This is a genomic window from Dokdonella koreensis DS-123 (genome assembly GCF_001632775.1).
In the GTDB taxonomy this organism is placed as follows: Bacteria; Pseudomonadota; Gammaproteobacteria; order Xanthomonadales; family Rhodanobacteraceae; genus Dokdonella; species Dokdonella koreensis.
The window spans coordinates 1,727,118-1,783,103 of sequence record NZ_CP015249.1 but is presented as its reverse complement, the minus strand read 5'-3'; the positions used below and the strand labels follow the sequence as shown (position 1 = coordinate 1,783,103).

At 71.5% G+C, this 55,986-nt stretch carries 51 protein-coding genes and 1 tRNA gene (2 of these 52 running past the window's edge); 31 read left to right on the top strand and 21 right to left on the bottom strand.

Going from position 1 to position 55,986, the window contains the following annotated elements; all coding sequences use genetic code 11:
• Window positions 1–1,350 carry the 3' portion of a phospholipase D-like domain-containing protein gene (locus I596_RS07105; RefSeq protein ID WP_067645859.1) on the top strand. Its footprint begins 126 nt before the window's first position, so 1,350 of the gene's 1,476 nt are visible here — the last part of the coding sequence; the start codon falls outside the window, past its left edge; it ends in the stop codon at window positions 1,348–1,350.
• Window positions 1,351–1,383: 33 nt separating this feature from the next.
• Here the strand turns inward: I596_RS07105 and I596_RS07100 are convergent, their stop codons facing one another.
• From I596_RS07100 to I596_RS07090, 3 genes are read right to left on the bottom strand one after another with little or no spacing between them, the layout of a single operon-like run.
• Window positions 1,384–1,842: a response regulator gene (locus tag I596_RS07100; protein WP_067645858.1), complete on the bottom strand. Its 459-nt coding sequence runs from the start codon at window positions 1,840–1,842 to the stop codon at window positions 1,384–1,386.
• On the bottom strand, window positions 1,823–4,537 hold the full coding sequence (locus tag I596_RS18055) for a CHASE domain-containing protein (protein ID WP_190279009.1): 2,715 nt from the start codon (window positions 4,535–4,537) through the stop codon (window positions 1,823–1,825). The genes I596_RS07100 and I596_RS18055 overlap by 20 nt, the downstream gene beginning before the upstream one ends.
• Window positions 4,538–4,545: 8 nt before the next feature.
• Window positions 4,546–6,756 (bottom strand): putative bifunctional diguanylate cyclase/phosphodiesterase, encoded by a 2,211-nt coding sequence (locus tag I596_RS07090; protein ID WP_067645856.1) that lies wholly within the window; start codon window positions 6,754–6,756, stop codon window positions 4,546–4,548.
• A gap of 162 nt (window positions 6,757–6,918) precedes the next feature.
• Between I596_RS07090 and xseA the strand changes: the two genes are divergently transcribed.
• The 4 genes from xseA to I596_RS07075 all read left to right on the top strand — a co-directional run bounded on the left by xseA (window position 6,919) and on the right by I596_RS07075 (window position 11,509).
• On the top strand, window positions 6,919–8,310 hold the full coding sequence (gene xseA, locus I596_RS07085; protein ID WP_067651574.1) for an exodeoxyribonuclease VII large subunit: 1,392 nt from the start codon (window positions 6,919–6,921) through the stop codon (window positions 8,308–8,310).
• On the top strand, window positions 8,307–9,749 hold the full coding sequence (locus I596_RS07080; protein WP_067645854.1) for an aldehyde dehydrogenase family protein: 1,443 nt from the start codon (window positions 8,307–8,309) through the stop codon (window positions 9,747–9,749). Before xseA ends, I596_RS07080 begins: the two co-directional genes overlap by 4 nt.
• A 65-nt stretch (window positions 9,750–9,814) precedes the next feature.
• Complete coding sequence (locus I596_RS18735; RefSeq protein ID WP_190279008.1) at window positions 9,815–9,970, top strand: hypothetical protein; 156 nt, start codon at window positions 9,815–9,817, stop codon at window positions 9,968–9,970.
• 414 nt (window positions 9,971–10,384) lie between these two features.
• Window positions 10,385–11,509 carry an IS481 family transposase gene (locus tag I596_RS07075; RefSeq protein ID WP_067645852.1) on the top strand — a complete coding sequence of 375 codons (1,125 nt, stop codon included), beginning with the start codon at window positions 10,385–10,387 and terminating at the stop codon, window positions 11,507–11,509.
• 370 nt (window positions 11,510–11,879) lie between these two features.
• Here I596_RS07075 and I596_RS07070 read toward each other — a convergent pair whose 3' ends face one another.
• The 3 genes from I596_RS07070 to I596_RS07060 form a co-directional block, all read right to left on the bottom strand.
• Window positions 11,880–13,088, bottom strand: a complete 1,209-nt coding sequence (locus tag I596_RS07070) for an SRPBCC family protein (RefSeq protein WP_067645849.1) — start codon at window positions 13,086–13,088, stop codon at window positions 11,880–11,882.
• A 219-nt stretch (window positions 13,089–13,307) separates the two neighbouring features.
• On the bottom strand, window positions 13,308–13,949 hold the full coding sequence (locus I596_RS07065) for a response regulator (protein ID WP_067645846.1): 642 nt from the start codon (window positions 13,947–13,949) through the stop codon (window positions 13,308–13,310).
• The gene (locus I596_RS07060) at window positions 13,946–15,136 is read right to left on the bottom strand and encodes a sensor histidine kinase (RefSeq protein WP_083965432.1); all 1,191 of its coding nucleotides are present in this window, start codon (window positions 15,134–15,136) and stop codon (window positions 13,946–13,948) included. The genes I596_RS07065 and I596_RS07060 overlap by 4 nt, the downstream gene beginning before the upstream one ends.
• Window positions 15,137–15,324: 188 nt before the next feature.
• Between I596_RS07060 and I596_RS07055 the strand changes: the two genes are divergently transcribed.
• The 7 genes from I596_RS07055 to I596_RS07025 all read left to right on the top strand — a co-directional run bounded on the left by I596_RS07055 (window position 15,325) and on the right by I596_RS07025 (window position 21,487).
• Window positions 15,325–15,936, top strand: coding sequence for a GNAT family N-acetyltransferase (locus I596_RS07055; RefSeq protein WP_067645844.1), 612 nt, complete (start codon window positions 15,325–15,327; stop codon window positions 15,934–15,936).
• A gap of 3 nt (window positions 15,937–15,939) precedes the next feature.
• Window positions 15,940–16,719 carry a septum site-determining protein MinC gene (gene minC, locus I596_RS07050; protein WP_067645842.1) on the top strand — a complete coding sequence of 260 codons (780 nt, stop codon included), beginning with the start codon at window positions 15,940–15,942 and terminating at the stop codon, window positions 16,717–16,719.
• 111 nt (window positions 16,720–16,830) lie between these two features.
• Window positions 16,831–17,643 (top strand): septum site-determining protein MinD, encoded by an 813-nt coding sequence (gene minD / locus I596_RS07045; RefSeq protein WP_067645840.1) that lies wholly within the window; start codon window positions 16,831–16,833, stop codon window positions 17,641–17,643.
• A gap of 3 nt (window positions 17,644–17,646) precedes the next feature.
• Window positions 17,647–17,925 (top strand): cell division topological specificity factor MinE, encoded by a 279-nt coding sequence (minE, locus tag I596_RS07040; protein WP_067645838.1) that lies wholly within the window; start codon window positions 17,647–17,649, stop codon window positions 17,923–17,925.
• Between the two features lie 25 nt (window positions 17,926–17,950).
• Entirely contained in the window at window positions 17,951–18,406 is a 456-nt protein-coding gene (locus tag I596_RS07035) for a hypothetical protein (RefSeq protein WP_067645836.1), read from the top strand.
• A 73-nt stretch (window positions 18,407–18,479) separates the two neighbouring features.
• Window positions 18,480–19,463: an LLM class flavin-dependent oxidoreductase gene (locus I596_RS07030; protein ID WP_067645834.1), complete on the top strand. Its 984-nt coding sequence runs from the start codon at window positions 18,480–18,482 to the stop codon at window positions 19,461–19,463.
• A gap of 101 nt (window positions 19,464–19,564) precedes the next feature.
• The gene (locus I596_RS07025; protein ID WP_067645833.1) at window positions 19,565–21,487 is read left to right on the top strand and encodes a M2 family metallopeptidase; all 1,923 of its coding nucleotides are present in this window, start codon (window positions 19,565–19,567) and stop codon (window positions 21,485–21,487) included.
• Window positions 21,488–21,511: 24 nt separating this feature from the next.
• Here I596_RS07025 and I596_RS07020 read toward each other — a convergent pair whose 3' ends face one another.
• The 3 genes from I596_RS07020 to I596_RS07010 all read right to left on the bottom strand — a co-directional run bounded on the left by I596_RS07020 (window position 21,512) and on the right by I596_RS07010 (window position 24,275).
• The gene (locus I596_RS07020; RefSeq protein WP_067645831.1) at window positions 21,512–22,498 is read right to left on the bottom strand and encodes a LysR family transcriptional regulator; all 987 of its coding nucleotides are present in this window, start codon (window positions 22,496–22,498) and stop codon (window positions 21,512–21,514) included.
• A gap of 65 nt (window positions 22,499–22,563) precedes the next feature.
• The gene (locus I596_RS07015; protein ID WP_425478806.1) at window positions 22,564–23,712 is read right to left on the bottom strand and encodes a multidrug effflux MFS transporter; all 1,149 of its coding nucleotides are present in this window, start codon (window positions 23,710–23,712) and stop codon (window positions 22,564–22,566) included.
• Window positions 23,713–23,885: 173 nt separating this feature from the next.
• Window positions 23,886–24,275, bottom strand: coding sequence for a YciI family protein (locus tag I596_RS07010; RefSeq protein ID WP_067645829.1), 390 nt, complete (start codon window positions 24,273–24,275; stop codon window positions 23,886–23,888).
• A gap of 174 nt (window positions 24,276–24,449) precedes the next feature.
• On the opposite strand from I596_RS07010, the gene I596_RS07005 reads away from it, so the two are divergent.
• The 5 genes from I596_RS07005 (at window position 24,450) to I596_RS06985 (ending at window position 27,954) form a co-directional block, all read left to right on the top strand.
• Window positions 24,450–24,875 carry a VOC family protein gene (locus tag I596_RS07005; RefSeq protein ID WP_067645826.1) on the top strand — a complete coding sequence of 142 codons (426 nt, stop codon included), beginning with the start codon at window positions 24,450–24,452 and terminating at the stop codon, window positions 24,873–24,875.
• A 49-nt stretch (window positions 24,876–24,924) separates the two neighbouring features.
• Window positions 24,925–25,353: a VOC family protein gene (locus tag I596_RS07000; RefSeq protein WP_067645824.1), complete on the top strand. Its 429-nt coding sequence runs from the start codon at window positions 24,925–24,927 to the stop codon at window positions 25,351–25,353.
• Between the two features lie 3 nt (window positions 25,354–25,356).
• The gene (locus tag I596_RS06995) at window positions 25,357–25,782 is read left to right on the top strand and encodes a YciI family protein (protein ID WP_067645822.1); all 426 of its coding nucleotides are present in this window, start codon (window positions 25,357–25,359) and stop codon (window positions 25,780–25,782) included.
• Between the two features lie 114 nt (window positions 25,783–25,896).
• A complete protein-coding gene (locus I596_RS06990; RefSeq protein ID WP_067645820.1) occupies window positions 25,897–27,159 on the top strand; it encodes an RNA polymerase sigma factor in 1,263 nt (420 codons plus the stop codon).
• Between the two features lie 189 nt (window positions 27,160–27,348).
• On the top strand, window positions 27,349–27,954 hold the full coding sequence (locus I596_RS06985) for a cysteine hydrolase family protein (protein WP_067645818.1): 606 nt from the start codon (window positions 27,349–27,351) through the stop codon (window positions 27,952–27,954).
• Window positions 27,955–28,101: 147 nt separating this feature from the next.
• On the opposite strand, the gene I596_RS06980 is transcribed toward I596_RS06985, so the two are convergent.
• The 3 genes from I596_RS06980 to I596_RS06970 all read right to left on the bottom strand — a co-directional run bounded on the left by I596_RS06980 (window position 28,102) and on the right by I596_RS06970 (window position 30,750).
• Window positions 28,102–28,710: a carbonic anhydrase gene (locus I596_RS06980; protein WP_067645816.1), complete on the bottom strand. Its 609-nt coding sequence runs from the start codon at window positions 28,708–28,710 to the stop codon at window positions 28,102–28,104.
• Window positions 28,711–28,816: 106 nt separating this feature from the next.
• Window positions 28,817–29,647, bottom strand: a complete 831-nt coding sequence (locus I596_RS06975) for an alpha/beta hydrolase family protein (RefSeq protein WP_067645814.1) — start codon at window positions 29,645–29,647, stop codon at window positions 28,817–28,819.
• Window positions 29,644–30,750, bottom strand: coding sequence for a DUF3182 family protein (locus I596_RS06970; protein WP_067645812.1), 1,107 nt, complete (start codon window positions 30,748–30,750; stop codon window positions 29,644–29,646). Before I596_RS06970 ends, I596_RS06975 begins: the two co-directional genes overlap by 4 nt.
• Window positions 30,751–31,146: 396 nt before the next feature.
• On the opposite strand from I596_RS06970, the gene I596_RS06965 reads away from it, so the two are divergent.
• Together I596_RS06965 and I596_RS18730 are read left to right on the top strand one after the other, a co-directional pair.
• The gene (locus tag I596_RS06965) at window positions 31,147–31,668 is read left to right on the top strand and encodes a low affinity iron permease family protein (RefSeq protein ID WP_067645810.1); all 522 of its coding nucleotides are present in this window, start codon (window positions 31,147–31,149) and stop codon (window positions 31,666–31,668) included.
• Window positions 31,669–31,744: 76 nt separating this feature from the next.
• Window positions 31,745–31,954 (top strand): YegP family protein, encoded by a 210-nt coding sequence (locus I596_RS18730; RefSeq protein WP_067645809.1) that lies wholly within the window; start codon window positions 31,745–31,747, stop codon window positions 31,952–31,954.
• A 46-nt stretch (window positions 31,955–32,000) separates the two neighbouring features.
• Here the strand turns inward: I596_RS18730 and I596_RS06955 are convergent.
• Together I596_RS06955 and I596_RS06950 are read right to left on the bottom strand one after the other, a co-directional pair.
• Window positions 32,001–32,077 (bottom strand) — tRNA-Met (locus tag I596_RS06955).
• A gap of 145 nt (window positions 32,078–32,222) precedes the next feature.
• Window positions 32,223–33,536, bottom strand: a complete 1,314-nt coding sequence (locus I596_RS06950) for an alkaline phosphatase PhoX (protein WP_067645807.1) — start codon at window positions 33,534–33,536, stop codon at window positions 32,223–32,225.
• Between the two features lie 222 nt (window positions 33,537–33,758).
• On the opposite strand from I596_RS06950, the gene I596_RS06945 reads away from it, so the two are divergent.
• The 3 genes from I596_RS06945 (at window position 33,759) to cfa (ending at window position 36,777) form a co-directional block, all read left to right on the top strand.
• The gene (locus I596_RS06945) at window positions 33,759–35,108 is read left to right on the top strand and encodes an alkaline phosphatase PhoX (RefSeq protein ID WP_067645805.1); all 1,350 of its coding nucleotides are present in this window, start codon (window positions 33,759–33,761) and stop codon (window positions 35,106–35,108) included.
• A gap of 100 nt (window positions 35,109–35,208) precedes the next feature.
• Complete coding sequence (crcB, locus tag I596_RS06940; RefSeq protein ID WP_067645803.1) at window positions 35,209–35,598, top strand: fluoride efflux transporter CrcB; 390 nt, start codon at window positions 35,209–35,211, stop codon at window positions 35,596–35,598.
• 60 nt (window positions 35,599–35,658) lie between these two features.
• Window positions 35,659–36,777, top strand: coding sequence for a cyclopropane fatty acyl phospholipid synthase (gene cfa / locus I596_RS06935; RefSeq protein ID WP_067645801.1), 1,119 nt, complete (start codon window positions 35,659–35,661; stop codon window positions 36,775–36,777).
• A 45-nt stretch (window positions 36,778–36,822) separates the two neighbouring features.
• Here cfa and recQ read toward each other — a convergent pair whose 3' ends face one another.
• Complete coding sequence (gene recQ / locus I596_RS06930; RefSeq protein WP_067645799.1) at window positions 36,823–38,634, bottom strand: DNA helicase RecQ; 1,812 nt, start codon at window positions 38,632–38,634, stop codon at window positions 36,823–36,825.
• A 254-nt stretch (window positions 38,635–38,888) separates the two neighbouring features.
• Between recQ and I596_RS06925 the strand changes: the two genes are divergently transcribed.
• The 3 genes from I596_RS06925 (at window position 38,889) to I596_RS06915 (ending at window position 43,473) form a co-directional block, all read left to right on the top strand.
• A complete protein-coding gene (locus I596_RS06925) occupies window positions 38,889–39,998 on the top strand; it encodes a hypothetical protein (RefSeq protein ID WP_067645797.1) in 1,110 nt (369 codons plus the stop codon).
• Between the two features lie 100 nt (window positions 39,999–40,098).
• Window positions 40,099–41,001: a DUF1684 domain-containing protein gene (locus tag I596_RS06920; protein ID WP_083965428.1), complete on the top strand. Its 903-nt coding sequence runs from the start codon at window positions 40,099–40,101 to the stop codon at window positions 40,999–41,001.
• A 66-nt stretch (window positions 41,002–41,067) separates the two neighbouring features.
• Window positions 41,068–43,473 (top strand): winged helix-turn-helix domain-containing protein, encoded by a 2,406-nt coding sequence (locus I596_RS06915; RefSeq protein ID WP_067645795.1) that lies wholly within the window; start codon window positions 41,068–41,070, stop codon window positions 43,471–43,473.
• Between the two features lie 59 nt (window positions 43,474–43,532).
• On the opposite strand, the gene I596_RS06910 is transcribed toward I596_RS06915, so the two are convergent.
• Window positions 43,533–43,988, bottom strand: coding sequence for a hypothetical protein (locus I596_RS06910; RefSeq protein ID WP_067645793.1), 456 nt, complete (start codon window positions 43,986–43,988; stop codon window positions 43,533–43,535).
• Window positions 43,985–44,596: an RNA polymerase sigma factor gene (locus I596_RS06905; protein WP_083965427.1), complete on the bottom strand. Its 612-nt coding sequence runs from the start codon at window positions 44,594–44,596 to the stop codon at window positions 43,985–43,987. Before I596_RS06905 ends, I596_RS06910 begins: the two co-directional genes overlap by 4 nt.
• A gap of 110 nt (window positions 44,597–44,706) precedes the next feature.
• Between I596_RS06905 and I596_RS06900 the strand changes: the two genes are divergently transcribed.
• Window positions 44,707–45,036, top strand: a complete 330-nt coding sequence (locus tag I596_RS06900) for a DUF6249 domain-containing protein (protein WP_067645791.1) — start codon at window positions 44,707–44,709, stop codon at window positions 45,034–45,036.
• Between the two features lie 36 nt (window positions 45,037–45,072).
• The gene (locus I596_RS06895; protein ID WP_067645789.1) at window positions 45,073–46,734 is read left to right on the top strand and encodes a serine hydrolase domain-containing protein; all 1,662 of its coding nucleotides are present in this window, start codon (window positions 45,073–45,075) and stop codon (window positions 46,732–46,734) included.
• 48 nt (window positions 46,735–46,782) lie between these two features.
• Here the strand turns inward: I596_RS06895 and I596_RS06890 are convergent, their stop codons facing one another.
• Entirely contained in the window at window positions 46,783–47,502 is a 720-nt protein-coding gene (locus I596_RS06890) for a class I SAM-dependent methyltransferase (protein ID WP_223303929.1), read from the bottom strand.
• A gap of 8 nt (window positions 47,503–47,510) precedes the next feature.
• Window positions 47,511–48,428: a hypothetical protein gene (locus I596_RS06885; RefSeq protein WP_150132059.1), complete on the bottom strand. Its 918-nt coding sequence runs from the start codon at window positions 48,426–48,428 to the stop codon at window positions 47,511–47,513.
• Window positions 48,429–48,565: 137 nt separating this feature from the next.
• Here I596_RS06885 and I596_RS06880 point away from each other — a divergent pair, with 137 nt between their 5' ends.
• The 4 genes from I596_RS06880 to I596_RS06865 all read left to right on the top strand — a co-directional run bounded on the left by I596_RS06880 (window position 48,566) and on the right by I596_RS06865 (window position 53,801).
• Window positions 48,566–49,231, top strand: a complete 666-nt coding sequence (locus I596_RS06880; RefSeq protein ID WP_067645785.1) for a response regulator transcription factor — start codon at window positions 48,566–48,568, stop codon at window positions 49,229–49,231.
• Window positions 49,231–50,604: a sensor histidine kinase gene (locus I596_RS06875; protein WP_083965425.1), complete on the top strand. Its 1,374-nt coding sequence runs from the start codon at window positions 49,231–49,233 to the stop codon at window positions 50,602–50,604. Before I596_RS06880 ends, I596_RS06875 begins: the two co-directional genes overlap by 1 nt.
• 132 nt (window positions 50,605–50,736) lie before the next feature.
• Complete coding sequence (locus tag I596_RS06870) at window positions 50,737–51,609, top strand: DUF1349 domain-containing protein (RefSeq protein ID WP_067645783.1); 873 nt, start codon at window positions 50,737–50,739, stop codon at window positions 51,607–51,609.
• A 668-nt stretch (window positions 51,610–52,277) separates the two neighbouring features.
• Entirely contained in the window at window positions 52,278–53,801 is a 1,524-nt protein-coding gene (locus I596_RS06865; protein ID WP_150132058.1) for a hypothetical protein, read from the top strand.
• 19 nt (window positions 53,802–53,820) lie between these two features.
• On the opposite strand, the gene I596_RS06860 is transcribed toward I596_RS06865, so the two are convergent.
• Window positions 53,821–54,432 carry a molybdopterin-dependent oxidoreductase gene (locus I596_RS06860; protein ID WP_150132057.1) on the bottom strand — a complete coding sequence of 204 codons (612 nt, stop codon included), beginning with the start codon at window positions 54,430–54,432 and terminating at the stop codon, window positions 53,821–53,823.
• An 11-nt stretch (window positions 54,433–54,443) separates the two neighbouring features.
• On the bottom strand, window positions 54,444–55,986 hold the 3' portion of the coding sequence (locus I596_RS06855; protein WP_067645779.1) for a TonB-dependent receptor plug domain-containing protein. 470 nt of this gene lie beyond the right edge of the window; 1,543 of the gene's 2,013 nt are visible here — the last part of the coding sequence; its start codon lies beyond the right edge, outside the window; its stop codon occupies window positions 54,444–54,446.

The following is a 55,986-nucleotide window of genomic DNA, read 5'->3' as shown; positions in this document are numbered from 1 at the left end:
CAGGCGCACTTCGACGCCTGGCTCGGCGCGATCCGCGGCGCACGCCGGGCGATCCTGCTGGAGAACTACATCTTCCGTGACGACGCGATCGGCCACGCGTTCCGCGACGCGCTGGTCGAACGCGCCGCCGCAGGCGTCGAGGTCCGCGTGCTGCGCGACTGGCTCGGCTGCCTCGGCAACTCGCCGGCACGGTTCTGGAAGCCGCTGCTCGCCGCCGGCGGCCAGGTGCGCACCTACAACCCGCCGGGCCTGCCCGGCAGCGGCAGCTGGCTCAGCCGCGACCACCGCAAGTCGCTGATCGTCGACGCCGACGTCGGCTTCGTCTCCGGCGTCTGCGTCAGCGGCAAGTGGCTCGGCGATGCCGCGCGCGGCATCCCGCCCTGGCGCGATACCGGCGTCGTCCTGCGCGGGCCGGTGCTGCACGAGCTGGTCAAGGCCTTCGCCGCCATGTGGGCGGCGACCGGGACGCCGCTGCCCGATACCCTCGCCGGCCTGGGCGAAGGAACGCCGGCGGCCGGCACGATCGACATGCGCCTGATCGCGACCCAGCCGAGCACGACCGGCGTGTACCGCCTCGACCAACTGGTCGCCGCGCTGGCCCAGCGCTCGCTCTGGCTCGCCGACGCCTACTTCGTCGGCGTGGCGCCCTACGTGCAGGCGCTGGCCGCGGCCGCGCGCGACGGCGTCGACGTGCGGCTGCTGGTGCCCGGTTCCAGCGACATCGGCATGGTCGCCTCGCTCTCGCGCGCCGGCTACCGGCCGCTGCTGGAGGCGGGCGTGCGCGTGTTCGAATGGAACGGCTCGATGATGCACGCCAAGACCGCCGTCGCCGACGGGCGCTGGGCGCGCGTAGGGTCCAGCAACCTCAACATCGCCAGTTGGCTCGGCAACTGCGAGATCGACGTCGCCGTGGAGGATGCCGGCTTCGCGCAGCGCATGGAGCGGCAGTACGCGGCGGACCTCGCCAACGCCACCGAGATCGTGCTGACGCCGCGCCGGCAGGTGCGGCGGACGGGAAGCACCTCGGCACGGTCGCGCCGGCGCGGCGGACGCGGCAGTTCGTCCCGCGCGACTGCCAGCGCGATGCGCTTCGTCAATACGGTCGGCGCCGCGTTCTCGCGCCATCGCGTGCTCGGCGAGGCCGAGGCCGGCGTCGCGCTGATCGCCGCCGCCGCGCTGGTCGCCTTCTCGGTGCTGGCGATCCTGCGCCCGCACTACATCGCCTGGCCGCTGGCCGCCGTCGGCATCTGGCTGGCCGCGTCGATGCTGGTCCGCCACCGCGGCCACTGGCGGCGGCGATCGCGCCAGGCCGCCGACGCGTCCGACGACGGGCACGACGACGCCGGCTGACGCCCGCAGCCGGCGAACCCCTGCGGCCGGCGTTCAGTCCTTCGGCGGCAGCACGACGATCGTCAGCCAGAAGTTCTCGATGCTGCGCACGACGTGCATGAACTCCTCGAACTCCACCGGCTTGGTGATGAAGCAGTTGGCGTGCAGGTCGTAGGCGCGCAGCAGGTCGCGCTCGGCGCGCGAGCTGGTCAGGACGCAGACCGGGATCTGCTTGAGCTGCGGATCGTTCTTGACCGCGGCCAGCACCTCGCGCCCGTCCAGGCGCGGCAGGTTCAGGTCGAGCAGGATCAGGTCCGGCCGCGGAGCGTCCTCGAACGGGGCCTGCCGCCGCAGGTAGGCCAGTGCCTGTTCGCCGTCGCTGACGACGTTGAGCCGATTGCGCAACCGGCCGTCCTTGAGTGCTTCGCGCGTCAGGCGCACGTCGCCCTCGTTGTCCTCGATCAGCAGGATCTCGACCACCTGCTCCCAGCGCTCAGCGTCGGCGTTCGTCATGGTCCTTCTCCGCAGGCAGGGTGAAATGGAAGGTGGCGCCGTTGCCGGGCTCGGACTCGACCCACATCGTGCCACCGTGTCCCTCGACGATCTTGCGACAGATCGCAAGACCGATGCCGGTACCGGGATACTCGCGCCGGGTGTGCAGGCGCTGGAAGATCGCGAACACGCGCTCGCGGTGCTGCGGCTCGATGCCGATGCCGTTGTCCGCCACGCGGAAATGCCAGAGGTCGTCCTCGCGGACGGCGTCGATGACCACCGAGGGCGGCGCGGCGCCGCGGAACTTGATCGCGTTGCCGATCAGGTTCTGGAACAGCTGGACCAGCTGGCTCGGGATGACCACCACGCGGCAGTCGAGGTCGATCGCGACACGCGCGCCGGCGTCGCGCAAGGCGTCGGTCAGCTGCGACACCGCCTGCTGCACGGCCGCGGCGGCGTCGGTCGGTGCCGGCTCCTTGCCGGAGCGGCCGATCCGCGCATAGGCCAGCAGGTCCTGGATCAGCCGCTGCATGCGCGTGGCGCCGTCCACCGCATAGCCGATGAACTCGTCGGCGTCCCCGTCGAGCTGGTCGCGGTAGCGGCGCGCCAGCAGCTGGACGTAGCTGGCGACCATGCGCAGCGGTTCCTGCAGGTCGTGCGAGGCGACATAGGCGAACTGCTCCAGCTCCGCGTTCGAGCGCTGCAGCTCCTGCGTGCGGCGTTCCAGTTCGAGCTCGGCCTGCCGCCGCCGGCTGATGTCGCGGATGATCGCCGTGATGAACACCTCGCCGTCGCTGATCCAGCGCGAGAACGTCACCTCGGCCGGGAACTCGCTGCCGTCCCGGCGCCGCGCGGTCACCTCGACCGGGTGGTCGCCGAGGCCCGGCTCCATCGGCTGCAGGCCGCGCCGCAGCGCCCGCTCGTACAGCGGCCGCTCGCGGTCGGCGAACAGGTCCAGCGCGCAGCCGCCGAGCAGCGCGCCTTCGGCCGGTGCGCCGAAGCCGTGCTCGGCGGCAAGGTTCATGTAGAGGATGCGCGCCTCGCCGTCGGTCGTGACGATGCCGTCCTTGGCCGTGTCGGTCAGCGCCTTGAGCGCGCGCTGGCTGCGCTGCCACTCCTCGTTCATGCGGCGCGCCATGTCGAGCGCGCGCGCGCGATTGCCGGCCAGCAGCCAGGTGATCGCGAACAGCACGATCGCGGTCGGCACGCCGACGAACAGCACCCGGTCCGCATCGCGCACGCCGCCTTGCCAGGCGAAGCCGGCCGCGGGCTGGCCCTCGATGGTCCACTGCCGCCCCGCCAGGTCGAGCGTGACCTGCGTGACCGGTCCGGCCGGGTCGAAGGTGCCCGCCTCGAACACGCGGCTGGCCGGCGAGGGTTCCGCCGCGTCGTACAGCCGCAGGTTCATCGCCAGCTCGCTGCCACGCACGCTCTGGATCAGGTCCGCGGCGCTGAACACGCAGTAGGTGAACCCGTCGAGCTGCGCACGCCGCTGCGCGGCGTCACGCGGCACCGAAGTCCCGGTATAGGCCGGGGCGACCATGACGAAGCCGGGCCGCCGCGCCGGGTCGTCCTCCTGGATCAGGTCCACCCGCGGCGTGATGCGCACGGCATCCTCGTCGCGTGCCGCGTCCAGGGTCCGCCGGCGCTCCGGTACCGACCCGATGTCGAAGCCGAGCACGCGCCGGTTGTACGGGTCCTCGGGCAGCAGGAACGCGATCGGGAAGTAGTCCTCGCGCGCGCCCGCCGGCCACAGCGCCACCGGCCGCCCTTCCGGGTCGGTCAGCGGCTTCTGGTCCGGATGCACCATCCGCATCGCGAAACCGAACGCGCGGATGCCGGCATAGCGATGCTCCAGGTCGATCGCCGTCGCGAACCGGCGCCATTCCTCGCGCGAGACCTCGCTCGACGCCGCGAACAGGCCGCGGGCGCCGTTGAGCAGGTCGGCGTACTCGCGCAGGCGCACCGTCACGGCATCGCCGATCCGCTCGAGCGCGTGCTCCACCGCCGCATCCCGCCGCGCGCGGTCGGCGTCGACCGAGATCCGCCAGGCCAGCGCGGTCGCCCCGAGCACCACCACCAGCACGGCGATGCTGGCGGCCAGGCCGGCACCGTCCTCGCCCTCTTCCGGTCGCGGGCGGCCGCCGGCCATCAGGCGCGGCAACGGCCGCAGGCAGGCCATCACGGCGACGCCGACCACGATCAGCACGATGCCGCTGGCCGGCCGCATGCGCACGAGCTGGCTCCAGCCCGAGAGCGTCGCCGCCTCGCCGTGCAGGCCGACCAGGCTGCCGAGCGCGCCCAGGCAGATCGCGACCGCGGCGAGGATGCCGATCGCCGCGTGCCGGCCCCAGCGCGCCGGCAGCAGCGCGTCGACCAGCAGCGCCAGGCCGGCGCAGCACAACCCGCCGGCGAAACCCGGGCCGACCGGCTGCGTCAGGCCGCTGCCGCCGATCAGCAGCACCCGCCCCGCGACGAACCCGAACAACTGGTTGACCGTCAGCAGGACGATGCCGAACCCCACCAGCCCGCTGGCGAACCGCCGCCACGGGTAGTGGCTCACCGCCAGGGCCAGCGTCACGGCCAGCACCGCCGTCAACGTGGTCCAGCGCAGGCGCAGCGCCGCAATGTCCCAGGCATGGCCGGCCACCGCCAATGCCACCAGCCCCGCGAGCAGCAGTGTCGTGCAGCCGCGGCAGGCCAGGATGCGCGGCACCGGTCCGCTCATGGGTAGTGGACGGCAGGGTCCGGCTCGACCGATGCGGCGACGCTGGCGGCGAACGCCGCCGCGTCCATCGGTCGTGCCAGCAGGTAGCCCTGCATCTGGTCGCAGGCTTCTTCGCGCAGGAACTCGCGCTGCGGCTCGGTCTCGACGCCTTCGGCGACCACCAGCAATCCGAGCGTGCGTGCCATCACGATGATCGCGCGGACGATCGCCGCATCGCGCGCGTCACCGGGCACCTGGGTCATGAAGCTGCGGTCGATCTTGAGCACGTCGACCGGGAACCGGCGCAGATAGGCCAGCGAGCTGAAGCCGATGCCGAAGTCGTCCAGCGCCACGCTGATGCCGCGCTCGCGCAGCCCCAGCAGCAGGTGCCGCGACTGCTCGCTGTGCATGATGTTCTCGGTCAGCTCGATCGTCAGCGCCGACGCCGGCACCTGGTTCTCGCGCAACGCGCGGTCGATCACGTCGATCAGCGCGCTGCCGCCGAGCTGGTGCGCGGAGACGTTGACGCTGACCTTGAGCGGGCGGCCGGCGAAACTGTTCCAGTAGCCGACCGCCCGGCAGGCGGCCTCCATCACCCAGGCGCCGATCGGCACGATCAGGCCCGACTGCTCGACGATGTCGAGGAAATGATCCGGCGCCAGCAGCCCGCGCTCGGGGTGGCGCCAGCGCAGCAGCGCCTCCGCGCCGACCAGCTGCTGGGACGCGGTGTCGACCACCGGCTGGTAGTACAGCTCGAACTCGCCGCGATCCAGCGCGTGGCGCAGGTCGCGCTCGAGCATCAGCCGCCGCCGCGCGGTCGCGTTCATCTGCGCGGAATAGAACTGGAAGGTGCCGCCGCTGGTGGTCTTGGCCTGGTAGAGCGCGGTCTCGGCGCACTTGAGCAGCGGCGCCGCCTCGTCGGCGTCGATCGAATACATGCTCATGCCGACGTTCGCGCCCAGGTAGAACTTCTGGTCGGCGACCTGGCACGGCTCGCGGATGCGCGCCAGCAGGTCCTCGGCGATGCGCGGGGTGTCCATGATCGCGCCGCGGTCGGTGAGGATGGCCGAATACTCCGCACTGCCGGTGCAGGCCAGCAGCATGCCGTCGGGCAGCACCTCGCGGATGCGCAGCACGGCCGCGGCGACCACCTGGTCGCCGATCTCGTGGCCGTGGATCTGGTTGACCAGGCCGACGCCGGACAGGCCGATGCTGACCACGGCGGCGTCGCCGCCGGAGCGGTGGCAGCCGGCGACGATCTGGCTCAGGTTGGCCAGGAACACCTGCCGGTTCGGCAAGCCGGTGACGCCGTCGTGGCTGGCCAGGTAGTCCAGCCGTTCCTGCACCAGCTTGCGCTCGATCGCATAGCGCAGCGTGCGCAGCAGCGCCGGTCCCTGCAGCTCGCCCTTGACGACGTAGTCCTGCGCGCCGAGCTGGATCGCGCGCAGCGCGACGTCCTCGTCGCCGTGGCCGCTCAGCACGACCAGCGGCGTCAGCGGCGTGACCCGGTGCAGTGCCGAGACGGTGTCCAGTCCCTGCGAATCGGGCAGGCCCGGATCGAGCAGGATGGCCGTGTAGCGGCGATCGCGAACCGCCTCGATCGCACCCCGGAGGCGGTCGACGACGTCGATCCTGAGCTCCGGGCCTATCGCGTCGCGCAGCAGCTCGCGCACGAAGCGCGCATCGCCCGGGTTGTCCTCGACCAGCAGCAGCGAAGGCGCCTGCAGGCGCCCCGGCGAGACGCCTTCGGGCAGGCTGACCACCGACAGCCAGAAGTTCCCCACGGTCTGCAGCACTTGCAGCAGCTGGTCGAACTCCACCGGCTTGCGCACGTAGCAGTTGGCGTGCGCATCGTAGGCGCGGCGGATGTCCTCGTCGTCGTCCGAGCTGGTCAGGACGACCACCGGGATGCGGGCCAGCCGCGCGTCGCTCTTGAGCAGCCCCAGCAGCTCGTGGCCCGAAAGCCCGGGCAGGTTGAGATCGAGCAGGATCAGGTCGGGCGCCGGCCGCTGCACGCCGGCATCGCCGCGCAGTTGCACGAGCGCGCTGTCGCCACTGTCGGCGACCCGCAAATGAGTCAGCAGGCGTGCCTGCCGCAGCGCCTCGGCGACCAGCCGCACGTCCCCTGGATTGTCCTCGACCAGCAGGATCTCCAGGGGCCTGCCGCTGGCCCCGGCGACGTCGAAACGGCTGCCCCCCAACGATGTACGTCCAGCCTTGTCGTTCATCGGTCGCCATCTGGCGAAACGCCCCGCGCGTTTCCACTTTATCGCAAAATGTTCGGACCCCCGCAAGCACGCCGGCGATCGCGACGGCATTGCGCGGAGGTTGCCGGCGCGTCACGTGGTAGCGTGACCACCGTTGCCTTCGATACCGAGCAGAACGACGACGTGACCGGGAACCAGGACATCGGCGCCGGCGAGATCCTCTCGCCGACACGCCTCAATCGCCTCGCGCGCGAGCTGATCGAGGCCCGCTTCGCCTCGATCTGGGTCGAGGGCGAGCTCTCCAACGTCGCGCGGCCCTCGTCGGGACACCTGTACTTCACGCTGAAGGACGGTGGCGCGCAGGTCCGCTGCGCGATGTTCAAGCCGCGCAGCACCTGGCTGCCGTTCCGCCCGGCCGACGGCATGCACGTCCTGCTGCGCGGTCGCGTCAGCCTCTACGAGCCGCGCGGCGAGTTCCAGCTGGTCGCCGAGCACATGGAGGAAGCCGGCGAAGGCGCACTGCGCCGCGCGTTCGAGGCGCTCAAGGCGCGCCTGTCCGCCGAAGGCCTGTTCGACGCCGCCGGCAAGCGCGCCGTGCCGCGCTGGCCACGCCGTATCGGCGTGCTGACCTCGCCCAGCGGCGCCGCGGTGCGTGACGTGCTCAGCGTGCTCGGGCGCCGGTTCCCGCTGGTGCCGGTGGACATCCTGCCGGTGCCGGTGCAAGGACCCGAGGCGGCGCCGGCGATCGTCGCGATGCTGCAGGCCGCGGCGCGGGCCGGACGCCACGACGTGCTGCTGCTGACGCGCGGCGGCGGCTCGATCGAGGACCTGTGGGCCTTCAACGACGAGACACTGGCCCGCACCTTGCGTGCCAGCCCGATGCCGGTCGTCGCCGCGATCGGCCACGAGACCGACTTCACGATCGCCGAGTTCGCCGCCGACCTGCGCGCGCCGACACCGTCCGCCGCCGCCGAGCTGCTGGTTCCCGACCGGGCCGACCTGGAGCGCGCGCTGGCGCGCCACCGCCTGCAGTTGCAGCGGTGCGTGCGGCTGGCGCAGGAGCGCCGGGCACAGCGCCTGGACCAGTTGTGGGCGCGCCTGCAGGCGCAGCATCCGCGCGCACGGCTGGCACGCGCGCGCGAACGGCTGGCGCTGCTGCGGGCGCGGATCGTCCGTGCCGCGCAGCGCGACGGGGAACGCCGTGCCGGCCGCCTCGCGCGGGCCGCCGTCGGCCTGCGCGCCGGCCATCCGCAGCAACGGCTGCTGCGGGCCGCCGAACGCAGCGCCGGCCTGCGCGAGCGGCTGCGCGCCGCTACCGGGCAGGCGCTGGAACGCCGGCGCCGGCTGCTGGCCGAGCTGGCGCGCACCCTGCACGCGGTCAGCCCGCTGGCGACGCTCGAGCGCGGCTATGCGATCCTCGACCAGCCGGCGACCGGCGGCATCGTGCGCTCGGTCGCCCAGGTGCGGCCGGACGACCGTGTGCGGGCGCGCCTGGCGGACGGCCTGCTGGAACTGCGCGTCGAGCAGGTCCGTCCGGCGGCGGTGAATCCCGACCGTGGCGAGGAACAGCGATGAAGACCTCCTATCCGTACTGGCTGGCCGGCGAGCCCCGGCAGCCCAACACCGATCTTGCGATCACCGACAAGTACTCCGGCGAGGTCGTCGCGCGCGCCGCGCTGGCCGACGCGGCCGCGATCGATGCCGCGATCGCGGCGGCGGTGGCGGCCGAGCGGCCGATGCGCGAGCTGCCGGCGTACCGCCGCCAGGCCGTGCTCGAGCACTGCATCGCCCGCTTCCGCGAGCGCAGCGACGAGCTGGCCGAAGTCCTGTGCATCGAGGCGGGCAAGCCGATCCGCGACGCCCGCGGCGAAGTCGGCCGCCTGATCGACACCTTCAAGGTCGCCGCCGAGGAAGCCGTCCGCATCGGCGGCCAGACGCTGGAACTGGCGATCTCCGAGCGGGCGCGCGGCTACCGCGGCTTCACGCGGCAGGTACCGGTCGGCGCCTGCTCGTTCATCTCGCCGTTCAACTTCCCGCTGAACCTCGTCGCGCACAAGGTCGCCCCGGCGATCGCCGCCGGCTGCCCGTTCGTGCTCAAGCCGGCCAGCCGCACACCGCTCGGGGCGCTGATCATCGGCGAGATCCTGGCCGAGACCGACCTGCCGGCCGGCGCCTTCTCGATCCTGCCCGCGCACCGCGACGGCGCCGACCTGTTCACCACCGACGAACGTTTCAAGCTGCTTTCCTTCACCGGCTCGCCGAAGGTCGGCTGGGACCTCAAGCGCCGCGCCGGCCGCAAGAAGGTCGTGCTCGAACTCGGCGGCAACGCCGCCTGCATCGTCGACGCCGACCAGCGCGAGCGCCTGGACGCCGTGGTCGACCGGCTGATCTTCGGCGCGTTCTACCAGTCCGGCCAGAGCTGCATCGGCGTGCAGCGCATCCTGGTCCAGGCCGATCTCTACGATGCGCTCGCCGAACGCTTCGTGGCCGCCGCCGAGCGCCTGGTCACCGGCGATCCGCGCGAGGAGCAGACCTTCATCGGGCCGATGATCGACACCGGTGAAGCCGAGCGCCTGCAGCAGTGGATCGAGGAAGCCGCAGCGGGCGGCGCGCGGCTGCTGTGCGGCGGCCGCCGCGACGGCGCCATGCTCGAGGCGACCGTGCTCGAGAACGTCGATCCCGGCGCGCGGATCAGCCGCCTGGAAGCGTTCGGCCCGGTCGCCCTGCTGCAGCCCTACCGCGATTTCGACGAGGCGCTGGAACGCGTCAACGCCAGCGACTACGGACTGCAGGCCGGCGTGTTCACGCACGACCTGCGCAAGGCGATGCGCGCCTGGGACGTGCTGGAGGTGGGCGGCGTGATCGTCGGCGACGTGCCGAGCTTCCGCGTCGACAACATGCCGTACGGCGGCGTGAAGCAATCCGGCCTCGGCCGCGAGGGCGTCCGCTACGCGATCGCCGACATGACCGAGACGCGCCTGCTGGTGCTGCGCGACGCGCCGCACGCGCATTGACCGGTCAGCGCCCCGAGGCAGAATAGGTTCTTCGCCCGCTTTCGAGATTCGATCGCCTGCCTCTGTTGTCGTTGCTGTTGCTGTTGCTGTTGCTGTTGCTGCTGCTGTTGCTGTTGCTGCTGCTGTTGCTCTGGCTGTTGGCTGTTGGCTGTTGGCTGTTGGCGCCTAAAGCGAGCCGAGCATCGCAGGTCGGCCAGGCCGAAGAGCTGCCCCGTGTCTGAGCGAAGCGAGTTGGGGCAGCGAGCCTGGCCGACCGAGAAGCACAGGGGACCGGCGCGGCGCAGCCGTGCCGGCTCGCGCCGGCGACTACGGTTTTGGTTACTTTTGCCAAGACAAAAGTGACCCGCGCGCGCAGCGTGCGGAAGCTGTTGCTCTGATCTTCTGCCGTGGTTATCTGGTGAGGATGGCTGCGCAGAAAAGAGCAACAGCAACATCAAGAGCTTTCGTCCGCTCCGCGGCCGAGTCCCTTTTGCGGCAGCCATCCCTGGCCGCCGCCCTTCGGGCCATCGCTGACGCGATGTCAAAAATGTCTCCCGGACATTTTTTGACGGGCTGTATGGACGGCACACATAGGTGACAAACGTATCAGGACATGGGTAACACCCTCGGATCGAGGTCGATCGCGGGGGAACACCATGCCTTGGACGGAGAGCACCTGCATGTCACAACGTCGCGAGTTTCTAGCGCTGGCTGCGGGCCAGAGCGTGCCACTGAGCGAGCTGTGCCGCCGGTTCGGCATCAGCCGCAAGACCGGCTACAAATGGCTGGCGCGCGATGAGGTGGTCGATCGATCACGCCGGCCGCACACCTCGCCTCGGCGGACCGACCCAGCCCTCGAAGCACAGGTGCTGTCGCTACGCCAGGCGCACCCGGTATGGGGTGGACGCAAGATCGCCGCACGCCTGCGGCATCTGGGCTACCTCGCTGTCCCGCATCCGAGCACCATCACGCACATCCTGCGCCGGCATGGGCAGCTCGAGGCGCCCCTCCCGGGTGAAGGCGCGCGCTATCACCGCTTCGAACATCCGGTGCCCAACGCGCTGTGGCAGATGGATTTCAAGGGCGACTTTCCGTTGCGCGAGCGGCGCTGCCATCCGCTCACCGTGTTGGACGATCACGCCCGGTATTCGATGGCGCTGCACGCATGCCAAGGACAGAGCCGCGCGCAGGTGCAGCCGGTACTAGAGGCGGCGTTCCGCCACTACGGACTGCCTGAGCGCATCAATGTGGACAACGGCCAACCCTGGGGCAGTCCCAGCGCCTGGCATGGCGTTTCGGCCCTCACGGTCTGGCTCGTGCGCCTAGGCGTGCGGGTGAGCTTCAGCCGTCCGGCTCATCCGCAGACCAACGGGAAGGACGAACGCTTCCACCGCACGCTCAAAGCCGAAGTGCTCGCAGGACGTGTCTTCGCCGACCTCGACCACGCACAGCGCGCGTTCGACCACTGGCGGACCGTCTATAACCACGAACGTCCGCACCAAGCCCTGGGCATGGCGGTCCCGGCCAGCCGCTACCGGCCTAGTCCACGTCCCTTCCCCGACACGCTGCCGCCCATCGAGTATGGCGACGGCGACACCGTCGTCACGGTCAAGGCCCATGGTGTGGTGCGCTTTCGCGGACAGATCTGGCGCGTATCCAAGGCGTTGCGCGATCTACCCATCGCCATTCGTCCCGACCCGAAGATCGATGGCCGATTCAACCTCTACTTCTGCCACCACCGAGTGGCACTGATCGACCTGACCGAAGGCCCTGGCGGGTAGGGCCAATGTGTAACCTATGTCCTGATACATCTGTTACCCATGTATCCAGTCCATACACGGGCCAAAAGGAACCAAAAGCCCTCTCGCCCGGCGCAAGCCGATCCGGCTGCGCCGGACCGGTCCCCTGCGCTTCTCGGACGACGAGGCACGGCGCCCCAACTCGCTTCGCTCAGACACGGGGCGCCTCTGCGGCCTCGCCGACCTGCGATGCTCGGCTTGCTTCAAGGCGAAAAAGCCAAGAGCCAAGTCCAAAGCAAGAGCCAAAGCAGGAGCCAAAGCCAAGCGGGAGCGCAGTGGTCCACCGATAGGCGAAACCCAAAGAAAAAGGCGGCCCATGGGCCGCCTTTCTCGTGTCGATGCGCGAGCCGGGTCAGTCGATCGTGACCGGCAGGTAGACCTTGAGCACCTGCTCGTCCTGCGGGGTGACCGCCGGGTCGGAGATCAGCTCGTCGTAGGGACGGCCGGTCCCCATCTCGCTGTAGGCGTAGCCGTGCGTCTCGGCGTAGGCGCGCTCCATCAGGCGCAGCAGCGGCAGTGCCGCCGGATTGCCGGTGTAGTCGGTCACCAGCGCCTTGCCGCCGTAGGACAGCGTCCCGCGGATCGTGTCGGTGATCACCAGGTAGCCGCGCTCGTCGATATCGCCCGGCAGGTAGACCTTGGGGCCCTCGGGGACGGCGCCGTCCTCCGGCACCGGGGCGGCATCCGCGGCGTCGGCGTCCTCGACCTCGGCTTCCGCATTCGGCTCGGGCGCCGCGGCAATCTTGAACTCCTTGCCGTCGAGCGTGAACGTGTCGCCGCTAACCGGCACCGCCACGTCGAAGACGTAGTTCTCGTTGCCCCAACTGGTCGTGATCGTCGTCAGCGGGCCGGCCTTCTGCAACCCGGCCTTCTGGATCACCGCATCGATCTTGGCGACGGCCTCGTCGGTCGCGATCGCGATCTCGTCGAGCGAACGCGGCACCTTGGCGCGGATCAGCAGCACCGGGCGGGCGGTCACGTCGACGACGCTGATCGCCTGGTCGCGGTAGTCGGCGTTCGGGAAGGTCGCCAGCGTATTGGAGAGGTTGCCCAGGCTGTCCTGCACCAGGCGATCGGGCAGGCCGTGGATGTACAGGCCGGCATAGCGCCACAGCAGGTTCCAGCCGTACTTTACGTCGTAGGCCCACTTGATCGTGACCGTGCGGCCATTGGCCGACGGCGTGAGCGTGACGGTGTAGGTCTTGTCGGTGCCGCTCCACTCGTTCTCGACCGCCATCTTCACTTCGCTGTCCGGCTCGCTGGACGCGATCGTCAGCGTGCCGTTGCCGAGCTTCGGATCGGCGCTGGTCCAGCCGACGCGGGCGCCGACGCCGCTTTCCGGGCCGGACAGGTCGAACTTCACCTGGGGATCGTTGGCGCGCAGCGCCGACCACTCCGGAAAGCGCCGGAACGTGTTGACCGAGTCGTAGACCTGGCGGACCGGGTTGGAGACCTCGACCGAACGCTCCACATGGCCGCTATCCGGCAGGAACACGCCGATGATCACGGCCAGGAGGAACACGATCAGGATCGAGACGAGAACTTCGAGAACACGAATCATTCCAGGGACTCTCCAGAACGTAGACGACGCCATGCGAGCCCCTCAGCCACGCTGGACGTCCGCGGCACTTACCCGCTGGTGGTCGGGACGTGCGCGCAGGGCGCCGACCCGGGCGCGCATGGTACCGTGCCGCCGGTGGTATGGCTACGGTTCAGTCAGGCCGCGGGTCCGCGGCCCCCCTGGCGCTCGTCGAATGCCCCATTTCCGTCCAGGGAGCGCTCAGACGATCCCGAGCTCGAACGCCTTCAGCACCGCCCGCGTCCGGTCGCGTACGCCCAGCTTGGACAGGATGTTCGAGACGTGGTTCTTGACCGTCCCCTCGGCGACGTTCAGCGAGCCGGCGATCTCCTTGTTGCTGTAGCCACCCGCCATCAGGCGCAGGATCTCGGTCTCCCGCTCGGTCAGCGGATCGGGCCGGTCCAGGCTGGTGAAATCGTTGTTCATGCGCTCCAGGCCGGTCAGCAGCCGCTGCGTGACCACCGGCGCGACCAGCGATCCGCCCGCGGCGACGACCTTGACCGCATCGACCAGTTGCTCGAGCGAGACGTCCTTGAGCAGGTAGCCGCGGGCGCCGGCCTTGAGCCCGGCCAGCACCAGTTGGTCGTCGTCGAACGTGGTCAGGATGATCGTCGGCGGCAACTGGCCGCGCGGCGCCAGCGCATTGAGCACGTCCAGCCCCGACATGCCGGGCATGCGCATGTCCAGGAGCACGACGTCCGGCTTGACCTGCGGGATCGTCTCGACCGCCTGGGCGCCGTCACTGGCCTCGGCGACCACCCGGATCGAATCGGACAGCTCCAGCAGTGAACGGATGCCCTGGCGCACCAGGTTCTGGTCATCGACCAGACACACGCTGATCATGTTGCGACCTCCAATGGCAGCCAGGCGTCGAGCGTGAAGCCGCGTCCCCGGCCGGTAGTGACGTCGAGCCTGCCGCCGAACTCGGCGAGGCGTTCGCGCATTCCCCGCAGGCCGTTGCCGGCGGCCAGGTCCGCCGCCCCCCGGCCGTCGTCGCGCGCATGGATCACCAGTTGCCGGTCGGCCGTGCGCTGGAAGCTCAGCCACAGGTTGCGGGCGCCGGAATGGCGTACGGTATTGGTGATGATTTCCTGCGCGCAGCGCAGCAGCACCTGCGCGCGGCGCGGGTCCTCGACGCTGAAGCGCTCGGGCAGGTCCAGGTGGATCGCCAGCCGCGGCACGCCTTCCACCAGGCTCTTGAGCGCGGTGGTCAGGTCGATGCCGTCGCTGTCGCGCAGCTGGCTGACCACCTCGCGGACGTCGTTGAGCAGCAGCTTGGCCACGGTCTGGGCCTTGCGCACGTGCTCCTGCGCCTGCGGCTCCTGCGCCAGGTGGCTGGCGACCTCCAGGTTCAGGCTGAGCGCGGTCAGGTGGTGGCCCATCAGGTCGTGCAGGTCGCGCGAGATGCGCATGCGCTCGCCGAGCCGGCTCGACTCGGCCAGCAGCGCGCGGGCGGCCCGCAACTCGGCGTTGAGACGGCGCTGCAGCTCGCGCTCCTCGCCCTGCTGCTTGGCGATCACCGAGGTCACGAAGGCCAGCACCGAGAAGCCCAGGTACAGGCTCGACTGCAGCACCGCCTCGGCCAGCGTGAAGGTGGTGTCGTGGAAGCTCATCCAGACCGGCACCAGCGTGTAGTTCTGCGCGACCGCCCAGAACAGGCCGGGCCGCACCGGCAGCAGCCACGGCAGCACCACCGCGACCACCACCAGCAGCAGCGCGCACAGGCCGCTCTGGCTGATCAGGCCGATCACGACGGCCGTGCCGTTGAGCACAAGCAGCAGCGCGATCTGCAGCAGGCGCTCGGCGGCGGAGACCTGGCGCGCGCCGAGGCGGTGGGTCAGGAACCAGAACACCAGGCCGAACAGCAGGTAGCACACCAGCCACAGGTCGACCAGCAGGGGCGAACGCCCCTGCTCGCGCATCGCCGCCATCAGGCCGGGATAGCGCAGCAGCGGCGTGCCGACGCACAGGTACGTGAAGAATCCGGCATAGCGCAGCAGCTGGATGTGGTTGAACTGCTTCATCGGCATGGCGGCATCATAGGCCGGGACCGGGCGATCGCAACCTGTCCTAAGTCACTGGCACGCCACGGCGCCCCGGCCGATCCCCGCCGCGGCGGCCACCGGGCCGTACGTGCGCGATGACCGCTTCGCCCATGCGTGCGATAATCGCCGAGCCGTGCCATGTTCGCGCCGCGGCGATTCCGCAGGAGCCCGCAATGTCCGTAGTCGTCCGCGACGTGCTTGAGCACGAGCTGGATTCGATCGTCGCCATCAACAATGCCGCCGGGCCGACGATCCTCCCGCTGGACGCGGCACGGGTACGCTGGTTCTACGATCACGCCTGCTATTTCCGCGTCGCCGAGGTCGACGGCCACCTGGCCGGCTTCCTGCTGGGCCTGGACCGCAATACCGACTACGCCAGCGCCAACTACCTGTGGTTCCGCGAGCGCTACGAGGATTTCCTCTACATCGACCGCATCGTCATCGCGCGGCCGTACCGGGGCCTGGGCCTGGGCCGGATCTTCTACGCCGACGTCACCAGCTTCGCCGAGGTGCGCGTGCCGCTGCTGGCCTGCGAGGTGTTCCTGGAGCCGCACGACGACGTCTCGCTGCTGTTCCACGCGACCAACGGCTTCCAGGAGGTCGGCCAGCAGGTCATGCCGGTGATCAACCGCCGCGTCTCGCTGCAGGGCAAGAACCTGCCCAGCTTCCCGTTCGTGCGCGACACCTACCTGAACGCCGGCACCGGCCGCCTCCCGGACGTGCCCTGGCTGGCCGATCGCCTGCATTTCGTGCCGGCGGCGACCCGCGCGGCAGGGGGCGGCTGAAGGATGGCGACCTCCCCGGCCCGCGTCCTCGAACCGGTGGGCGAGCTGAAGTTCGGCCAGGTCGGCATCGCCAACCTGCGCCTCAAGCGGCTCGACGGACCGGGCCTGCAGCGTGAACTGGCCGACAAGGTCCGCCACGCGCCGCAGCTGTTCGACCGCGCGCCGGTGGTCCTGGACCTCAGCCACCTCGGCGCCCTGCCCGACGCCGGCACGGTCCAGTCGCTGCTCGAGCACATCCGCCAGGCCGGCCTGATCCCGGTGGGACTGGCGTACGGCACCAGCGAGAACGAGCAGCTGGCCCGCTCGCTCGGCCTGCCGCTGTTCGCGAAGTTCCGTGCCGCCTACGAGCGCGCCGGCGGCGAGCCGATGGTGGCGACGCCACCGCCGCCCTCGCGCGAGCCGGCACCGGTCCCGCCAGCCGCGGCGGCCCCGCCGGCCGCGGCGCCCGCGCCGTCAGCCGCCACGCTGCACCTGGACCAGCCGGTCCGGTCCGGCCAGCAGGTCTACGCCCGCGGCGGCGACCTAGTGCTCAACAAGCTCGTCGCCAACGGCGCCGAAGTCATCGCCGACGGCTCGATCCACGTCTACGGACCGCTGCGCGGCCGCGCGCTGGCCGGGGCGATGGGCGACGAGAAGGCACGCATCTACTGTCGCGAGTTCCATGCCGAGCTGGTCTCGATCGCCGGCCACTACCGGGTGTTCGAGGCGATCCCCGACGACCTGCGCGGCCACCCGGTCCAGGTCGGCCTGGACGGCGACAAGCTGGTGATCGCACGGCTCTGACCCGAGTCTGCCTGAACCTCGACGGAAGCCCGCTGCCGGCCGGCACGGGCACTGATTCGCCCCCGGGCCCCGGGGCGTGCAACACTTGGGCATCCTACGGAGAACCCCGCCTTGACTGAATTCATCGTCGTCACTTCCGGCAAAGGCGGCGTCGGCAAGACCACTTCCAGCGCGTCGCTGGCGGTCGGCCTCGCACGCCGCGGCAAGAAGGTCGCGGTCATCGACTTCGACGTCGGCCTGCGCAACCTGGACCTGATCATGGGCTGCGAGCGCCGCGTGGTCTATGACTTCGTCAACGTCATCCACGGCGAATGCACGCTCAAGCAGGCGCTGATCAAGGACAAGCGCTTCGACAGCCTCTACGTGCTGGCCGCCTCGCAGACGCGCGACAAGGAAGCCCTCACCAAGGACGGCGTCGAGCGTGTGCTCAAGGAACTGGCCGACGAGGGCTTCGACTACGTCATCTGCGACTCGCCCGCCGGCATCGAGAAAGGCGCGGCGCTGGCGATGTACTTCGCCGACCGCGCCGTGGTCGTGGTCAATCCGGAAGTCTCCAGCGTGCGCGACTCGGACCGCATCCTCGGCCTGCTGTCGAGCAAGACGCGCCGCGCGGAGCTGGGCAACGGCGGCGTCGAGCAGCACCTGCTGCTGACGCGCTACAACCCGGCCCGGGTCGAGGCCGGCGACATGATGAGCATCAAGGACGTCCAGGAGATCCTCGGCATCGAGGTGCTCGGCGTGATCCCCGAATCCGAAGGCGTCCTGGCCGCTTCCAACGCCGGCGTGCCGGTGATCCTCGACGACCAATCCTACGCGGGCCAGGCCTACGACGACGCCGTCGCACGCCTGCTCGGCGAGCAGCGCTCGATGCGCTTTCTGGACGCGCAGAAGAAGGGACTGTTCGCGCGCATCTTCGGGAGCTGAACCATGGGTATCCTGGATTTCTTCAAGACAAGGCCAAAGAACACCGCCAGCGTTGCCAAGGAACGCCTGCGCATCATCGTCGCCCAGGAGCGCGCCCAGCGCGGCAGCCCGGACTACCTGCCGCTGCTGCGCCGCGAGCTGCTGGAGGTCATCAAGAAGTACGTCAACGTCGACCCGGATGCCGTGCTGATCAACGTCGAGCGCGAAGGCGACCAGGAAGTGCTCGAGCTGTCGGTCACCCTGCCCGACAAGGCACCGGACTTCGCCACCGGCCAGGTCTGATCCGCGCGAACCCGCGAGCTGCCGCGTGCTGTACCTGGCCGACATCGACATCGACCGCGCCGCCGCCTTGCTGGCCGGCTACGGCCTTCATCTCGCCCTGGTCGCCGACGACCTGCCGATCCCCGGCAGCTACTGGGGCGACCCGGAAGCCGGCGTGATCGGCAGTACCGTGCACGCACGGCGCGACACGCCGGTGCATTCGCTGCTGCACGAGGCCTGCCACCTGATCGTGCTGCCGCCGGAGCGCCGCGCCGCCGTGCATACCGATGCGACCGATTCGGTCGCCGAGGAAGACGCCACCTGCTGCCTGCAGATCCTGCTGGCCGACCGGTTGCCCGAGGTCGGCCGCGACCGGCTGATGGCCGACATGGACGCCTGGGGCTACTCGTTCCGGCTCGGATCGACCCGCGCCTGGTTCGAGCACGACGCCGAGGACGCCCGCGCCTGGCTGGCCGCGCGCAGGCTGCCGCCGCCGGCCTGACCGGCGCCCACGCCGCGCTGGCAATCGCCGGCCGGCCACCCCATGTCCCTGCCGTCCCCCTGCAGGAACACCCATGATTCCGTTTTCGATCCTGGACCTTGCGCCGGTCTGCGAAGGCAGCGACCCGACGCAGGCCTTCGCCAACACGCTGGACCTGGCCCGCCATGCCGAAGCGCTCGGCTACCGGCGCTACTGGCTGGCCGAACACCACAACATGCCGGGCATCGCCAGCGCGGCCACCGCGGTCCTGATCGGCCACGTCGCCGGCGGCACGCGCTCGATCCGGGTCGGCTCCGGCGGCGTCATGCTGCCCAACCACGCGCCGCTGCAGGTGGCCGAGCAGTTCGGCACGCTGGCCGCGCTCTACCCGGACCGGATCGACCTCGGGCTCGGGCGCGCCCCGGGCACCGACCAGGCCACCGCGCGGGCGCTGCGCCGCTACCACGACGGCGCCGACGCGTTCCCGCAGGACGTGCAGGAGCTGCTGTACTACTTCGAGCCGGCCCAGCCGGGCCAGCCGGTCCGCGCGGTACCCGGCGCCGGCATCGCGGTGCCGGTCTGGCTGCTCGGCTCCAGCCTGTTCGGCGCCCGCCTGGCCGCGCAGCTCGGCCTGCCGTACGCCTTCGCCTCGCATTTCGCGCCGGACGCGATGGACCTGGCGCTGGCGCTGTACCGGCGCGAGTTCCGGCCCTCGGCGCGCCTGCAGCAGCCGTACGCCATGCTCGGCGTCAACGTGATCGGCGCGGATACCACGGCCGAGGCGCGCCGGCTGTTCACCACGCTGCAGCAGAGCTTCGTCAACCTGCGCCGCGGCCGGCCGGGCCTGATCCCGCCGCCGATCGACGACATCGAGGCGTTCTGGACCCCGACCGAGCGGCTCGGCGTCGAGCAGGCGCTGGCGTGCAGCGTCGTCGGCGATCCCGACACGGTGCGCGACGGGCTGCGGGCGTTCATCGAGCGCCACCGCCCGGACGAGCTGATGCTGACGGCGAACATCTACGACCACGCCGCACGCAGGCGCTCGTTCGAGATCGCGATGGACGCGCGCACCGGCTGAGCCCGCCGGCGCGACCGGACGGGGCGGCGTTCCGGCTCTTGCGCCCGGTCGCGGGAGCGGTCTAGCCTCCGCGACCGACCATCATCTGGGGAGAGGCATCGATGAACGTCAAGCTGCTCGCGGCGGCCCTGCTGGCCGCCCTTGCCGGAGCCTGCGCGGCGACGGCGCCACGCGACAAGACCACCCAGGCTGCGCCGGGTGCCGGCAGCGAAAGCGCCGACGCCTTCGTCGGCCGCGTCAACGACGCGTTCCGCGCCACCTCGCCCGAGATGAACGCCGCGCAATGGCTGGCGGTGACCTACATCAACGAGGATTCGCAGCTGCTGGCGGCCAAGAGCAACGAGCGCAGCCTCACCCAGCTCAACGCCTTCGTCGAGGAAGCGCGCCGCTACGACGGCCAGGCGCTGTCCGCCGACACCGCCCGCTCGATCGCCCTGCTCAAGCTCGCGACGGCGATGCCCGCGCCGAAGGATCCGGCCAAGCTCGCCGAGCTGGCGCGGATCGCGTCCAAGCTCGAAGGCGCCTACGGGGCCGGCACGTACTGCCGCGACCACGACGGCAAGCGGCAGTGCCGCCAGCTCGGCGAGCTGGAGGACGTGCTGCGCGACCCGAAGGCCAGCTACGAGGACCAGCTCGACGCCTGGACCGGCTGGCACACCATCGCCCAGCCGATGCGCGCCGACTACCGGCGCTTCGCCGAACTGGTCAACGAAGGCGCGCGCGAGATGGGCTTCGCCGACGCCGGCGCGATGTGGCGGTCCGGCTACGACATGGACCCGGATGCGTTCCGCGCCGAGACCGACCGTCTCTGGGAGCAGGTCAAGCCGCTCTACAGCGACCTGCAGTGCTACGTACGCGGCAAGCTCGAGAAGAAATACGGCGCGCGCGGCCACGTGGACGGCCTGCTGCCGGCCCACCTGACCGGCAACATGTGGCAGCAGGACTGGGGCAACCTCTGGCCGATCCTGGAACCGTACAAGGGCGCGGGCAGCCTGGACATCACCGGCGCGCTGGAGAAGCAGCGCGCCGCCGAGCTGCGCCGGCTGCGTGCCGGCTTCAAGGGACGCGCGAGCGCCGAGGACAGCGTGCGTCTGGAACGCGAGGCGGACCTCGCCATCGCGCGCAGCATGACCGAGCGTGCCGAGGACTTCTACACCTCGCTCGGCATGCCGAAACTTCCCGAGAGCTTCTGGACCAAGGCGCAGCTGGTCAAGCCGCGCGACCGCGACGTGGTCTGCCACGCCAGTGCCTGGGACATGAACATGACCGGCGACGTGCGCATCAAGATGTGCATCAAGCCCAACGAGGAAGACCTGACGACGATCTACCACGAGCTCGGCCACGTCTACTACTACCTCGCCTACAACGACCTGCCGCCGCTGTTCCAGTCCGGCGCCAACGACGGCTTCCACGAGGCGATCGGCGATACCGTGGTGCTGGCGCTCACGCCCGACTACCTGCAGTCGGTCGGCCTGGTCGGCAAGCAGCGCCAGAGCGAACAGGCGGTCATCAACGCGCAGATGCGCATGGCGCTGGCGAAGGTCGCGTTCCTGCCGTTCGGCCTGATGATCGACCGCTGGCGCTGGGGCGTGTTCGACGGTTCGATCGCGCCGGACCAGTACAACAGCGCCTGGTGGGACCTCAAGGCCCGGTACCAGGGCGTGGCGCCGGCCACGGCGCGCGACGAGGCGTTCTTCGACCCGGGCGCCAAGTACCACGTGCCCGGCAACACGCCCTATACGCGCTACTTCCTCGCGCACATCCTGCAGTTCCAGTTCTACCGCGCGCTCTGCGACGCCGCCGGCTACGAAGGCCCGCTGCACGCGTGCAGCTTCTACGGCAACAAGGAAGCCGGCCAGAAGTTCTGGTCGATGCTCAAGAAGGGCCAGAGCCAGCCCTGGCCGGAAACGCTCAAGGAGCTGACCGGCAGCGGCGAACTCGATGCCACCGCGATCCTCGACTACTTCGCACCGCTGCAGGCCTGGCTCAAGCAGCAGAACCAGGGCCGCCAGTGCGGCTGGTGAACTGAAGCGGCGCGCCGCGTCCGGTCAGCCGCCGCGCTGCCGCTTCGGCGGCGCCGCCGCGGCGGGCCGGGTGCGGCTGCCGGCCACGCGCGGCGCCGGCTCGGTCTGGCGCAGCCACGGCGGCGGCGAGAACACCGTGCGCAGGTGCTCGACCAGCAGTTGCACGCGGCGTGAGATCCGGCTCAGCGGCGGCAGGATCGCGACCAGCCAGAACTGCGGCAGCTCGTAGTCGGCCAGCACGACGGCCAGCCGGCCGGCGCGGATGTCCTCGCCGACGACGTGGGTCGGCAGCATCGCCAGGCCGCCGTCCTTGAGCGCGATCTGGCGCATGATCTGGCCGTTGCTGGTGCTGAACACCGGGTTGATCGGCACGCTGATCTCGCCGGTCGCGCCGGTGAAGATCCACACCTGCGCGCTGGGCAGGAACGAATAGTGCAGGCAGTCGTGCCGCACCAGGTCGCGCGGGTGCTGCGGCGCGCCGCGGCGCGCGAGGTAGGCCGGCGAGGCGCAGATCACCCGTGCGATCGGGCACAGCGGCTCCTCGGTGAGGTCGCCGTTCGGGATCACGTAGGTCTGCTCGGCGATCAGCAGGTCCAGCCCCTCCTCCACCGGATCGACGGTGCGGTCGTGCAGCACCAGGTCGAAGCGCACGTCCGGATGGCGCGCGCGGAACTCCAGCAATGCCGGGCCGATGTAGTTGACGCCGATCGACGTCGGCGCCCCGATCCGCACCAGGCCGGCGGTCTCGTCGCGATGGCGCGAGACGTCGCGCTCCAGCTCGTCGAAGCGCTGCAGCAGCTCCACGGCGCGGTGGAAGTAGCGCGCGCCGTGGTCGCTCAGGGTCAGCTTGCGCGTGGTGCGCAGCAGCAGCTGCACGCCGAGGTCGTGCTCCAGCTCGGCGATGCGCTTGCTGACCACCGACGGCGTCACGCCGAGCACGCGCCCGGCCCGTGCGAAGCTGTTCTGCTTGACCACGGTCACGAACGTTCGGATCTGATCGAGACTCGCCATGCCACTCCTCCGTCGGACCCCTCATGGTTGCACGGAACGCCCTCGCCTGCCGTCCGGCCCGCCGCTCAGAGGCTGCGCTCGGGCAGCTGCCGCGGCCGCAGCCACCATGCCAGGGCGCCGCCGGCCGAGAGCAGGCCCGCGGCCAGCGCCAGCTTCAGCACGCTGTCCGACAGCAGCGCCGACAGGCCGCCGGCGATCACCGCGCTGACCAGCAGGTTGACGAAGGCCTGCATCGACGAGGCGGCACCGCGGTGGCGCGGATAGCGGTCGAGCAGCAGCAGGGCCAGGGTCGGGAAGTTCAGCGCGACCCCGATGCCGTGCAGCGCGACCGGCAGCACCGACCAGGGCAGCATCGGCCGCGGCAGGGCCAGCGCGAGGGCGATGTTGATCGCCGAGGCCACCAGCATGATCGAGAAGCCGAGCCGGATCGTGGACAGCGGCGGCAGCCGGCCCGCCAGCCGGCCCGACAGCAACGAGCCGGTCATCATGCCGCCGATCGCCGGCACGAACAGCCAGGCGAAGCTCTGCTCGTCCAGGCCGAGCAGGCCCAGCACGAATGCGGGCGCCGAGGCGATGTAGACGAACAAGGCGCCGAAACCGAGCGTTCCCGACAGCGCCAGCGGCAGGAACATGCGGTCGGCCAGGATCATGCGGTACGAGCGCACCAGTTCGGCCAGCGACAGCGGCGTGCGCTGCTCGCGGGGATGGGTCTCCGGCAGCCAGGCCGCGCAGGCGCCCAGCAGCAGGAGCGAGAAGCCGGCCAGCAGCCAGAAGATCATCGGCCAGTGCGCGAACGCGATGACCCAGCCGCCGACGATCGGCGCGATCGCCGGCGCGATGCCGAAGATCATCGAGATCGACGCCATCAGCCGCTGCGCATCGGCGCCGTCGAAGCAGTCGCGGACGATCGCGCGGCCGACGATCATGCCGGCGCCGGCCGAGACGCCCTGCAACGCGCGAAACGCCAGCAGGCTCTCGATCGACCCGGCCAGCGCGCAGCCGATCGAGGCCAGCGTGAACACCGCGACGCCCGCCAGGATCACCGAGCGGCGCCCGAGCGCGTCGGAAAGCGGGCCGTGCAGCAACGACATCAGCGCGAAGGCGATCAGGTAGACGCTGATGGTCTGCTGCATCGCCAGCGGGCTGGCCTGCAGGTCCGCCGCGACCGCCGGAAACGCCGGGAACAGCGTATCGATCGAGAACGGGCCGAACATCGACAGCGCCGCGAGCAGCGGCGCCAGCCGGCGATGGGAGCGGAGGGACGACACGGAGTACCGGGGCCGGAAAGAGCCGCGCATCATGCCATCGGGCGGCCAGGCGCGACATGGCCCGTTGGTCGGGGACGGGCCTGCGGTTCAGATCCGCCGCGGAGCGACGGCCCGGTGTGCTAGGCCTGGGCCTGCCCCGCGCCCACGCGCCGGCGTACGGCGTCCATGTCGCGCACGGCGCGTACCTCCACGCAGCCGGTGCGGGCCCACGGGAAGGTCGCGGCGATGCGCACGGCCTCTTCGTAGTCGGCCGCCTCGATCAGGTTGAAGCCGCCGAGGAACTCCTTGGTCTCGGCGAACGGCCCGTCGAGCACGCTGAGGGTGCCATTGCGGATGCGCACCGCCTTTGCGGTCGCCGGCGACTCCAGTTGTTGCGACGCAAGAAGATGCCCTTCCTCGCGCAGACCATCGGCATTCGCCAGGCAGGTGCGCATCATCGCGTCGGCTTCGCCCTCCGGCAGGGCGTCGAGCAGCGCGTCCTCGTTGTAGATCAGCAGCAGGAACTGCATCGCGGGCTCCGCATGACAGGGGACGTCCACCACTACCGGTGCCCGATCGCGCCGTCAAGAAAAAAAGTTCGGCGCCGCTGTCGATTCCGGCCCTGCTGGCTCGTCGCCTGATCAGAAACCCGGGACGACACCCCGTCGCCCGCCTCGTCCACCCGCTTCGGGAGTCCGACCGCCATGCAACTCAATGCCTACCTCAGCTTCGACGGCCAGTGCGCCGATGCCTTCGGCTTCTACGCCAAGGTCCTGAACGGAACGCTCGACCTGACCCGGGCGCCGGCCGGTTCGCCGCTCGCCGACCAGATGCCGCCCGGCTGGGGCGACCGCGTGCTGCACGCCCGCCTGGCGGTCGGCGAGTCCGTGCTGATGGGATCGGACTGCCCGTCCGGGGAGTTCCGCCCGGCCCAGGGCCTGCAGGTCAACATCGGCGTCGACGACGAGGCCGAAGCCGAGCGCATCTTCGGCGCGCTGTCCGAGGGGGCGACGGTCCAGATGCCGCTCGCCGAAACCTTCTGGGCGCGCCGCTTCGGCATGCTGGTCGACCGCTACGGCACGCCGTGGATGGTCAACTGCCTCAAGCCCTGCACCGACGACGCCGGCTGACGCGCCTGGCCGCGCCCTCTCCTTCCCTCCGCACTTCGGGTATCCACTCATGGCAAAGCAGATCTACGTCAATCTCCCGGTCGGGGACCTCAAGCGTTCCGTGACCTTCTTCACCGCGCTCGGCTTCAGCTTCAACCCGCAGTTCACCGACGAGAACGCCACCTGCATGATCGTCGGCGAGAACATCTTCGTCATGCTGCTGGTCGAGCCGTTCTTCAGGACCTTCACGCCCAAGCCGCTGTGCGACGCGCGGCAGGCGACCGAGGTGCTGGTGTGCCTGGCCCTGGACAGCCGCGCCGAGGTCGAGGCGATCGTCGCCAAGGCCATCGCCGCCGGCGGCGCCACGCCGATCCCGGCCAAGGACCACGGCTTCATGTACCAGCACGGCTTCGAGGACCTGGACGGCCACCTGTGGGAAGTCGTCCACATGGACATGGCGGCGTTCGAAAGCGCCGGCAGCACCGCGGCGGAGGGCTGAGCCATGCGCTTCATGATGCTGATGATCCCCGGCGGCTACGAGAACGCCGAGCCGGGAACGATGCCCGAAGCCGAGGCCGTGGCGGCGATGATGAAGTACAACGAGGCCCTGCAGAAGGCCGGCGTGCTGCTGGCGCTGGACGGCCTGCATCCGCCGTCGATGGGCGCGCGCGTCCGGTTCGCCGGCGGCAAGCCCGTGGTCACCGACGGGCCGTTCGCCGAGGCCAAGGAAGTCCTCGGCGGCTACTGGATGATCGACGTGAAGTCCCGCGAGGAAGCGATCGCCTGGGCCTCGCGCTGCCCGGCGTCGGACAACGAGATCATCGAGGTGCGCCAGGTGCAGGAAATGGCCGACTTCCCCGAGGACGTGCAAAAGGCCGCGGCCGGCTTCGAGGACATGCAGCAGCAGGCGCGTTCCGGCCGGTCATGAACGCGGCGTCCCCGGCCGGCCATCGCCCCACGGCGCACGGCCGGCCGGGGCCGGCGCCCCGGCGCCGGCCGCCGGGCTTGCGTGGCATCGCGCGCAATGATCTGATCGGCCGCCATGACGGCGACCGACACCCAGCGCGCCATCGATGCCGTCTGGCGCATCGAATCGCCCCGGCTGATCGCCGGGCTCGCACGCATCGTGCGCGACGTCGGCCTGGCCGAGGAGTTCGCCCAGGACGCGCTGGTCGCCGCGCTGGAGACCTGGCCCGATGACGGCGTGCCGGACAATCCCGGAGCCTGGCTGATGGCAGCCGCCAAGCGCCGTGCGATCGACCGCCTGCGACGCGAGCAGATGCAGCTGCGCAAGCACGACGCGATCGTGCACGAGCTGGAGGACGCGTTGCAGCAGGCTGCGGCGGCCGGCGAGGCCGCCCTGGACGACCCGTTCGGCGACGACCTGCTGCGGCTGGTGTTCACGGCCTGCCATCCGGTGCTCTCCACCGAGGCCCGGGTCGCGCTGACCCTGCGCCTGCTCGGCGGCCTGACCACGGACGAGATCGCGCGCGCGTTCCTGGTACCCGAGCCCACGGTGGCGCAGCGGATCGTGCGCGCCAAGCGCACGCTGGCCGACAAGGGCGTGCCGTTCGAGGTTCCGGCGGGAAACGCGCTGGGACTGCGGCTGGCATCGGTGCTGGAGGTCATCTACCTGATCTTCAACGAAGGCTATTCGGCGACCGCCGGCGAGGACTGGATGCGACCGGCCCTGTGCGAGGACGCGATGCGACTCGGACGCGTGCTGGCCGGCCTGATGCCGGACGAGCCGGAGGTCCACGCCCTGCTGGCGCTGATGGAGATCCAGGCCTCGCGCACGCCGGCCCGTACCGACGCCGACGGCGCGCCGGTGCTGCTGCTCGACCAGAACCGCACGCGCTGGGACCGCCTGCTGATCCGGCGCGGCCTGGCCGGCCTGGCGCGCGCCGAGAAACTGGGCGGCGCGCACGGCCCCTATGCGCTGCAGGCGGCAATCGCCGCCTGCCATGCCCGCGCATCGGCCGCGCAGGAGACCGACTGGCCGCGCATCGCCGCGCTCTACGCGCGCCTCGCCGAGGTGCTGCCCTCGCCGGTGGTCGAGCTCAACCGCGCCGTGGCCGTCGCGATGGCATCCGGCCCGGAGGCAGGGCTGGCCATCGCCGATGCACTGGAACGCAGTGCACGGCTCGCCGGCTACCACCTCCTGCCGGCGGTCCGCGGCGACCTGCTCGCCAAGCTCGGGCGCAACGCCGAGGCCCGGGCCGCCTTCGAGCAGGCTGCCGAGCTGACGCGCAACCAGCGCGAACGGACCTTGCTGCTGGAACGCGCACGCGCCTGCGCCGACTGAACGCAGCGCCGGCGGTCGTCGCCCGGCCTGCGGCCCGCCGTTCAGCCGCCGCTGAGCAGGGCCGGGGCTCAATGGCCGGGCCATGGTCCGCTTGCCGTCCGCCCGATCCACTTCGTTCCGGCGCAGCGCGCGTCCCCGGGGTTCGCGCGGATGGCGCGCGCGTCGTTTCCTTCGCGACCGGAACGCGCGATGAGCAAGGTGCCGCTCAAGGCCGCGGGCGCGCCGCCGGCGCTGGCGGCGCTGATCCTCATCGACGTCATCACCGACTATGCCTTTCCGGGCGGCGCGCGCCTGCGCCGTGCCGCACCGCCGGCCCTGGCGCGCATCGTCGCGCTGCGCCGGCGCCTGCAGGCCGCCGAGGTCCCGGTCATCTACGCCAACGACAACCGCGGCCGCTGGCGCTCGGACGTCCGCGAGCTGGCCAGCCGCAGCGTGGCCGCCGGAGCGCCGGCGATCGCCGGCCTGTTGCCTGGTCGCAGCGACTACGTCGTGCTCAAGCCCAAGCAGTCCGGCTTCTACGCCACGCCGCTGGCCGAGCTGCTGCACCACCTGGGGGTACGCACCGTGGTACTGGCCGGCCTGGCCGGCGACGGTTGCGTGCTGTGCACGGCGATCGACGCCCACCTGCGCGGCTACCGCGTGATCGTGCCGCGCGATTGCGTCGCCTCGATCTCGCCGGCCCGCAACCGGCGCGCGTTGCAGATCCTGGCCGAATCCTTCGGCATCGACACCCGCGCCGGCGCGCGGATCACGCGCCGCACGCTGCAGGCGACCGGCGGGGCCCGGGCTGACTAGCGTTGCCGGGAACGGCCCGTCCTGCCCTTTCTCGACGCACCCGGTCACGGCAAGGTCGTGTCGCCTGGCCCGCAAAGCGCACCCGTGCGTCGAACCGCGAGCGCCCCGCTCCCGGATCGCGCCGGCAGGCGGCTTCCCGACCGCCGGCTAGAAGAACGTGACGACGCCGGTCTCCAGCGAGTACTCGGCGCCGACGACGAGCAGGCGGTCGTCCTGCGTGAGCTGCTCGAGCAGCGCGGAACCGTGCCGCAACTGGTTGACCGACATGCGGATGTTGGCACGGACCGCATGCTGGACCAGGGCCTGCGGATCGCGCGCCAGCTCGGTGCCGAGCAGGGTCTCCACCGACGGGCGGATGCGATCGACGATCGAACGCAGGTTGGGCGACTGCTCCTCCGAGCGCCTTCCCAGTTCCTCGACCGTGGCCAGCACGGCGCCGCATTGCGAATGGCCGAGCACGACGACCAGGCGCGTGCCGTAGCGGGCGGCCGCGAACTCGATGCTGCCGATCTGCGACGGCGCGACGATGTTGCCGGCCACACGGATCACGAACAGGTCGCCCAGCCCCTGGTCGAACACGATCTCCGCCGGCACGCGCGAATCGGAACAGCCGAGGATGATCGCGAACGGGGCCTGCCCGGCGGCCAGCTCGCGGCGCCGCGTCTGGTTGGTCAGCGCGTCGCTGCCGCGGATCTCCGAAACGAAACGCGCGTTGCCGGCCTTGAGCCGCGCCAATGCCTCTTCGGCGGATATCATGCCGGGCTCCCGGACCTGTGGAGGGGCTGCGAGGGTGCCGGAGCGCGGCGGGCGGTTCAAGTGCGGCCGGTCACGGCCCACCACCGGACCGCAGCGCCGGACACCGCTACAGGTGCGGGCGCTGGCGTTCGCCCGGCGCCGCACGGTCGGCGCTGCGCAGTTCCTCCTTGCGTTCGCTCATCTTCGCCTGCGCCACCTGCGCGCGCGCGCCGACGACCATCTCGTGCAGCCAGGTGATCAGCACGGCGGTGTATTCCTTCTGCGCCTGCTTGGACGAGAAGCCGTGGTCGGCACCGGCGATCGCGCGCTTGGTCAGCGATCGCGCCTTGCCGAACGCCCGCACGTAGTTGGCCACCACCATCGGCGGCACGATCTCGTCGTGCTCGGCCTCGACGACCAGCGCGTCGCCGCGATACGCCGCGCAGGCCCGCAGCGCCCGGTTGTCCTGCCACAGGATGCGGCTGCGCCGGTAGTCGGACAGACCCGGGTCGGCATTGAGCCGGCGCTTGGGCCACGTCCAGCCCTCGTCCTTGTAGAGCGCCGGCGAACGCAGGGCCAGCCAGCGCACCGGGCGCAAGGTCGTGAGAAGCGCGGCGAGGTAGCCGCCGTAGCTGATGCCGACCACCGCGATCGAGGCCGGGTCGACCTGCGGCCGGCCCACCAGCCAGTCGTAGGCGGCGACCAGGTCAGCCAGGTTCTGCTCGCGCGATACCGTCTCCCATTGCGAGGCGGTGCGCTCGTGGCCGCGCAGGTCGAAGGTCAGGCATTCGCAGCCGATGCCCACCGCCTCCTTCGCGCGCACCAGATCGTGCTCCTGGCTGCCGCCCCAGCCGTGCACGAACAGCACGCCGGGCAGCGAGTCCGCCGGCGACAGCAGCGTCGCACCGACCAGCTCGTCCTCGACGCGGATGTCGACGGTTTCCAGTCGAACGTTCATTCCCGATGCAGAAGGCTGTACTTGACCAGATACCCTACGCGCTCGTCCCTGCCCCGATAGTGAACCTCGGCATCCGCCGGCACGCGCTCGCCGTAGACCTCGCAGGTGGCTGCGCGCACGCGCTGCAGCGCCGGATCGCGCGCCAGCGCCTCGATCGCGAGGAGCTCCGCGCCGCTGGCCCCGCCGATGCGCCAGGACTGCTCGAGCACGCCCGATGCCGGGCGTCCGTCACCGTCACGGCCGGCGATGACGTCGTAGTTGCGGCGGGACGCGTAGGTCCCCGGATACGCCCTCATCGCTTCGGCATCGTAGCGGCAGACCTGCGCGACGGCCTGGCGCAGCGCGTCCGGCAGGTCCAGCGCGAGCAGGTCCTGGAATCGTCCGCGCACGACCGTCAGGTCCGACCCGCCATAGACCTCGGCGCCGCGATGGTTGACGGTCTGGCGCTGGCTGCCGACATAGGCCACGCGCATCCCCGCCAGCAGCACTTCGCCGACGCTGTAGGTGACCGCCTGCGCCAGATCGCGCTCGACGACGGCGCCGTGGCGCTCGAGCACCGCCTCGTCCACCACCGCGACGTGGTCGGCCAGCGCGGCGGCGGTTGCGGCTACCTGCTGGCCGTTGCCGCCCGACTCATGGGCGGCCTTGATGCGCACGGCGCCGCCGGCCAGCAGGTCCTCGCCGGCGCGCCGCAGGTCGGCGCGCGTGAACACCGAATAGCCCGGCAGCACGGCATCGGCCAGGCGCTCCCCGAGCGCGTGCACCCAACCCTCGGGAACCCGGGCCTGCGCGTCCAGCGCCGGATGGCTGATCGTCTTGGTGGCGACGAAGGCGAACGGCACCACGCCACCGAACAGATCGGCCTCGCCGCCGATGCCCAGTTCGGCGGCCTCCCGCTGCAGCAGGGTGCGATCGGGCACGAAGTAGACCGGCTCGGCGTAGCGGCGCCCGGTCTCGTGCTCGCCCACATAAGTGCGGCCCGTCAGCGCCGCGATGCGCTGTGCCAGCGCGGCATGGGTCCGCGCCTCATGACCGTCGGGACGCCGCCCGGCACGGCGCGAGAGCAGCGCGACGCAGCCGGGCACGCCGGCGACGCCGATCATGCGGTGGGCCTCGCAGGCGAACCCGCTCCGGCACCGCCATCGCGCCGCGCAACCCCTGCCCCAACGCGGCACCGGCCCGCCGGTACCCGATGACGTCGCAGCCCGGCGCGGGCAGGCGCACAACCGTCCAGCCGCTGGCAGGGATCCATCGTGTCCTCCAGGCGATCGGCCGGACCGCCTCGCGGCAGCACGGGCGATTGCCCCGCTCCGCTCCGGAGCCGCCGGAGCCGCCGTACCCGGAGCGGTCCGGGCACCGCGCCAGTGTCCCGGCCGCGCTCGTACCGGTGCTGAACCCGGGGCGGCGCGACGGCACTATCGCGCGCGGCCACCCCGCGGCGTTCAGCCAGCAGGCACGCGGTGCGGTTTATCCAGGAAACCCCGGACGAGGCCGCACCGATGACCGCGAAGATTCCGCTTCATCTGAAGGGACGCCATTCGATCTTCGACCGCTTCGCCGGCGCGATCACGCGGGCCGCCGGCTCGCCCTGGGCCTTCTCGCTGGCGTTGCTGGGCGTGCTGGCCTGGGCCGCGACCGGCCCGGTGTTCGGGTTCTCCGAAACCTGGCAGATCGTCGTCAACACCGGCACGACGATCATCACGTTCCTGATGGTGTTCCTGATCCAGCGCTCGCAGAACAAGGACAGCCTGGCGCTGCACATCAAGCTCAACGAGCTGCTGGCGGCCCAGCTGGCCGCCAGCAACCGGCTGATCGCGATCGAGGATCTCGACGAGGAGGACCTGGCGACACTGCGGGCGTTCTACTGCCGGCTGGCCGAGCTGGCCGAGAAGGAAGGCGGCATCAAGCGCAGCCATTCGCTGGACGAGGCGGCCGCGGCGCATGCCCGCAAGACCGGCGCGCCGCGCCCTCGTGTCCGCCAGCCGTCGCGCTCGAAGCGCCCGAAGCCACGCGGCGACTGAGCGCAGAGTGGATTTTGTTCACATGCCATTGCCACCAGCGGGCCTACGGTGGGGCGACTCGCAAACGGAGTGCGCCATGCGATTCGAGGTGTTCAGGCTGGGCGAGGAATGGCAATGGTGCCTGTTCTGGAACGAGCGCCTGGTCGCCGTGTCCAGCGAGCTGTACCGCGGCGAGGACGACTGCTTGCGCGGCATCGAGCAGGTGCGCGAAGCGGCACTCTCGGCATCGGTCAGCCGGATCGAGGAGTTAGCGACGGAAAGGACGGCGACGGAAGCCACCGCGTAGCAGCAGCCGGTTGTGCCGGGAATCCGGCAGCGAGACTGCTTCGAGATGGTGGCTATGGGTGGACTCGAACCACCGACCCCAGCATTATGAGTGCTGTGCTCTAACCGGCTGAGCTACATAGCCACGCGAGGGCGCGCATTCTAGCCGCTTGCGGCGGCGCGGTAAACGGCCTGCGCCGGCCGGGCGCCGCACCAACTCCCGGGCATCCGGCGATGAGTGTACCGGCGCCGGGCGCAGCCCGCGCGCCCGGCGAAACCGGACGGCGACGCTACAGGTCGGTCACGCGCGCATCGAAGCCGCTGGCGAGGATGACCTCGGTGCCGGGAAACGGACCGCTGATCTCGAACGTGATGCCCGCCTCGCTGCTGCCGGCGGTGCCACGCTGCGACGAACAGTAGAAGCGCAGACCGTCGGGGCTGAACGCCGGACCGGTGACTTCCGAGGCGTCGTGGCCGACCAGCTGCAGCAGCGGCAGCGGGGTGCCTTCGGGACCGATCATGACCACCTGCAGGTCGTCGCTGTCTTCGGACACGTAGACGTAGCCGGAGCTGTCGACGACGACGTTGTCCGGTTCCCACAGCGGCGCGTCGAGGCCGGCGTCCTGGCGCGCCTGGGCGTCGTAGAAGATCTCGATCGCCGCATCGCGGCAGCGATAGGCCCAGATGCGATCGTCCGAGGTGGTCGCGAAGTAGACGACGCCGTCGTGGTAGTACATGCCTTCGCCGCGTTTGAAGTGATACGCCGTCTCGATCTGCTGGCGGCAGGGCGTCTGCTCGGCCGTCGGGTTGGGATTGGGCACGCGGTGCCAGATCACGCGCTTGCGGCCGGTGACCGGGTCGCCGAGCACCTCCATGATCTCCAGCACGCCCTCGCCGAGGTCGGGGTAGTTCGTCGGCGTGAAGCGATAGAAGCCGCTGTCGCTGCCCTTGTCCTCGGTGAGATAGACATGCTTGCCGATCGGATCGACCGCGCAGGCCTCGTGCGCGAAGGTGCCGAGCGCCGGCCGCGCGATGCCCTGCCCCGGCTTGAACGGATCGCATTCCCAGACCAGGCCGAGGTCGTACTCCTCGCACGACAGCCAGGTGTTCCAGGGCGTGCGGCCGCCGGCACAGTTGACGTTGGTGCCGGAAAGGACCGCATAGGTGTCCACGACCGTTCCCTGCGCATCGAACTTCAGCGCACCGACGCCGCCGGTCTCCGGGTACACCTCGCTGTTGCTGACATAGATCCAGCCGCCGTCCGCGGTGGCGTAGCAGGCGCCGCCGTCGGGCGCCGGATGCCAGGCATAGGCGGCACCGCGCACGGCGGCCTGGCCGCTGCGCGCGACGATGCGTGAGGTGAAGCCCGGCGGCAGCCGCACGCCATTGGCGTCCGGCGGCTGCAGGCCGGCACCCAGCGCCTCGACGAAGCGCTGCCGCGCCTCGCTTCCGGCACTGCGGACCAGTCCGCGCGTGGCCTCGTTGACGCCGGCGGCCACCTGCCCGCCGATCGTCAGCAGGCCGGCACCCAGGGCGGCCTGGCCCAGGAAGCGGCGGCGGGAAACAGCGGCGGCGGGTAGAGCGCGCGGATCGATGGTCGACATGGCTGGCCTCCAGGGCGGGCAGATGGGGAGGTCACTACCGTAGAGACCGCATGTTCCGGCCCGCTTTCATCCCGGCAACGGTTCTGTTGCGGTGCGCTTGACGCGCCGCGAACTGCGATCGTGCGCACGCTTTCCAGCACGATCGACCCGCATGCAACACGCGTGACAACGCGGTTTCATCGACGACGGACACCCTGGCGCACCCTGTCCGGGAGAGCACACGTGTCGCCGACGCCCCGTTCGTTTCCCACCGCCGGCCGGCCGCGTCCGCCCGGACTGTCGCGCCGCGGCTTCCTGGCACGCCTGTGCGTCGGCGCGGGCCTGGCCGCCTGCGGTCCGGCCCTGCTGGCGCGCTCCGGCCATCACTGGCAGGCGGCCGCCCCGGCGCCCGACCGCGGCCCGCTGGGCGCGCGGGGCCAGCCGGCGCATCCGGGACAACTGCTCGACCCGGACGCCAACGGCATCCGCCTGCCGCCGGGCTTTTCCAGCCGCGTGATCGCGCGCGGCCTGGAGGTGGTGCCCGGGACCGGCTATCCGTGGCATACCTGGCCCGACGGCGGCGCCTGCTTCCCGCAGCCCGACGGCGGCTGGATCTACGTCTCCAATTCCGAAACGATCGCCCTGCTCGGCGGTGGTGTCAGTGCGATCCGCTTCGACTGCGAAGGTCGCATCGTCGATGCCTGGCGCGTGCTCAGCGGCACCAGCATCAACTGCGCGGGCGGCGTCACGCCCTGGGGATCCTGGCTGACCTGCGAGGAGATCGATTTCGGCGCCGTGTTCGAGGTACTGCCGACCGATCGCAACATCCTGTTCCCGTCCAGCCGCCGGCGGCCGCTGCTCGGCAGCTTCAAGCACGAAGCCGCCGCAGCGGTCGATGCGCTGGGCATGATCTTCCTCACCGAGGATGTCGGCGACGGCTGCCTGTACCGCTTCAAGGCCGACGCCTGGCCGGACCTGGCGAGCGGCGTCCTGCAGGTGGCCGAGGTCGTCGGCCCCGACCCGGGCGCGGACCCGGAGGCGCCGCCGCGTGCCGTGGTCTGGCACGACCTGCCCGAACCCAATCCATCGGCCCTGTTCGGAACGCCCACGCGCGAACAGGTGCCGGCGGCCAGCCGCTTCCGCGGCGGCGAAGGCATCTGGCATCACCGCGGCGTGGTCCATTTCACCACCAAGGGCGACAACCGTGTCTGGGCGCTCGATCCCCGCGGCGACCGCCTGTGGGTTCTCTACGACGAAGCCTGGTTCGCCGATCCGCTGCTGACCGGCGTCGACAACATCATCGCCACCGCCGCGGGCGACCTGCTGGTGGCCGAGGACGGCGGCGACATGCAGGTGGTGGCGCTCGGTGCCGACGGCGCGCTCTATCCGCTGCTGCAGATCGCCGGCCACGACGGGTCGGAAGTGACCGGGCTGGCATTGAGCCCGGACGGCAGCCGCCTCTACTTCAATTCGCAGCGCGGCGAGAACGGCGGCGGCCCGGGCGTGACCTACGAGATCCGCGGACCGATCGCCGGTGCCGCGCTGTTCCGCAGCGATTTCGAATGCGGCACCGGCGGCGCGACATTGGGCTAAGATGGCCGGCGGCCGCCGATCGGCGGCATCCTCGGGACCCGCCACCCGGCTCGAACCGCATGCCCTCGTTCCCCGCACGTCCGCTCCGGGCGCACCACCGGTGAATGCCGTTTCCGCCCTCGCCGTCGCCGGCGGCGCCGCGATCGGCGCCCTGCTGCGCTGGCTGCTCGGCCTGGGCCTCAACCCGCTGCTGCCGTCGCTGCCGCTCGGCACGCTGGCGGCCAATCTCGTCGGCGGCCTGCTGATGGGCGTGGCGATGGCGCTGTTCGCCCACTTCGAGACGATCCCGCTGGCCTGGCGCCTGGCGGCGACGACCGGCTTCCTCGGCGGGCTGACCACGTTCTCGGCGTTCTCCGGCGAAACCGTGCACCTGCTGGAACGCCAGCAGTGGAACTGGGCGCTGGTGCTGGTGACGGCGCACCTGGCCGGCTCGCTGCTGATGACGGCGGCCGGGCTCGCGGCGACCCGCGCCCTGCTGCGCACCGGCTAGGCTTAAAAAATCGCCGCGGCGGCGGCATACTGGCAGTGGGTCGGCCGCCATTACGGATCGATGTCCCAGCCGGAACTTCGCAACCGCATCCAAGCCCTGCTGCAGCTGGCCGGCGTGACGCTGGACGGCGACGCGCCCTGGGACCTGCGCGCTCACGACCCGCGCCTGTACGCGCGCGTCGTCGCCCACGGTTCGCTCGGCCTGGGCGAGGCCTACATGGACGGCTGGTGGGACAGCGACGACCTCGACGGCCTGCTGACGCGCCTGCTGGCGGTGCACGTGGACGAACGCGTGCGCGGACTGGACGACATCCTTCTGTGGCTGAAGGCCGCCGTGGTGAACCTGCAGCGCGGCCGCCGCGCCTACGTCGTCGGCGAGCGCCACTACGACATCGGCAACGACCTGTTCGAGCGCATGCTCGGCCGGCGCCTGGTCTACAGCTGCGGCTACTGGCGCGAAGCCACCGACCTGGACGCCGCGCAGGAGGCCAAGCTGGACCTGGTCTGCCGCAAGCTGGGGCTGGCACCGGGACAGCGCGTGCTCGACATCGGCTGCGGCTGGGGCGAGGCGCTGAAGTTCGCCGCCGAGCGCTACGGCATCTCGGGCGTCGGAATCACGGTCTCCAACGAGCAGGCCGACTTCGCGCGCGAGCTGTGCCGCGGCCTGCCGATCGAGATCCGCGTGCAGGACTATCGCGAGATCGACGAGCGCTTCGACCGCATCTACTCGATCGGCATGTTCGAGCACGTCGGCGTACGCAACTACCGCACCTACTTCGACGTGGTCCGCCGCAACCTCGCCACGGACGGCCTGACGCTGCTGCACACGATCGGCGCCAACGCGTCGAGCAACCATACCGATCCGTGGATCGAGAAGTACATCTTCCCGAACTCGATGCTGCCCTCGGCCAGCCAGGTCACCGAGGCCTCCGAGGGGCGCTTCGTGATCGAGGACTGGCACAACTTCGGCACCGACTACGACCGGACGCTGCAGGCCTGGCGCGCCAACTTCGACGCCGCCTGGCCGGACCTGGCCGACCGCTACGACGAACGCTTCCGGCGCATGTGGCGGTTCTACCTGGCCGGTTCGATGGCCAGCTTCCGCACGCGCCAGATCCAGCTCTGGCAGATCGTCATGAGCCCGGAGGGTGTCCCCGGCGGCTACGTCGCGCCGCGGTAGCACGCCGCCCGTTTCGCGCCGCCGCGCAACCGGGCCCGCGGCACGCTAGGCGGCGGTCAGCACCGCCAGGAACGCTTCGCCGTAGCGCGCCAGCTTGCGCTCGCCGACGCCGCTGATCGCGCCCAGCTCGCGCAGGGACTGCGGCCGCTCGCGCAGCATCGCCAGCAGCGTGGCGTCGTGGAAGATCACATAGGCCGGCACGCTCTGCTCGCGCGCCAGGCGTGCGCGGGCGTCGCGCAGCGCATCCCAGAGCGCCGCCTCGTGCGCCGCGATGTCCAGGCTCTGGCGCGAGCGGGCGGCGCCGTCGCGGCCGGCCGAACGCCGTTCGGCGCGGCCGGGCGGGCGCCGCAGCCAGACCGTGCACTCGCCGCGCAGGGCCTCGCGGCTGGTCGCGGTCAGGCGCAGCGTGCCGTAGCCTTCCTCGTCGGTGGACAGCAGTCCGGCGGCCACCAGTTGCCGGAACACCGAACGCCATTGGCGCGCATCGAGGTCGGTGCCGATGCCGAACACGCTCAGCCGGTCGTGGCCGAGCGCCTGCGCGCGCTCGTCGGCCTCGCCGCGCAGCACCGCGGTCAGATGGCCCACGCCGTAGCGCTGGCCGGTGCGGTAGACGCACGACAGCGCCTTCTGCACGGTGACCGTGGCGTCCCAGTTCTGCGGCGGGTCCAGGCAGTTGTCGCAGTTGCCGCAGGCGCCCTGCGGCGTCTCGCCGAAGTAGGCGAGCAGGCGCTGGCGCCGGCAGGTGGTGGTCTCGGCGAAGCCGAGCAGCGCGTCGAGCTTGGCGCGCTCCACGCGTTTGCGCTCCTCGCCCGATTCGGACTGGGCGATGAACTGCGCCAGCGTCACCACGTCGGCCAGGCCGTAGGTCATCCAGGCCTCGGCCGGGAGGCCGTCACGACCGGCGCGGCCGGTCTCCTGGTAGTAGCCTTCCATGCTCTTGGGCAGGTCCATGTGCGCGACGAAGCGCACGTCCGGCTTGTCGATGCCCATGCCGAAGGCGATCGTCGCGACCATGACGATGCCGTCCTCGCGCAGGAAGCGCTGCTGGTTCGCCGCCCGCCCGGCGGCCTCCATGCCGGCGTGGTAGGCCAGGGCGCGGACGCCCTCGCCCGCCAGCCAGGCCGCGGTCTCCTCGACCTTGCGGCGCGACAGGCAGTAGACGATGCCGGACTCGCCGCGGTGGCCTTCGAGGAAGTCCTTGAGCTGGCGGCGCGCGTTGTCCTTCTCGACCACGCGGTAGCGGATGTTCGGGCGGTCGAAGCTGGCGACGAAGCGCGACGCCTCGGCCAGGCCCAGCCGCTCGACGATCTCGGTGCGGGTCGGCGCATCGGCGGTGGCCGTCAGCGCGATGCGCGGCACGTCCGGGAAGCGCTCGTGCAGCACGGTCAGCTGCCGGTACTCGGGCCGGAAATCGTGTCCCCACTGCGAGACGCAGTGCGCCTCGTCGATCGCGAACAGGGAGATCGTGCGCGAGCCGATCAGGTCCAGGCAGCGCTCGCTGAGCAGCCGCTCCGGCGCCACGTAGAGCAGCTTCAGCTCGCCGCGGGCGAACCGTTGCTCGACCTCGCGCTGCGCCTGCGCGTCGAGGCTGGAATTGAGATAGGCGGCCTCGACGCCGAACTGGCGCAGCGCCTCGACCTGGTCCTGCATCAAGGCGATCAGCGGCGAGACGACGATCGCGGTGCCCGCGCGCAGCAGGGCCGGGATCTGGTAGCACAGCGACTTGCCGCCGCCGGTCGGCATCAGCACCAGGGCGTCGCCGCCACCGGCGAGGTGTTCGATGATGGCCTGCTGTTCGCCCCGAAACGCGGGATAGCCGAAAACGGTATTGAGGACCTGCAACGCGGAAGCGGGCATCGAGACGGATAGACCTTTCGGGGAGGCGGGCGCGCGGGCGCGGCACCGGCCGCGCGCCGGGGCGCTGCGCATTCTAGGCCCTCCGGGCGGCACCGCGCGCCCGCGGCCCCGCGCCCGGAAGGCCGGTAACCTTCAATATTCGTTTACTTAACAGCGAGTTGTAGAAACGAAGAGACAACATTGAATCGACAGTCGGCGCCCCGCCGCTCTGCTACCCTGCGCCGCTCGCCTTCCCTGACCGCGTGCGCCCCCTGATGCCCAAACCCGCTTCCCGCCTCCTCGGTCCGGCCCTGCTCGCGCTGGCCCTGACGCCGCTGCTCGCCACCGCCGTCGTGCCGCCGCGCTTTCCCGCCGGCGCGGTCTGGCACCAGAACATCGCCGACGCGCCGCTGCACCCGCAGTCGCGCGCGATGCTCGAGACGCTCGCCGGTCTCGGTGGCTGGGGCAACAGCAACCGGATGCAGATCGACTTCTCGCTGCACGTACACCACACCGCCCCGGCCGACGCACCGCGCTACGAGGTGATCCCGCATCGCGGCTCGGGCGAGTACTGGCGGCCCGATTGCGAAGCGCTGCCGACGACGATGCCGGTGCCGGCCGATGCCGCGTTCGAAGGCCAGAGCGGCCTGACCTGCAACAGCGCCAACTCCGACTGCCACCTGCTGGTACGCCAGGGCAGCAAGCTCTACGAGCTCTACTCGGGCAACCTGTCCGGTGGCGTGCTCGATGCGCGCTGCCTGACCGTGTGGGACCTGTCGGTGGTCTATCCGCCCGAAGGGCGCGGCGAGCATTGCACCAGCGCCGACGCCGCCGGCTTCCCGGTGGCACCGCTGCTGGTGAACGCCGACGAGGTCGCCGCGCGCGCGGGCGACGCCAACGGCGACCTCGGTCATGCGATCCGCTTCATCCTGCCGAACGCGCGCATGGCGACCGACCCCGCGCTCGGCGGCGTCGGCGGGCGGCTCTACGTGCGGCCGGCCTCGCATGCCGGCGGTCCGTCCGGTCCCCGCGGCAGCGTGCCCTACGGCGTGCGCATGCGGCTGCGGCCGGACTTCGACATGGCCGGCTACAACCCGGCCGCACGCGTGATCCTGCGCACGATGCAGCGCTACGGCCTGGTGCTGGCCGACGGCGGCAACATCGCGCTGACGTTCGAGAGCGACCGCCACACCACGGCCAAGTGGTCCACGCTGGGCATCACCTCGCAGATCTTCTGGAACGGCACCGGCGGCGCCGCGCCGGTCAAGGTGACCGACTTCCAGATCATCGACACCGGCCCGCGCATCGGCGAGACCTGGAACTGCGTGCGCAGCGTCGCGCTGCCGAGCATCGAGATCTTCCTCAACGGCTTCGATCCGGCATAAGCCGCATCGGTCTTTTCATGAGCCGCCGGGCCGGCCCTGCGCCGCGGCCGCGGCGGCCCGGCCTATACTCGGCCATCGTCTCCAGCCCGAAGCCACCGCCATGTCCCTACCCGCGATCCGGCGTCTCCTCGTTTCCGGCCTGCTGCTGGCGGCCCTGGCGCCGGCGCTGGCGGCGCCGGACGACTACGTCGGCTCCATCGAGCGCTGGCACGCCACGCGCATCGCCAATCTGCAGAAGCCCGACGGCTGGCTGAGCTTCGCCGGTTCCGGACGCGTGCAGCCCGGCGACAACACGGTCGGCCGCGCCGAGGACAACGCGATCGTGCTGCCGAAGGGCCCCGAGCACCTGGGCACGCTGACCTTGGCGCCGGACGGCAGCCTCAGCCTCGCCGTGCCCGCCGGCAGCGACGCGCGCGTGGACGGCAAGCCGTTCGAGCGGGTCGCCCTGGCGACCAACGCCGACGGCGCCACGCCCACCCGCGTGACGCTCGGCGAGACCTGGTTCTACGTCGTCAAGACCGGCGACGTCGTCGGCTGGCGCTTCCGCGATCCGCAATCACCGGCGCGTACCGGCTTCACCGGCATCGACACCTGGCCGATCGATCCGTCCTGGCGCATCGTGGCCGACTGGCAGCCGTTCGATTCGCCCAAGACGATCGAGCTGGTCACCTCGCTCGGCACGCCCGAGGAAGGCACGGTGCCGGGCAAGGCGGTGTTCGAGCGCGACGGGCAGCGCTTCGAGCTGCAGCCGCTGTCCGAGGACGACGGCAAGCAGTTGTTCTTCATCATCGCCGACCGGACCAGCGGCAAGGAGAGCTACGGCGCGGCGCGCTTCCTGTATGCCGACGCGCCGAAGGACGGCAAGGTCGTGCTCGACTTCAACAAGGCCTACAACCCGCCCTGCGCCCTTTCGCCACACGTGGTCTGCCCCACTGCGCCGCCGGAGAACCGGCTGGCGCTGCGCGTGACCGCCGGCGAGAAGAAGTACGTCGCCGGCCACTGAGCGCGGCCTGCCGGCGCGCCCGCGCCGACATGACACGACGGAAGCGGGCGCGCTATCTTCGGGCCGATGACGCGCCCGTGCTACCGCTTCGCCACCTTCGAGCTCGACAGCGCCGCGCGTGAACTGCGGCGCGACGGCGAACTGGTCGTGGTCTCGCCGAAGATCTTCGACTGCCTGGTCTGGTTGATCGAGCATCGGGACCGCGCGGTGGGTCGCGACGAGCTGATCGCCGCCGTCTGGGGCCGCGCCGACGTCGCCGATGCGCAGCTGGGCCAGCTGATGCGCAAGCTGCGCCGCGTCATCGGCGACGACGGCGACAGCCAGACGATCATCCGCACCGTGCCGCGCTTCGGCTACCGCTGGATCGCCGCCACCACGGTGAGCGACAGCCGCGCCAAGCCGGCGCTGCCGGAGCCGCCGGCCGCCGGGCCGGTCCAGGCGGCGGTCCCGCCCGAGCCGCCGGAACCGATCCCCGAATTCCGGCCCGCGACACCCGCACGCCGTGCCGGGCTGGCCGCGGCCGCGCTGGCGCTGCTGGTGCTGCTGCTCGCCGGCGGCTGGTGGCTCGGCCGACCGGCGCCGCCGGCGGTGGCCGGGTCTGCCGCGCAGCGTCCCGGACCGGACGAAGCGGTGGCGATCCTCCCGCTCGAGGTCGGCGCCGGCATCGACAACGAATGGGCGTGGTTGCGGCTGGGCCTGATGGACCTGGTCGCCAACCATCTTCGCCGCGCCGGCCTGGTCGTCGTGCCGAGCGCCAACGTGGTCGCGCTGGCCCGCAACGATGGCGCGGCGGTGCTCGAAGCGCAGCGCGTACGCGAGGCCACCGGCGCCGGCAGCCTGATCGCCGGAGCCGCCGAACGGTCGGCCACCGGCTGGGTGGTGCGCCTGCAATGGCGGCGCGGCGACACGGTCCTGCGCGAGGCCGAAGGCCGCGACGGCGACGCCGCCGGTGCGGCCCGCCAAGCGGGCGACCGGCTGCTCGGCTGGCTGCAGCGCCAGGCACCGGCACCACTGCCTGCCGCCGACGGCCCGCCGGCGCTGTGGCTGCAGCGCATCGACGCCGCCGTGCTCGACCGCGACTTCGCAGCGGCCCGCCACCTGGTGGAGAACGCACCGGCCGAACTGCGGGATTCCTCCGAGCTGCTGCTGCGGCAGGCGGACCTGGACATCACCACCGAGCGCAACGACGCGGCGCTGGCCGCCTACGGCGAGCTGCTGCGCCGCTTCCCGGACCGGGAAAGCGATCCGGTGATGCGCGCCCGCGCCTTGATGGGCATTTCCGGCCCGCTGGCACAGCAGGGTGACCTGGCCGGCGCGCAGCGCCAGCTGACCGACGCGATCGCGATCCTGCAGGACCTCAACCAGCCGGACCTGCTCGGCGAGGCGCTGGCCGGGCGCGCCACGCTGCGCATGGTGCAGGGGGACTATGACCACGCCGACTCGGACTTCTCGCAAGGGCGCGTCGCGCTGGAACTCGGCGGCGACACGCTGCGCCTGGCACGGCTGGAGGGGCAGCAGGCCAACCTGCTGGCGCTGCGCAACCGGCACGCCGAAGCGCTGGCGGTGTGGGATCGCGTCGCCACCCGCTTCGAGCGCTTCGGCGACGCGAAGAACCTGGTCGATGCGCTCGGCAACGCCAGCGTCGAGCGCCTCGCGCTGCTCGAATCGGCCGAGGCGCTGGCGACGGCCGAACGCGCCCTGCCCTGGCTGGCGCGCATCGAGGACGGCGCGCTGACGCGCGTGATCTTCGACTACACCTACGCGCGCGTGCTGATCCGCAACGGCCGCGACCGCCAGGCGCGCGCGCTGCTCGAGCCGATCCTCGACGCACCAGCACATGACCCGGTGCTGGGACTGCCGCTGGCGGTGCGCACCGAGCTGGCGCGGCTGGAGCTGGCGCACGGCAATGCCGTGCGCGCCGCGCGCCTGCTCGACGACGACGCGGCGTTGATCGAGCCTGCGCTGGCGACGCCGCTGTACGCGCGCCTGCGCGCCAGCGGCTGGCTGATGCGCGTGCGGACGCTGCGGGCGGCCGGGCGGGCGACCGAGGCGCAGGCCGAGGTCCGTCGCTTCACCACCCTGGCCGAGCGCAGCGGCGAGCCGGACATGCGCATCCATTCGCTGCTGGCGGTCGCCGAACAGGACGCCGCCGCGGGCCGTCAGGAAACCGCGGCACCGGTCTACGAGGCGGCGCTGCGCGAGGCCAACCGCGCCGGCTCACCGGCCGATGTCGCCGAGGTGGTGGTGTCCTATGGCGATGCGCTGATCGCGGCCGGAGACCATGTCCGTGCCAGCGCCGTGGTCGGCCAGGTCGCACGCTGGGCCGCCCACGACTTCGACTGCGCGCTGTTGCAGGCGCGCCTGTACCAGGCGGTCGGCCAGGCCGAGGCCCAGGCCGCGGCTCTGGCGCGCGCGCAGGGTCTGGCCGGCGAACGCCCGGTGCCGGCGGCGATGGCAGTCCGCCGGCCGTAGCGGTAGCGCCCGATACCGGCGGCCGGCAGTGGCGGCGCGCCCGGGACGCGCCCAGTTGCTCAGCCGCGCCGGCCGGACGAACGGCCGGCCGGTCGGCCCACCTGCCCGACCAGCCAGGACAGGCCGACACAGACCGCCAGCATCATGCCGAGCGGCAGCGCCGTGGTCGGCGGCCGCGGCAGTGCGTCCGCGACCGCCTGCAGCCAGGTGCCGCCATAGACCAGCGCGGTGATCAGGCCGGCGACGGCCAGGGCCAGGCCGAGCGCGGTGCCGAGCAGGCGCTCCAGCCAGGGCTCGGCCGGCGCGCCCGGCCGCTCGGCGACGGCACGCCGCGCGACCTCGGCGGCAAAATCGGCCGGCAGCGGCGACAGCGGCGGCTCGCGCAGGGCACGCGCGACCAGCGCGTAGCCGTCACCCGGCGCGGCGGCCGGCGGTGCGCGCCGCGCGCGCTCCTGCGCCTGCCATTCGCGCTCGTCGAACGCGTGCTCGTCAAAAGCGGGAGGTTGGGATTTCATGCGACGACTCCGATGCGCGGTTCGAGCACCGCGCGCAATTGCCTGCGGCTGCGGAACAGGTGGCTCTTGATCGTACCTTCGGCGAGGCCGGTCATGGCGGCGATCTCGCCGATCGGCACCTCGTCCAGGTGATACAACGTCAACAACGTACGCTGCAACGGCGGCAGCGTCTCGATCGCCGCGTGCAGGTGGCCCAGCGCCTCGTCCTCGGCCCAGGCCGCTTCCAGGTCGAAGTCCTGGCCGACCGACTCGGCCAGCGCCATGCCGTCGCCGCCATCCGGCGCCTCGGCCAGCGGGATCCGCCGGCGCTCCAGGTGGCGCTTGGCGACCGAGTAGGCGACCTGGCCGATCCAGGCCTTCAGCGGGCTCTCGCTGCGGTACTGGTGCAGGTAGCGATGCACGCGCAGGAAGGCTTCCTGGCACAGCTCGCGGGTGTCCTCCGGGTGCCGCACCATGCGATCGACGATGTGCCAGCACAGGCCCTGGTACTGGCGCAACAGTCGCTCGAACGCGCCCGGCGCACCGGCCAGGACGGCCTGCACGAGCGCCAGGTCCGCCTCGGCGTCGGCGGTCGTGCGGGGGACGATGGGGCGGGCGGAATCGGTCATCGCCAGCCAGGGATACGCCCAGGGCGGGTATGGTTGCAAGCCGGGCGCTGCAACCGCCCCGGCTGCGGCCGTATCTCCTGCTGCGCCCCCCAAAACCCCGAGGTACCCCCATGAACCTGGACGTCTTCATCCCGATCAGCCTGTTCGCCTGCATCGCCTACTCGATCAAGGTCGTCGTCGACGCCCGCACCCGCCGCCGCATCGTCGACGCCAGCGCGTCGCAGGACCTGATCCGCTCCATGCTCGAAGGCGACGAGCTGCAACGCCGCCACGCCGCGCTGCGCTGGGGCGTGGTGATGCTGGCGCTGGCGGTCGGCTTCGCGGTGATCGAGCGCATGGACTGGACCGAGCCGACCCCCGGCATCTTCGCGATCCTGCTCGGTGCGACCGGCATCGGCAACCTCGTCTACTACGCGATCGCCCGCTGGTCCGGCCGCTGAGCGGCTCCCGTCCCGTTCCCTTGCAGGATGTCCCCGATGCGCCGATTGCTTCCGCTGCTGCTGATGGTCCCGCTGGTCGCGGGCGCCGCCACCTCCAAGCCCGCCCCCATCGCGGAACAGGTCGCCGAGTACGCCGAGCGCGTGATGCGCGAGGCGGTCCCCGATGCCGACGGCCCGGGCCTGGCGGTCCTCGTCGCCCGCGGCGACCAGATCCTCTACCGCGGCGCGCGCGGCCGGGCGAGCATCGAGCTCGGCGTGGCGCTGAAGCCGGACCATGTCCTGCGCATCGGCTCGGTGACGAAGCAGTTCGCCGCGGCAGCGCTGCTGAAGCTGGTCGATGAAGGCCACGCCGCGCTGGACGATCCGCTGGCCACCTACCTGCCCGACTATCCCAATGCGCAGGCGATCACGCTGCACCAGCTGCTCGACCACACCGCCGGCATCCGCAACTACACCGACCTGCCCGGCTACATGGACGAGGGCATCCGCCGCGACCTGACGACGGCCGAGCTGATCGAGGTCTTCCGGAACGAGAAGCCGGACTTCGCGCCCGGCGAGAAGTGGGCCTACAGCAACTCCGGCTACGTGCTGGTCGGGGCGGTGATCGAGAAGATCACCGGCAAGCCCTGGCATGCCTACCTGGCCGAGGCGCTGTTCGAGCCGCTGGGCCTGGCCCACACGCGCTACGGCGAGGACGCCGCGATCATCCCCGGCTTCGCCGAGGGCTACAGCCTGGCCGGCGGCAAGGTGGCCCGCGCCGGTCCGCTCAGCATGACGCAGCCGCATGCGGCCGGCGCGCTGGTCTCCACGCTGGATGACCTGTGGCGCTGGAACCTCGCCCTGCACCGCGGCCGCGTGCTCAAGGAGGCCACCTACCGGCGCATGATCACGCCGGCCGGCGCCGCCACCGAGACGCACTACGGCTACGGCATCGGCGTCGGCCAGCTGCGCGGCCGGACGATGCTGACGCACGACGGCGGCATCAACGGCTTCCTGTCCAAGCTGACCTGGCTGCCGGAGGCGCAGCTCACCGTGGTCAGCCTGCGCAACGCCGACGGCGCACCGGTGCCGCCGGCCGAACGCCGCATCGCCGCCTTCGCCCTGGGCGACCCGTACCCGGACCCGGCCCCGATCACCGTTGCGCCCGCCGATCTCCAGGCGCTGGAAGGCAGCTACCGCAAGAAGGCCGGGAAGGACACGCGCGTGCTGCGTGTGGTCGACGGCGTGCTGACGTCCCAGCGCAGCGGCGGCACGCCGTATCGGCTGGTGCCGGTCGCCGGCGGCCGTTTCATGTTCGAGGGCTCGCTGTCCTACCTGGAGCCGCTGCGCGACCGGCGCGGCCGGACGACGGGCCTGCGCTTCTTCCCCGAGGGCGAGGCCGGCGAACCCTGGGAGCGCACCGGCGACGCGCCCGCCGCGCGCACCGAAGTCGACCTGCCGCGTGCCGCGCAGGAACGCCTGGTCGGCGACTACGCCGCGCCGCAGCTCGCGTTCAAGGTGTTCTTCGACGAAGCCGGCGTGCTGCGCGTGCAGGTACCGGGCCAGCCGGCGTTCGCGCTGAAGGCCGAGAGTGCCGAACGCCTGTTCATCGCCGAGGTCGACGCGATGCTGACGTTCGACACGCAGCCCGGGCCGGCCTCGCGGGTCACGTTGAAGCAGGGCCCGACCGAACTGGTGCTCGACCGCAAGCAGCCCTGAACCGGCCTTGCGCCGCCGCCGTAACTGCGGCGGCGGCGGCCGGCGTGATCAGACTCTCCGGCCCGCGCCGTGCCGGCTGCGCTCGATCCGGTAGACGAAGGCCGGCGGCAGGTTGGCCGCGGTCCAGCCGATGCGCCGGGCGCTCAGTCCCAGCCGCTCCAGTACCGCCGGCGGTACCGGGCAGCGCGGCGCATAGGTGAACTGGTGGAAGGCGCCGCCGTCGCGCAGCTGGCGTCCGAACGCACCGCGCAGTATCCGCACGACGGTCGGCAGTCCCAGCGACAGCAGCGGCAGGCCGCTGACCACGGCTGCCGCGCCGCCCTCGAACAGCGGCAGATCCAGGCGCGCCGCGTCGAGCCGCAGCACGCGGCAGCCGGGAAAGCGCAACGCCAGCCGGCCGGCGAAGACCGGGTCGATCTCGACGACGGCCAGCCGATGGGCCGGCAGGCCGCGATCGAGCAGGGCCTGCGTGAAGCAGCCGGTGCCCGCGCCGAGTTCGACCACCGGCCCGCCCGCCGGATCGATCCGTGCCGCCATCAGCCGCGCCAGCGCCCGCCCGGACGGCGCGATCGCGCCGACACCGCGCGGATCGCGCCACCAGCGGTGCAGGAACAGCCGCTGGTCGCGCAGCGGGCCGGTATCCCTGCCGATACGCCGCACGTCCCCGGCCGCGCCACCGGACGGCTCGGCGGCGATCGACAGGGAGGCCGGCGGCGACGCAGCCGCGGAACCGCGGGAACAGCGACAGACCTCGCGCAGGAACGTCATGCCCGGCCTCACAGTCCGACGCTCAGGCCGAGGCCGAACACCGGGCTGTCGTCGTAATCCTCGCTGCGGCGCTCGCCGCCGGCCCCCGGCTCCAGCCGCAGGCGATTGCGCAATGCGGTCCCGGCGAACGCGTCCAGCCGCAGCCGGGGCCCGGCGGTCAGCGAGGCGCGCGCGTAGACCGGCAGCGAGCGCGACTCGCCGACGCCGCCGGCATTCGGGCCGTCCTCGTCGAGGCGGAAGCGCTGCTCGCGCATGCCGGCGCCCAGACCGAAATCCCAGCGCTGATCGGCGCGGAACGCCAGCTCCAGTCCCGCCGGCCCGGCCGGCCCGGTCGCGGCGGCATTGCCGATGCGCCAGCGCTCGCCGAGTGCCCAGGACACGGCCAGGTACGGTCGCAGGCGCGTCTCGTCGATGTCGTGCAGGGCGACCAGGCCGATGCCGAGCATCTTGTCCGCCGCGAAGCTGCGGTTGAACGCCAGCGCCGCGCCGTAGATCAGCGCGTCGCTGGTCTCGGCGCCGCGTTCGCCGGCGTACTGCAGCATAGGCGAGACCGCCCAGTGCCAGTTCGCGCCGAGCGGCCGCTGGATCGAGAAGCCGATGCGGGCGCGGCGGACGTCGCCCCAACCGGCGCCGCCCAGGGCCGACGCGCCGGAAAAGTGCCAGTCCTCCTGTTCGTAGCGCAGGTCCAGCCGCAGGCCGGTGCCGCCGGCGGTGCGCGTGCGCCAGCCCAGGGTCAGCGCACTTCGATCGACGTCGACCTCGCCGCCGCCGTCGAGATCGGCCGCCGAACCGGCCGCATGGGAAACGGCCAGCGTCCATGGCGCCTCCCGACCATCCTGCTGCGCCACGGCGGGAGCAGCCGCGGCGAGGCTCGCTGCGGCCAGCACGGAAAGAGACACGGGGACACGGCGGCGGTGCTGGGGCATGCGGGTCATCTCGACAGGGAATGGGAAAGCGGCCGGTGCGGCGGAACGGGACGCAGTGTTGCCAGCGGTCTTTAAGAACCTTTTAATCGCACAGCGACACGCTGGCCCTCCCTACTGCTCCACCCGGTGACGCTCTCTTGTCCCAGATTCTTCTCGTCGAGGACGACCGCATGCTCGGCGACGCCGTCGCCGCGGCGCTCGCGCTGGACGGCTGGCAGGTCGATCGCGCGAACGACGCCGCCGCGGCGCGCGGCGCGCTGGTCGATCACGCCTACACCGCCGTGCTGCTCGACCTCGGTCTGCCGCAGGGCTCGGGCCTGGACGTGCTGACCGCCCTGCGCGCGCGCTACGACACCACGCCGGTGCTGATCGTCACCGCGCGCGACCAGCTCAGTGACCGCATCCGCGGCCTCGACGCCGGCGCGGACGACTACCTGGTCAAGCCGTTCCCGTTCGACGAGCTGTGCGCGCGCCTGCGCGCGGTGCTGCGGCGCAGCCAGGGCCGGGTGGCTCCGATCCTGCGCCACGGCGAGATCGTGCTCGATCCGGCACGGCGCGCCGTCACGCGCGCGGGCGCGCCGGTGCGCCTTTCCGTGCACGAATACCGCACGCTGCTGGCGCTGATGGAAAGCCGCGGCCGTGTCGTCGGGCGCGACCACCTGGAGGACCGCGTCTACGGCGGCAGCGGTACGATCGAGAGCAACACGATCGCGGTCTATGTGCACCAGTTGCGGCGCAAGCTCGGCGAGCAGCTGATCGTCACGGTGCACGGCTACGGCTACCGCCTCGCGGGGGACGCCTGATGCACCTGATGCGCTCGCTGCGCGCGCGGCTGCTGGCCGTGCTGATGGCGACGGTGCTGCTGGCCTGGGCGATCTGGCTCGCCTGCCAGTACGTGCAGACCACCCACCTGCAGAGCGACCAGAACGACCGCATGGTGCGCGGCGTCGCCGAGCACATCCTGCTCTCGCTGCCCGACGACATCGACACGATCCGCCCGCAGGGCCACCTGCAGCTGCCGCCGGACGCCACGCTGCTGCCCGAGACCAAGTTCGACAAGATCGTCTTCCAGGTCTGGGTTCTCGACCGGCGCGAAAGCGTCGTCGCCTCGACCGGGGCGCCGGCGACGCCGCTGCGCGCGGACTTCGCCGTCGGCCACGCCGACGCCCAGGTCGACGGCCGTCCCTGGCGCACCTACGCCGTCACCGACGCGACCGGCCAGGTGCAGGTGCAGGCCGGCGTCACCCACGCCCACCTGCACGCCGAGCTGTGGCGCTGGATCGGCGCCAGCCTCAAGACCGCCCTGCTGGTGCTGGCCGCGCTCGCGGCGGCGCTGTGGCTGGTCGTGGGCTGGTCGCTGCGGCCGGTCACGCGACTGCGCGGCGCGATCGCCGAGCGCCACGCGCTGGACCTGGCGCCGCTGCCCGTCGCCGAGCTGCCCGACGAGATCCGCCCGCTGGTCGATTCGTTCAACCAGTTGCTCGGCCGCCTCGACAAGGCGGTCCATGCCGAACGCGCCTTCCTGGCCGAGGCGGCGCACGAGCTGCGCACGCCGCTGGCCGCCCTGCTGACGCAGACCCAGGTCGCGCTGCATTCGCCCGATCCGCAGGCGGCGCTGGAGCGGCTGCGCGACGGCATCGAGCGCCTCGGCCGCCTGGCGCAGCAGCTGCTCGACTCGGCCCGCATCGACGCCGACCGGCGCCGCGAGGAGCACGGCCCGCTGGAGCTGGCCGAGATCGTCGCCCTGGTCGTGCGCGAGTTCGAGGCGACGGCCGCGCGCCGGCACCAGACGATCGGCGTCACCGCGGACGCCGCGCTCGGCGTCGCCGGCAACATCGACGACCTCGGCATCCTGGTCCGCAACCTGGTCGACAACGCCGTGCGCTATGCCGGCAGCGGCGGCCGCATCGAGGTGGCCTGTCGCGGCGACTCCGGCAGCGGAACCGTGGTCCTGGAAGTCCGCGACGACGGCCCGGGCGTCCCCGCCGAGGAGCGCGAGCGCGTGTTCGAGCGCTTCTTCCGCGGCAGCAACGGCAACGGCGAGCGCGGCAGCGGCATCGGCCTGTCGCTGGTCGCACGCATCGCACGCAGCCACGGCGCCACGGTCCGCACCGGGACCGGCATCGGCGGCCGCGGTTTCGCGGTCGAGGTGATCTTCCCCGGCCTGGTCGAGTAACGCGGCACGACGCGGCGGATGTCCACATCCGTGCACGTTTGGCCGCGCCGGCCGTGATCCACGACCTTCGGCACATCGGACGCCGCGGCCCGCCGCCTAGCCTGCGACACCCCCGACCGGACTGGTGCCCTCATGCCTGCATGGCTGCTGTTCACCTTGTTTCTCCCGGCCGCGACCGCGGCCGCCGACGACCTGGCGCATCTGAACGACGAATTCGCCGCGCGCGCGACGCTCGGCGACTGGAACCTGTTCCACCAGCGCTTCGGCTGGCCCGACAAGATCAAGCACCTGGACATCGGAGCGACCACCGACGGCGCGCTGAACCTGCAGCCTCACCATTCGGCCTGGGTGCGCGACCTCAACGCCCCGTTCCTGTTCCGCGAGGTCTCCGGCGACTTCGACGTCCGCGCCCGGGTGCGCGTGCGCGGCGCCGAGCGCGCGATCGCCGGTGGCACCTGGTCGCTCGGCGGCCTGTTCGCGCGCGTGCCCAACGGCCTGACCGCCGAGACCTGGCAACCGCGGCGCGAGAACTGGCATTTCATCACCACCGGCGTCGGCCACGTGGCCGGCGAGCAGATGACCGAGACCAAGGCCACGCTCAACAGCTACTCGTCGCTGAAACTGCGGCCGTTCCCGAGCGGCTGGGTAGAGCTGCGCCTGGTGCGCGTGGGCATGGCGCTGGTCGCGCTGGCGCGCCCCGACGGCGAGAGCGCCTGGCGCGTGCGCGATCGCTGGTACCGGATGGAGAACAGCCGGCAGATGCAGGTCGGCCTGGTCGCCTATACCACCAGCGACGAGGTCGCGCCGGCGCCGGAAGATCCGCAGCGCATCAATCGCAGCGTCGACACCCAGGCGGCCACCGACATGATGCTGGAGGTCGACTGGATCCGCTTCCGGCGCCCGGCCTTGCAGGTTTCCGGGGACTGGTACGGACAGGTCAGCGGCAATCCGCTCGCCGAGGTCAACCTGAGCGAGCGCGAGCTGCTCGGCCTGCTCGGCGATTGAGCCGCGCCGCCGCGTGCTGCGCGGCCGGCCGCGGCGGCCGGTCGCGTGATGGTGCCCGAGGCCGGAATCGAACCGGCATGACCGCGAGGTCGAGGGATTTTCGTGCCACTTCGGCTTTCGCCGCCGGCGCCGGAAGCGCCGTTCGTGGTCTGGAGCACGCCTTCACCATAGCCGGAACGGCCGTAGGCGCCCGCCGTCTGCTCTCTACACCTTCCCGCGGCGCCGGGCCGCGGGCTTGGCTCGGCGTCGGCTCGGTCGCAGGTCGCGGCCAGGGCGTTCGCCGAATTTGACGGGTTCCACCTGGGCGGTTTCCCGCGCAGGGCTCAAATTTTCAAGTCCCTTGTGTCTACCAGTTTCACCACTCGGGCGTGGCGCGATCCGTGGCCGGCCGATGCCGGACGGCCGCCGATCCGCGAGGGACTTTACCTTGCCGCGACCGCCAGCGATATGCGCCGGGCCGGCAGCGTCCGGTCACCGGCGCCGTTGCGAGCGCCTGCGGCAGCACCCGCCTGCACGCCGCCGTCGTCGATGCGAACCGGATCAAGCGCTTGTCGCGAGCGGCCATCGAGCGGACACGCCGCGGCGAAGCGGCACCACGACGGCTGGCCTGCAATGCGCGGCCGCACGCCGCCGTTCGTGCACCGCCCTCCCCGACCCGGACACCCTGCATGCCTCTTCATCGCCCTTCCCGCTCCGCCCGCTGGTCCGGGCTGGCCGTGCTCGCCGCCTGCAGCCTGTCGGCTCCGGCCCTCGCAGCCCGCGACTGGACCTTCGACGAGGCCACCACCCTGCCGGCCGGCTGGTCGACCACCACCGACGGCGCCGGCAACGCCTGGCACGTCGTCGCCGATGCCGCCCACTCCGCACCGCACGCGGTGCACATCGCGGAAGCCGAAGTCCCCGGCGAGGCGAGCCTCTACAGTCCGCTGCTGGCGCTCGCCGCCGACGAAACGGAACTGAGCTTCCGCCACCGCTGGAACCTCGAGGTCGCTCCGTACGACGGCGGCGTGCTCGAGATCGCGGTCGACGGCGGCGGCTTCGTCGACATCCTCGACGCCGGTGGCCGGTTCGTGAGCGGTGGCTACGACGCGACGCTGGCGCCCTGCTGCGGCGGCAATCCGATCGGCGGCCGCGCCGCCTGGAGCGGTGGCGAACGCGCCGGCTTCATCGCCACCCGGGTCGCGCTGCCACCGGGCCCCGCCGGCCGGACCGTGCAGCTGCGCTGGCGCTTCGGCACCGATTCCTCGACGGCCGCACCGGCACCGAACGGCTGGTGGATCGATACCGTCCGCCTCGGCCCGGCCGGTTCGACCCAACCGACCGTGGACCTGGCGCCGGCCGCGCTCGGCTTCACCGTGGTCGCGCCCTCGACCGCGGCCGCTCCCGTGATGCTCGCCAACCTCGGCGCCGATCCGCTCGCCTACACCGTCGTCGTGGTCGATGCCGAGGCGGCCTGTTCGGCTGCGCCGCTGCCGTGGCTGACCGCCACGCCGGCCGGCGGCGCGCTCGGCGCGGGCGCCGCGACGAATCTGTGGTTCGCCGCGCGCGGCGACGTCCTGGCCGCCGGACGCTACCGGGCCACGGCCTGCGTGCGCAGCAACGATCCGGCGCGGCCGGAGGCGCGCGTGGCGATCGACGTGACGGTGGCCGCCGCCGGATCGCCGCTGTTCTGCAGCGGTTTCGAGCTAGGCGAGACCGGCCGCTGCGACGACGGCGGGACGGTCGTCCGCAGCGGCCCGCTGAACTGGCCGGTGCCCGCCGATTTCGCCGGCCTGGCGATCGACCTGGTCACCGGCACGCACGGCCCCAAGACCGGTGGCGTGCCGGCCGACGTCAACCTCTACGCCGGCGACGGCAGCGGCGCACTCAGCGTCTACTGGTACGCCGACGTGGTGCCCGAGGCCTTCGTCGCCGGTGTCGTCGACGTCAACACGACCGGGGCGGTCGACTTCTCGCTGCTGCAACCCGGCGCGCTGGTCCACGAAAACCCGTTCTACAGCCTGCTGTCCAAGCCGCTCGACCACTGGCTGGCCGGTGCCACCGGCTACCTCGGCTTCAAGTTCTGGAACGAGCAGACCGGCCAGGTCAACTACGGCTTCCTGCACCTGCAGACGACCGCGCCGGCCGGCTTTCCGGCCACCGTGCTCGACTATGCCTACGACCGCAGCGGCGCGGCGATCCGGATTCCCTGATGCCGGTCGCGCGCCATGGTCACTCCGGTGCGCGCAGCACGTCGATCGCGACGACCTGGCGCACCCAGCGGCCGGGCCGCGCCTCGCGCGGCGCGATGATGCGGAACGGGCCTTCGTCGGCCGCCAGTGGCTTGCCGTCGCGGCGATCGGCCAGGATCACGCCGTCGTCGCGGAACTTCGGATCGAGCTCGGCCAGCGCGAACACGACGCGATAGCCGTCCGCGGCGCGGATGCGCACGTAGAGCCGCAGGTTGGGTCCGCGCAGCGTCTCGCCCAGCGGCGCACCGGCGGCACGCAGCACCTCGACCAGCGGCACGCCGTCCCATACGCCTTCGGTGCCGTGCGCCGATGCCTTGACCTGCACGCGCGGCAGCGCGGCCAGTGCGGCGACGTCCAGGCGCAGCGGCTTGGCCACTTCGCCGCCGACCGCGATCGCAGTCGCCGCCGGCACGGCGGCGGCGGCGACCGGGCGATGGGCCGCATGCGGATCGTCGGCATGCACCGGTGTCACCGCCGCAGCCAGTACCAGGGCAAGGGCCAGGCCGAGCCGGCCGACCGGCAGGTTCGCGGCACGCCGCCGCGGGCCGCGGCAGTCCGGCCCGATGGCGACGGTGCGGAAGTTCATGGGCATGGCGCCACTCCTCAATAGCGGTAGTTGACGGCGAACGCGTAGGTCCGGCCGGACTCGGGATAGCCTTCCTCGTACATGTAGCGCTTGTCGCTGATGTTGTGGACACCGAACGACACGCCGAGGTTGTCGGCGGCCTGCCACTTGAGCCGGGCGTCGTAGCTCGTGAAGCCGGGCGCGATGCGCCGGCTGTCGGTGCTGGAGTAGCGGCGGCTTTCCGAGGTGGCGCTGGCCAGCGCCGTCCAGCGCTCGCCGAGGGCGTAGTCGAGACTGGCGAACAGCTTCTCGCGCGGGGTATCGGTCGACCGGACCTGCGGCTGGCTGCGGTTGTCGCGGTCGAGGTAGGTATAGCTGGCGGCGACGCGCAGGCGGTCGGTCAGGTCGGCATCGGCCGACAGTTCCACGCCCTGGTTGCGCTGCTCGCCGATGTTGCGCAGCTGCGAGCACGGCGGCGAGGTGCAGGCCGACGGATCGAGCGAGACGCTCTCGATCGCATCGTCCAGCCGGCTGTGGAACACGGCCGCACGGTAGCGCACGCCGCCGGCGATGCCCTCGTAGCCCAGCTCCAGGTTGGTGCTGCGTTCGGCCTCCAGGTCCGGGTTGGGCAAGGCCGATCCCATCCGGTACGAGTAGCGGTCCTTGAGCGTCGGGAAGCGTGTCTTGCGGCTGATGCCGCCGAAGAAGCGGCTGTCCTCGCCGAGCGCATAGGCCAGCGCGACCTGGACGTTGAAGGCGTCGTTGGTCTCGACCGCGAACGGCTCGATCGCGCCGGCCACGAGGTTGTCGGCCTGCTCGCCCTGCAGGCGGTTGTAGGCCACGCCCGGCGTCACGGTCCAGCGCGCGTGCGGCCGCCATTCGTGTTCGAGGCCGGCCGACCAGGTCTTGTCGACGAAGTGCTGCTGCGGTGCGCCGACGGCCGAGGTCTCGCGGTGGACGTCGCGCTTGAAGTGCAGCGCCAGCCGGGTGACCTGGCGCTCGCTCCAGCGCTGCTCGATCTCACCGCTGGCGCCGGTGGTGAAGTCATCGTAGATGCTCGAGAACGCGTAGGGCCGGTTCTGCGTCGAATAGGTGGCGTCGTCCCAGGAATCGAGCTGGTTGTAGAAGCTGTCGTAGTACGCGCGCAGGCGCAGGTCGGCATCGCCGCCCAGCGCGGTGCGCGTGATCAGATAGAGGCTTTCCTTGTCCCAGTCCGGCCAGCGCCAGTAGCGCGGCGTGACGTTGGCGCGCCCCGCATACGGCGGGTCCTGCTTCTCGCCGTCCTGGCGGTGGTAGCTGATGCTGTATTCGTCGGTGGCGTTGGGCGTCCAGGCGACCTTGGCGGTGACGCGCCGGTCCTGGTCGGCCGAGTTCTCGCGCCGCCCGCCGTCCTCGGCCGCCGTGGGCCGCACGCCGGCCGGCAGCCGGAAGAAGTCGTTGTCGGCGTAGCCGGCCGTGACCTGGGCGTAGCCGTTCGCGCTGCGGCCGCCGATGCGCGCGTCGGCGCGGTAGCCGGAAAGGTCGCCGGTGCGGTCCAGGTCGAAACCGGCCGTGGCGGCGGCCTCGAACGGCTGCGTCGGC

Excerpts from the sequence above, each read along its gene's own strand:
- I596_RS07100 (WP_067645858.1), bottom strand. The coding sequence starts at position 1,842 with ATGACGAACGCCGACGCTGAGCGCTGGGAGCAGGTGGTCGAGATCCTG.
- I596_RS07090 (WP_067645856.1), bottom strand. The coding sequence starts at position 6,756 with ATGAACGACAAGGCTGGACGTACATCGTTGGGGGGCAGCCGTTTCGAC.
- I596_RS07080 (WP_067645854.1), top strand. The coding sequence starts at position 8,307 with ATGAAGACCTCCTATCCGTACTGGCTGGCCGGCGAGCCCCGGCAGCCC.
- I596_RS07075 (WP_067645852.1), top strand. The coding sequence starts at position 10,385 with ATGCCTTGGACGGAGAGCACCTGCATGTCACAACGTCGCGAGTTTCTA.
- I596_RS07070 (WP_067645849.1), bottom strand. The coding sequence starts at position 13,088 with ATGATTCGTGTTCTCGAAGTTCTCGTCTCGATCCTGATCGTGTTCCTC.
- I596_RS07065 (WP_067645846.1), bottom strand. The coding sequence starts at position 13,949 with ATGATCAGCGTGTGTCTGGTCGATGACCAGAACCTGGTGCGCCAGGGC.
- I596_RS07060 (WP_083965432.1), bottom strand. The coding sequence starts at position 15,136 with ATGCCGATGAAGCAGTTCAACCACATCCAGCTGCTGCGCTATGCCGGA.
- I596_RS07055 (WP_067645844.1), top strand. The coding sequence starts at position 15,325 with ATGTCCGTAGTCGTCCGCGACGTGCTTGAGCACGAGCTGGATTCGATC.
- minC (WP_067645842.1), top strand. The coding sequence starts at position 15,940 with ATGGCGACCTCCCCGGCCCGCGTCCTCGAACCGGTGGGCGAGCTGAAG.
- minE (WP_067645838.1), top strand. The coding sequence starts at position 17,647 with ATGGGTATCCTGGATTTCTTCAAGACAAGGCCAAAGAACACCGCCAGC.
- I596_RS07030 (WP_067645834.1), top strand. The coding sequence starts at position 18,480 with ATGATTCCGTTTTCGATCCTGGACCTTGCGCCGGTCTGCGAAGGCAGC.
- I596_RS07025 (WP_067645833.1), top strand. The coding sequence starts at position 19,565 with ATGAACGTCAAGCTGCTCGCGGCGGCCCTGCTGGCCGCCCTTGCCGGA.
- I596_RS07020 (WP_067645831.1), bottom strand. The coding sequence starts at position 22,498 with ATGGCGAGTCTCGATCAGATCCGAACGTTCGTGACCGTGGTCAAGCAG.
- I596_RS07015 (WP_425478806.1), bottom strand. The coding sequence starts at position 23,712 with ATGTTCGGCCCGTTCTCGATCGATACGCTGTTCCCGGCGTTTCCGGCG.
- I596_RS07010 (WP_067645829.1), bottom strand. The coding sequence starts at position 24,275 with ATGCAGTTCCTGCTGCTGATCTACAACGAGGACGCGCTGCTCGACGCC.
- I596_RS07005 (WP_067645826.1), top strand. The coding sequence starts at position 24,450 with ATGCAACTCAATGCCTACCTCAGCTTCGACGGCCAGTGCGCCGATGCC.
- I596_RS07000 (WP_067645824.1), top strand. The coding sequence starts at position 24,925 with ATGGCAAAGCAGATCTACGTCAATCTCCCGGTCGGGGACCTCAAGCGT.
- I596_RS06995 (WP_067645822.1), top strand. The coding sequence starts at position 25,357 with ATGCGCTTCATGATGCTGATGATCCCCGGCGGCTACGAGAACGCCGAG.
- I596_RS06990 (WP_067645820.1), top strand. The coding sequence starts at position 25,897 with ATGACGGCGACCGACACCCAGCGCGCCATCGATGCCGTCTGGCGCATC.
- I596_RS06985 (WP_067645818.1), top strand. The coding sequence starts at position 27,349 with ATGAGCAAGGTGCCGCTCAAGGCCGCGGGCGCGCCGCCGGCGCTGGCG.
- I596_RS06980 (WP_067645816.1), bottom strand. The coding sequence starts at position 28,710 with ATGATATCCGCCGAAGAGGCATTGGCGCGGCTCAAGGCCGGCAACGCG.
- I596_RS06975 (WP_067645814.1), bottom strand. The coding sequence starts at position 29,647 with ATGAACGTTCGACTGGAAACCGTCGACATCCGCGTCGAGGACGAGCTG.
- I596_RS06970 (WP_067645812.1), bottom strand. The coding sequence starts at position 30,750 with ATGATCGGCGTCGCCGGCGTGCCCGGCTGCGTCGCGCTGCTCTCGCGC.
- I596_RS06965 (WP_067645810.1), top strand. The coding sequence starts at position 31,147 with ATGACCGCGAAGATTCCGCTTCATCTGAAGGGACGCCATTCGATCTTC.
- I596_RS18730 (WP_067645809.1), top strand. The coding sequence starts at position 31,745 with ATGCGATTCGAGGTGTTCAGGCTGGGCGAGGAATGGCAATGGTGCCTG.
- I596_RS06950 (WP_067645807.1), bottom strand. The coding sequence starts at position 33,536 with ATGTCGACCATCGATCCGCGCGCTCTACCCGCCGCCGCTGTTTCCCGC.
- cfa (WP_067645801.1), top strand. The coding sequence starts at position 35,659 with ATGTCCCAGCCGGAACTTCGCAACCGCATCCAAGCCCTGCTGCAGCTG.
- recQ (WP_067645799.1), bottom strand. The coding sequence starts at position 38,634 with ATGCCCGCTTCCGCGTTGCAGGTCCTCAATACCGTTTTCGGCTATCCC.
- I596_RS06925 (WP_067645797.1), top strand. The coding sequence starts at position 38,889 with ATGCCCAAACCCGCTTCCCGCCTCCTCGGTCCGGCCCTGCTCGCGCTG.
- I596_RS06920 (WP_083965428.1), top strand. The coding sequence starts at position 40,099 with ATGTCCCTACCCGCGATCCGGCGTCTCCTCGTTTCCGGCCTGCTGCTG.
- I596_RS06915 (WP_067645795.1), top strand. The coding sequence starts at position 41,068 with ATGACGCGCCCGTGCTACCGCTTCGCCACCTTCGAGCTCGACAGCGCC.
- I596_RS06910 (WP_067645793.1), bottom strand. The coding sequence starts at position 43,988 with ATGAAATCCCAACCTCCCGCTTTTGACGAGCACGCGTTCGACGAGCGC.
- I596_RS06905 (WP_083965427.1), bottom strand. The coding sequence starts at position 44,596 with ATGACCGATTCCGCCCGCCCCATCGTCCCCCGCACGACCGCCGACGCC.
- I596_RS06900 (WP_067645791.1), top strand. The coding sequence starts at position 44,707 with ATGAACCTGGACGTCTTCATCCCGATCAGCCTGTTCGCCTGCATCGCC.
- I596_RS06895 (WP_067645789.1), top strand. The coding sequence starts at position 45,073 with ATGCGCCGATTGCTTCCGCTGCTGCTGATGGTCCCGCTGGTCGCGGGC.
- I596_RS06890 (WP_223303929.1), bottom strand. The coding sequence starts at position 47,502 with ATGACGTTCCTGCGCGAGGTCTGTCGCTGTTCCCGCGGTTCCGCGGCT.
- I596_RS06885 (WP_150132059.1), bottom strand. The coding sequence starts at position 48,428 with ATGCCCCAGCACCGCCGCCGTGTCCCCGTGTCTCTTTCCGTGCTGGCC.
- I596_RS06875 (WP_083965425.1), top strand. The coding sequence starts at position 49,231 with ATGCACCTGATGCGCTCGCTGCGCGCGCGGCTGCTGGCCGTGCTGATG.
- I596_RS06870 (WP_067645783.1), top strand. The coding sequence starts at position 50,737 with ATGCCTGCATGGCTGCTGTTCACCTTGTTTCTCCCGGCCGCGACCGCG.
- I596_RS06865 (WP_150132058.1), top strand. The coding sequence starts at position 52,278 with ATGCCTCTTCATCGCCCTTCCCGCTCCGCCCGCTGGTCCGGGCTGGCC.
- I596_RS06860 (WP_150132057.1), bottom strand. The coding sequence starts at position 54,432 with ATGCCCATGAACTTCCGCACCGTCGCCATCGGGCCGGACTGCCGCGGC.